The organism is Pseudomonas sp. PAMC 29040, assembly GCF_003994535.1.
GTDB classification, from domain to species: Bacteria; Pseudomonadota; Gammaproteobacteria; order Pseudomonadales; family Pseudomonadaceae; genus Aquipseudomonas; species Aquipseudomonas paraversuta.
Genome location: NZ_RZAA01000010.1, coordinates 115,344 through 170,713 on the forward strand (window position 1 = coordinate 115,344; position 55,370 = coordinate 170,713).

Genomic DNA, 55,370 nt, shown 5'->3' on the forward strand with positions numbered 1-55,370 from the left:
GGCCGTCTTCCAGTTGATCGGCGACGGCGGCCCCGAGCAAGGTGGCGGTGAACGCGCTGTTCACAAAACGCGCATCGCGCCGCTGCAAGCGCTTCAGGTCTTCCTGACCATACAGTTCGTTGATGTAGCTGATGGCGGTCATGTTGAATTCGCTGCGCCTGCTCAGTGGCAACTCCCTCAGGCGCTGGTAAAAGCTGGCCGGACCCAGGATGAAGCCGCCGTGTACGCTGATGCCATCGCGGTGCAGGCTTTCGTCCAGGGTGCCGGCATTGGCCTGCGTCTGACGCTCGATATCCGGGTACACCTTGCGCCGCACAATACCTGCGTCCGCCAACACCATCAGCCCGTGCACAAACATCTCGCTACAGCCATACAGGCCCCGGGCGAACGGTTCGACCCCGCCTTCGCGTTCAATCAGCGAGCGCCATGGGGTTATATCGATATCGCCGAGCAAGGCCCGGTAGCCGTCATTATCGCCCTGACGCGCGAGCAAGGCGGCGCTCAGCGCATCGCCCATCGAACCAATGCCAATCTGTAGCGTGCCGCCATCACGCACCAGAGTGCTGGCGTGCAGGCCGATAAAATGGTCTTGCTGGCTCACCGGCATATTGGGGGTAGAAAACAGCGTGGTGTGCTCATCCTCGTCGATCAGCAGGTCAAAATCTTCGATGTCGAGCTCAGAGTCCCCGGGCATGTAGGGCAAGTCGCTGTGCACGTGGCCCAGTATCAGAATGGTTTCGCCCGCGGCCCGGCGTCTGGCGATCATGGGCAGTAAATCGAGGGTGACATCGGGGTTGCAGCTCAGGCTCAGGCGAGTGGCATCCAGGGGATCACGGGCGACCATCTGCGCCACCAGATTCAAGCCGTTGGCGTTGATATCGCGGGCGGCATGGCTGTAGTTGCTGCTGACGTAATCCTGTTGCGCCGCCGGGCTATTGAGCAGGCTGCCCGGCTGCATAAAGAACTGCTCGACGTGAATGTTGCCCGGCATGCTGTTGCGATGCAGGTCGGCGAGATAATCCAGTTCGATATAGTCGCCAAACACCCGCTCCACAAAGGGCTCGAGAAAGCGGCGCTGCAAACCGTCACCCAGGGGCGGGCGACCAAGGCTCAGGGCGGTGTAAATCGTCAGCCGGCGCTCGGGCAGCAACTTGATGCGCCGATATAGCGCGTTAACGAACCGGTTGGCCTTGCCCAGACCCAGCGGCAAGCCGAGGTGAATATGCATCGGCAAACGTGCGAGCACATCATCGACTGCGCGCTCGATCGAACAGGACTGCACCATCTGACCCTCCAAGACCATCCGTGTATAGAGATGTGACAGAGAGTGACCGGTCTTGGTTGCAAAGAGCAAGGAGGATCAAGGGCGTGCCGGAGCAAATTTCAGGCACAAAAAAGCCGCCCATCAGCGGCTTTTCTGGTGAAGATCGGCTTACTTCAAGCCGGACATCTTCTCGATGGCGCCTTTCAGTTCTTCATCGGTACAGGTCATGCACGTGCCTTTTGGCGGCATGGCGTTGATCCCGGTGATGGCCTTGGCCAGGATGCCATCGAGGCCGCCCTGGTGATCGGCACGTTCTTTCCAGGCTGCGGTGTCACCGATTTTCGGTGCGCCCAGCAAGCCTGTGCCGTGGCACGCGTTGCAATGCTTGGCAATGATGTCGTCCGGGCTTTGAGCACCGCCGCCACCAGCTGAAGCGACGACATCCATGCCTTTACATTCTTCGCCCTGAACACAGACTTTGCCTACAGGCTCGAGACGTTTTGCGATGTCATCGTTTGTTGCCGCTTGAGCGTTGACTGCCCAAAGGGCCAATACAGTTGCTGGTACGGCCAGCATTTTCATAATTAGGTTCACGCGTACACCCTCAATGGTGGCTATTCACGCCCACAACCACGGTTTCGCGGGCGGCAAAAGTATAACGGTTAGCCCGCCACTCTGAAACAACCCTAAAGACAAAGGGGGAATAGAGATGGCGAAATGCAGCTGCGGATGCCTCTGCCCATAAGCAGGGCGCCTCTTTTCTTAGAAATTCGCCGGGGTGGCTGCGCTGATTAGTCGCGCTGCGACATCGAACGGATTGCGAAAACGGTGCGGCTTGGAGCTTTCGAAATAGTAGCTGTCGCCGGCTTCGAGCACGAAGGTCTCAAGACCTACGGTCAACTCCAGACGGCCTTCCACCAGGATTCCGGTTTCTTCGCCTTCGTGGGTCAGCATTTCGTCCCCGGTATCGGCGCCCGGTGGATAGATTTCGTTAAGAAATGCGATGGCCCGACTCGGATGCGCCTTGCCGACCAGTTTCATGGTCACGGCACCATCTGAAATGTCGATCAATTCATTGGCTTTGTAGACAATTTGCGTCGGTTTTTCCTGAAGGATCTCTTCGGAAAAAAATTCGACCATGGACATTGGAATGCCACTCAGCACTTTTCTCAGGGAGCTTATTGAAGGGCTCACGCTGTTTTTTTCGATCATCGAAATAGTGCTGTTAGTGACGCCCGCACGCTTGGCGAGTTCACGCTGTGACAGGCCTTTAAGTTTGCGGATGGATTGCAGTCGTTCACCGACGTCCAATGCGGGAGCCTCCTAGGGGTCAGGTTCAGGTCGAGAAGCCGCCATCATGGCGATAGCGTTCAGTATTTACAACACTTCGACTTCAAACCTGTACCCCCATTTTGCTCCGCACATTGGATACAACTCATCAGTCCCCGGAATAGAGGCGCGGGGCTCGTTTCAGGTTGCAAAAAATCTGGTAAGGAATGGTGTCAGCCTTGGCCGCCACCTCACTGGCGAGGATGGTTTTGCCCCACAACTCGACGGGTGAACCGAGGCCGGCTTGCGGCACATCCGTGAGATCAATGCACAGCATGTCCATCGACACCCGCCCCAGCAGCTGGCTGCGTACACCGGCCACCAGTACCGGGGTGCCGGTGGGCGCCTGACGCGGGTAGCCATCGGCATAACCCATGGCCACTACGCCGACGCGCATTGGTCGGGTGGTGATGAATCTGGCGCCGTAGCCCACCGGCTCGCCTGCCGGCAATTCGCGTACGCAAATGACTCTGGATTCCAGGGTCATCACTGGCTGCAGGCGGGAAGCTTGAGCCTGCGGCTCTTCAAACGGGGTTGCCCCGTACAGCATGAGCCCCGGACGGACCCAGTCACTTGGGGTGGTTGGCCAGCCAAGGATCGACGGCGAGTTGCGCAAGCTGACTTCGGCAGACAAGTCCGCACGGGCCGCCTGAAACACCGCCAGCTGTTCTTCACTGCGGCTGCAGTCCAGTTCATCGGCGCGGGCGAAGTGGCTCATGAGTACGATTTTTGCCACTTTGCCGCTGGCCTGCAGGCGCTGGTAGGCGGCTTTGTAATCATGCGGGTGCAAGCCGACGCGGTGCATGCCGCTGTCGAGTTTTAACCACACCTGAATCGGTCTGGGGAGGCGGGCCTGCTCGATCGCGTCGAGCTGCCACAGCGAATGCACCACGCACCAGAAGTCGTGCTCGACGATCAGCGGCAGTTCATCTGCTTCAAAAAAACCTTCAAGCAGCAGAATAGGGGCGCGAATGCCGGCAGCGCGCAGTTCCAGGGCTTCTTCGATACAGGCAACAGCAAAGCCGTCGGCTTCAGCCTCCAGGGCCTGGGCGCAACGTACGGCGCCATGGCCGTAGGCGTCGGCCTTGATCACGGCGAGGGCTTTGGCCCCCGTCACTTCACGGGCCAGTTGGTAGTTATGACGCAGGGCTTGAAGGTCGATCAGGGCACGGGCTGGGCGCATGGCGGCGGGCTTCTAACGGCTGTTGAATAAAAAACCGGCGCCAACCCGTGGCTTGACCACGGTGGCACCGGAAGAGGGACAGTTATGACATCAAGGGTGTTATGGCAGTGCCGCGATAACCGACAGTTCCACCAGAATTTCCGGTTCACACAGCTTGGCTTCGACCGTTGCGCGTGCAGGCTGTACGCCTTTAGGCAGCCACTCGTCCCAGACACTGTTCATGCCGGCAAAGTCGGCATCGATGTTCTTGAGGTAGATGGTGACCGACAGGATGTGGCTTTTGTCGGTGCCCGCCAGGTCCAGCAGGTGCTCGATATTTTTCAGGGTTTCGCGGGTTTGCTGCTCGACCCCGGCATACATGTCATTGCCGACTTGCCCTGACAGGTAAACAGTGCCGTTGTGAGCCACGATCTGGCTCATGCGTTCATTGGTGAGCTGGCGCTGGATTGCCATGTTTTGCAGTCTCCTGGTGGTTTCCGTAACGGGAAATATCAAGGCCTTCGGCGCTGATCTGTGGCGTCTTTTTGGCCATCACGTCAGCGAGGAAGCGACCGGAGCCGCAGGCCATGGTCCAGCCGAGTGTGCCATGACCGGTGTTCAGGAACAGGTTTTTAAATGGCGTCGGGCCCACGATCGGCGTGCCGTCCGGAGTGGTCGGGCGCAGGCCGGTCCAGAAACTTGCCTGGCTCAAATCACCGCCCCGAGGATAAAGATCATTGACGATCATCTCCAGGGTTTCACGCCGACGGGGATTGAGCGACAGGTCAAAACCGGCTATCTCGGCCATGCCGCCGACACGGATACGGTTGTCGAAACGGGTGATGGCGACTTTGTAGGTCTCATCCAGAATGGTCGAGGTGGGGGCCATGGCCGGATCGGTGATCGGGATGGTCAGCGAGTAGCCTTTGAGCGGGTAAACCGGGGCCTTGATGCCCAGCGGCTTGAGCATTTGCGGTGAGTAGCTGCCCAGGGCCAGTACGTAGCGGTCAGCGGTTTCGAGCTTGCCGTCGATCATTACGCCATTGATGCGATCGCCCGCGAAGTCCAGGTGCTGGATATCCTGACCGAAGCGGAATTCGACACCCAGGTTTTTAGCCATTTCAGCCAGGCGGGTGGTGAACATCTGACAGTCACCTGTCTGGTCATTCGGCAGGCGCAGGGCGCCGGCCAGAATGTCAGTGACACCGGCCAGTGCCGGCTCAACCCGGGCGATACCCGCACGGTCGAGCAGCTCGTAAGGCACCCCGGACTCCTTGAGTACGGCGATATCTTTGGCTGCGCCGTCCAGTTGGGCCTGGGTGCGGAACAATTGAGTGGTACCGAGGTTGCGAGCCTCGTAGGCAATACCGGTTTCGGCGCGCAGTTCATCGAGGCAGTCGCGGCTGTACTCGGACAAACGCACCATGCGCTCCTTGTTCACGGCATAGCGGCTGGCGGTGCAGTTGCGCAGCATCTGCGCCATCCACAGGTACTGGTCGATATTGGTGGTGGCCTTGATTGCCAGGGGGGCGTGGCGCTCGAGCAGCCATTTGATCGCCTTGAGCGGAACGCCCGGCGCGGCCCATGGCGATGCATAGCCCGGGGATACCTGGCCGGCGTTGGCAAAGCTGGTTTCCATCGCAACGGCTGGCTGACGGTCTACGACGACTACATCGAAACCGGCTCGGGCCAGATAATAGGCGCTGGCAGTACCAATAACGCCGCCACCCAATACCATAACTCGCATATTTATTTCCCTCATCGCGGCCAGCCGCAGACGTTTATTGTTCAAAGCGAAGATGAGCGCAGTATAAGAAGCATTTGCCAGTGGATTTCACTGTATAAAAAGCTATATTTGGCGACAATTCTCGGCCAAAACGCTTTTTACAAAGGAGATTCTCCTATGCGTACAAATCATCAGACAAAGCGTGAACTGGACAAGATCGATCGCAACATTTTGCGCATCCTGCAGGCCGATGGCCGGATCTCGTTTACCGAGCTTGGAGAGAAGGTAGGGTTGTCGACCACGCCCTGTACCGAGCGGGTACGCAGGCTGGAACGCGAAGGGATCATCATGGGCTACAACGCCCGGCTCAACCCCCAGCATTTGCAGGGCAGTTTGCTGGTGTTCGTCGAAATCAGCCTCGACTACAAGTCAGGCGATACTTTTGAAGAATTCCGCCGTGCAGTGCTGAAATTGCCCCACGTACTGGAGTGTCATCTGGTGTCGGGTGACTTCGACTATCTGGTCAAGGCGCGGATCAGCGAGATGGCCTCGTACCGTAAACTGCTGGGCGATATCTTGCTCAAACTGCCCCACGTGCGTGAGTCCAAGAGCTATATCGTGATGGAAGAGGTGAAAGAGAGCCTGAATTTGCCGATCCCGGATTGACCCCCGGGGCTCTGCAGGAGCGAGCTTGCTCCTGCAGGGGCAGGAAGGTTCTACACCAGCACCTGGCGGGTACTGGCGATGTATTCATGCACCAGCTTCTCCGCCGAAGGATGGATCATTTCCACCGGGCGGCGGCCGTTAGGGCACGGCAAGGTCGGGGTGGTGCCAAACAGACGGCAGATCAGCGGGCGCTCTTCATACACAGTGCAGCCATTGGGGCCCAGGTGTACGCAGTTCAGCTCGTCCATGGCCGCCTCTTGTTCGGCAGCGGTCTTGCGTGGCAGGCGGGCCATTTCTTCAGATGAGGTGGTCACGGGCCCGCAGCAGTCATGGCAACCCGGAACGCATTCGAACGACGGGATCTGCTGCCTGAGAAAGCGGATTTTATGACTGTTACAGCTCATCTAAGGCTCACCGGATTTGAAAAGGCCGCAGAGTCTGCCCGAAAAGCCTCACTCTAGACAGGGCCGTCCGGCTGTTCTTGCCCCGCAGGAAGGGCCGGGCTTATGCTCCGTCAAATTTTTCTAACATGAATAATCAGGATTAATCACATGAGCGCCCCGGATCCGCGCAGCCAGCACACCGCTTCTTATTACGCCGCCAGCAGTCTGCCGCAGCCCGATCATCCGGTGCTGCAAGGTGAGCATGTGGCTGATGTGTGCGTGGTGGGCGGCGGCTTTTCCGGCCTGAACACGGCGCTGGAGCTGGCCGAGCGCGGCATGAGCGTGATTGTGCTCGAAGCGCACAAGATCGGCTGGGGTGCCAGCGGGCGCAATGGCGGGCAACTGATTCGCGGCGTCGGCCACGGGCTTGAGCAGTTTGAAGGGATCATCGGCAAGGACGGTGTGCGGCAAATGAAGTTGATGGGCCTGGAGGCGGTGGAAATCGTGCGCCAGCGGGTCGAACGCTACAACATTGCCTGCGACCTGACCTGGGGTTATTGCGACCTGGCCAACAAGCCTCGCGACCTGGAAGGTTTTGCCGAAGAGGCCGAAGAATTGCGCGGCTTGGGTTATCGCCACCAGACCCGTTTGCTGCAAGCCAACGAAGTGCACAGTGTGGTGGGTTCGGACCGTTATGTCGGAGGCCTGGTTGACATGGGCTCGGGTCATTTGCACCCGCTTAACCTGGCGCTGGGTGAAGCCGCCGTCGCGGCGCAATTGGGCGTGAAGCTGTTCGAAAACAGCGCGGTAACCCGGATCGATTACGGCCCTGAAGTGCGGGTGCATACGGCTCAGGGATCGGTGCGGGCCAGGAGCCTGGTGCTGGGCTGCAATGCCTATCTCAAGGATCTCAACCCGCAACTCAGTGGCAAAGTACTGCCTGCGGGCAGTTACATCATTGCCACCGAGCCGTTGAGTGAAGCCCAGGCTCATGCTTTGTTGCCGCAGAACATGGCGGTATGCGATCAGCGTGTGGCGCTGGATTATTACCGGCTTTCGGCGGACCGGCGTTTGCTGTTCGGTGGTGCCTGTCATTACTCAGGCCGCGACCCGCAGGACATCGGCGCTTACATGCGGCCGAAAATGCTCGAAGTGTTCCCGCACCTGGCCAATGTAAAAATCGATTACCAGTGGGGCGGGATGATTGGTATTGGTGCCAACCGCTTGCCGCAGATCGGTCGTCTGCCGGATCAGCCCAACGTGTATTTCGCCCAGGCGTATTCAGGACATGGGGTGAACGCCACGCACCTGGCCGGCAAGCTGCTGGCCGAGGCCATCAGCGGCCAGCAAAGCCACGGTTTTGACCTGTTCGCCAAAGTCCCGCACATCACCTTTCCGGGCGGCAAGTACCTGCGTTCGCCGTTGCTGGCGCTGGGCATGTTGTGGCATCGGCTCAAAGAGCTGGGTTAACCCGCCCCCCTGCAGGCGCTCGCTGCTGCCAGTCAGGTCAAGAGCGCCAGAACGGTTTGCAGCCTTCGCGCAGGGCCAGCTCCGGGCTCAAACCCACGTCCCGCAGCTGCTGTGCATCCAGCTGGAGCAAGGCCCGGCGGGTGCGTGAGCGGTGACAGAACAGGCCCCAGCGGCTTAAAGCGGCAGGTGAACTGACGACCTGAAAAGATTCGTGCTCAGCCTGTAATTGCGGGCCGTGTAACGTCAGACGCACATCGCTTAAACCATTCATTCGCCAGCTCCTTTTGACTCGGTTGCTATGAGTCAGCATGATGGCCTTGCGTCAAAAACCATGACAGATTCAGCAAACTGTTTTTATATGCATACAGATTCGTCTTTTTAGAGCCTGAATCCTCGGTTTATAGCCCATCTGTACCGGTCAATCTTTCGAGAGCACCGCCATGACCCTATACGTCAACCTCGCCGACCTGCTCGGTACGCGCATCGAACAGGGCTTTTATCGCCCCGGCGACCGCTTGCCTTCAGTGCGTGCATTAAGCGCCGAACATGGTGTGAGCCTGAGTACGGTGCAGCAGGCGTATCGGTTGCTGGAGGACAATGGCCTGGCTTCGCCGCGCCCCAAGTCCGGATACTTTGTACCGATGGAGCGCCAGTTGCCGGCCTTGCCGGGCATGGGCAAGCCCGCTCAGCGGCCGGTGGAAATTTCCCAGTGGGAGCAGGTGCTGGAACTGGTGCGCTCGGTGCCGCAAAAGGATGTGATTCAACTGGGGCGCGGCATGCCCGACGTTACTGTGCCGACCATCAAGCCGTTGTTGCGCAGCCTGGCGCAAATCAGTCGCCGCCTGGACTTGCCCGGCCTGTATTACGACAACGTCTACGGGGTGCTGGCCCTGCGCGAGCAACTGGCGCGCCTGCTGCTCGACTCGGGCTGTCAGTTGAGCCCCGACGAGATAGTGATCACCACTGGCTGCCATGAAGCGCTGTCATGCAGTATTCGGGCGGTGTGTGAGCCGGGAGATATTGTGGCGGTCGATTCGCCGAGCTTTCACGGCGCCATGCAAACCCTCAAAGGGTTGGGCATGAAGGCGCTGGAGATACCCACCGACCCGCTGACCGGCATCAGCCTGGATGCGCTGGAGCTGGCGCTGGAGCAGTGGCCGATCAAGGCAATCCAGATCACCCCCAGTTGCAACAATCCGCTGGGCTACATCATGCCCGAGGCGCGCAAACGGGCCTTGGTGACCCTGGCCCAGCGCTTTGACGTGGCCATTATCGAAGACGATGTCTACGGTGAGCTGGCCTACACCTACCCTCGCCCGCGGACCATCAAGTCGTTCGACGATGACGGTCGGGTGCTGCTGTGCAGCTCGTTCTCCAAGACCCTGGCCCCGGGCCTGCGGGTAGGCTGGGTCGCGCCGGGCCGTTATCTGGAGCGGGTGCTGCACATGAAGTACATCTCCACCGGCTCCACCGCGCCGCAGCCGCAGCTGGCGGTTGCCGACTTTTTGAAAAACGGTCATTTCGAACCGCACCTGCGCAAAATGCGCACCCAATATCAGCGCAATCGCGATTTGATGCTGGGCTGGATCAGCCGCTACTTTCCGCCCGGTACCCGCGCCAGCCGGCCTCAGGGCAGTTTTATGCTGTGGCTTGAACTGCCCGAGGGGTTTGATAGCTTGCGCCTCAATCGCGCGCTGCTTGAGCAGGGGGTGCAGGTCGCGGTGGGCAGCATCTTTTCTGCTTCGGGCAAGTACCGTAATTGCTTGCGCATGAACTACGCTGCCAAGCCAACGCTGCAGATTGAAGAGGCCGTGCGCAAGGTCGGTGAAACGGCCAGCAAGTTGTGGGCTCAGGCGGCCGGTCACGCGGACAGTTGAACGGGGCACCGTACGTTGAAATCACTCTGCATGTTGTTTTTCGCGCTGTTGCTGGGAGGTTGTAGCACCTTGGATGTACCTCGAGAGTCAAGTCAGGCTACCCCCGCGGTGGATTCATCCTTTGGCCGCTCGATCATGGCTCAGGCGGCGCCCTACCGGGGCCGCTCGGGGTTCCGTTTATTGCCCAACAGCGGCGAAGCGTTCCGGGCCCGGGCAGAGCTGATCCGCAATGCGCAGAGCAGTCTTGATCTGCAGTACTACATCGTCCACGACGGGCTGAGTACGCGGATGCTGGTTGATGAGCTGCTCAAGGCGGCAGATCGCGGGGTGAGGGTACGACTGCTGCTCGACGACACCGCCAGCGATGGCCTGGACGATATTCTGGCCACCCTGGCGGCCCATCCCAATATTCAGGTCCGCCTGTTCAATCCGCTGCAATTGGGACGTGGCACGGGGGTGACCCGGGCGATGGGCCGGCTATTCAATCTTTCGCGCCAGCACCGGCGCATGCATAACAAGCTGTGGCTGGCCGATAACAGTGCGGCGATTGTCGGCGGGCGGAATTTGGGCGATGAGTATTTCGATGCTCAGCCGGATCTGAATTTCACCGACATCGACCTGCTCGGAGTGGGGCCGGTGGCTGAGCAACTGGGGTACAGCTTCGATCAATACTGGAACAGTGCCCTGAGCCAGCCCATTGGTGATTTTGTTTCGGCACGGCTGTCCCGGTCGGAGCTGGCCAGGGCGCGGGAAAAACTCGAGGCGTCACTCAAACTGGCACAACAACGCAACAACACGCTGTACCAGCAACTGGCATCGTATGAAACCAGCCCGCAGCTGGATACCTGGCGCAAAGAGCTGATCTGGGCCTGGGGTCAGGCCTTGTGGGATGCACCGAGCAAGGTGCTGGCCAAGGACGAGCCGGATCCGCATTTGTTGCTGACCACGCAACTGGCGCCGGAACTGGCCGGGGTGAACAAAGAGCTGATTCTGGTCTCGGCCTACTTTGTGCCGGGTGAAACCGGGCTGGTGTACCTGACGGGCCGTGCGGATGCCGGGGTCGATGTACGTTTATTGACCAACTCCCTGGAAGCCACGGACGTGCCGGTGGTGCATGGCGGCTATGCCCCCTATCGCAAGGCGTTGCTGGAGCATGGGGTCAAGCTCTTTGAGCTGCGGCGCCAGCCCGGCAGCCACCCGGGCAGCGGTCCGCATCTGTTTAAACACGGGATGAGCAGCGATTCGAGCCTGCACAGCAAGGCGATGATTTTCGACGGGCAAAAATCCTTTATCGGCTCGTTCAATTTCGACCCGCGTTCGGGCTTGTGGAACACCGAGGTCGGGGTGCTGGTGGACAGCCCGCAGCTGGCGGACGAGGCGCGCAAGCTGGCGTTGCAGGGCATGTCGCCGGCCTTGAGCTACGAGCCGACCCTGGAGCAGGGCAAGATCGTCTGGGTAACCGAAGACAATGGCCGGTTACATGCGTTGAGCCACGAGCCGGGCAACTGGTGGCGCCGGCTGAACGCCTGGTTCAGCAAGAGCGTGGGGCTGGAGAAGATGTTGTAACCACCCAGGCCCCTCTGCAGGCGCATATTTTATGCGGCTGTTTGCTCTGCGCCAAAGGCGCCCTGGCGCAACACCAGGATCACCAGCACCAAGGCTCCGGCGGCCATGAACAGCGGCAAGGCATGGCCGCTGATCCACTGGCTGCCAGCACCTGCGGCCAACGGCCCGATCAGGCAGCCAATGCCCCATAGCTGTGCAATGTGGGCATTGGCACGTACCAGCGCGTCGTCACGGTAGCGCTCGCCGATCAGAATCAACGACAGGGTGAACAGGCCGCCTGCGCTGGCGCCGAAAATCACCCACAGCGGCCAGATCAACAGGGTATTGAGCAACAATGGCACCGCCAGGCTCGACAGCATCAGCAGCACCGCGCAACCGGTGAACAACGAACGCCGGGACAGGCGGTCGGCCAGCGCACCAATCGGCAGTTGCAGCAGGGCATCGCCCACCACCACGGTACTGACCATTGCCAGGGCGATGTCGGCGGTAAAGCCCTGACGCAGGCAATAGACCGGCAGCAGGGTCAGAATCATGGCTTCAAAGGCCGCAAATAACCCTACAGCCCAGGCGATGGCCGGCAAGCCTCGACAGAACTCCAGCAAGTCCTTGAAGGTCACGCTGTACGCTTCGGTGACGGGGGCGCCATCGCGGCCCATCAGCAGCAAGGGGGCCAGCGTCAGCAGAGCTACGCCGATCCAGAATCCGTAGTCCCCTTCAGAGCCAACCAGGCCCAATAGCAGGGGCCCGGAGAGTTGGCTCAAGGCGTAGGCCGAGCCATACAGTGCGACCAGGCGGCCGCGCCATTGTTCGACCACCAGTTGGTTGATCCAGCTTTCACCGAGAATAAAAATGATCGTGAGCACTACCCCGATCAGCAGTCGCAGCACCAGCCACACCGGGTAGCTGGGCAGTAACGCCAACAGCCCGATGGACAGCGCGCCACACCACAAACACAGACGCATCAGGGCTGGCGTACCAAAGCGCGAGGCCAGTTTGCTGGCCAGGCTGGCGCCCACCAGCACGCCGATTGCCGGCATGGCTGCCATCACGCCAATTGCGAACCCGCCGTAACCCCAGCTTTCGAGCCGGAACGACACCAGCGGCATGCTCACGCCCAGCGCCAGGCCGACGCTGAGTACCGAGGCCAGTACGGCGAAGTAAGTCGCCCAACGCATCGCTGTGCTCCTGTGGATAACTGGAAATAAAGGTTTGAAACAAATGTGGGAGCGGCTGCTCGCGATGCTAGCACCGGGGTCCATAGTGCAGACCGGGTGCGATCATCGCGGGCAAGCCCGCTCCCACAGGGTGTTACCAGTGTTGTGTTACAGCTTGATCCAGGTGGATTTCAGCTCGGTGTATTTGTCGAATGCGTGCAGCGACTTGTCACGGCCGTTACCCGACTGTTTGAAGCCGCCAAACGGAGCGGTCATGTCGCCGCCATCGTATTGGTTGACCCATACGCTACCGGCGCGCAGGGCTTTGGCAGTCAGGTGAGCCTTGGAGATATCGGCTGTCCAGACTGCAGCCGCCAGGCCATATGGCGTGTCGTTGGCAATCTGGATCGCTTCTGCGGCGCTGTCGAAGGCGATAACCGACAAGACCGGGCCAAAAATTTCTTCCTGGGCGATTTTCATCGCGTTGCTCACACCGTCGAAAATGGTCGGCTCAACGTAGGTGCCACCGGTTTCCTGCAGGATTCGTTTGCCACCGGCAACCAGTTTGGCGCCTTCGCTGTGGCCGGCTTCGATGTACGACAGCACAGTGTTCATTTGCTGAGTGTCGACCAGGGCGCCCACGGTGGTGGCCGGGTCCAGCGGATTGCCCGGCTTCCAGTCCTTGAGCGCTTCGATCACCAGCGGCAGGAATTTGTCTTTGATGGAGCGCTCGACCAGCAGGCGCGAACCTGCGGTACAGACTTCGCCCTGGTTGAAGGCGATGGCGCTGGCAGCGGATTCGGCAGCGGCTTGCAGGTCGGGAGCATCGGCGAAGACGATGTTCGGGCTCTTGCCGCCGGCTTCGAGCCAGATGCGCTTCATGTTGGATTCGCCGGAATAGATCATCAACTGCTTGGCGATTTTGGTCGAACCGGTAAACACCAGGGTGTCGACGTCCATGTGCAAGGCCAGGGCTTTGCCGACAGTGTGGCCGTAACCTGGCAGGACGTTCAGGACGCCAGCCGGAATGCCGGCTTCAACGGCCAGTGCCGCAATGCGGATGGCTGTCAGTGGCGATTTTTCGGAGGGCTTGAGGATTACCGAGTTACCGGTCGACAGCGCCGGACCGAGCTTCCAGCAGGCCATCATCAACGGGAAGTTCCACGGCACGATGGCGGCGACTACGCCGACCGCTTCGCGGGTCACCAGACCCAACTGGTCGTGGGGGGTGGCGGCGACCTCGTCGTAAATCTTGTCGATGGCTTCACCGCTCCAGCTCAGCGCACCGGCTGCACCGGGGACGTCGATGTGCAGCGAGTCGCTGATCGGCTTGCCCATGTCCAGGGTTTCAAGCAGGGCCAGTTCTTCGGCGTTTTGCTTGAGCAGATCGGCAAAGCGGATCATGGCGGCTTTGCGCTTGGCCGGTGCCAGGCGCGACCAGACGCCCGACTCAAAGGTTTTGCGTGCCACTTCTACGGCGCGCTGGGCGTCAGCTGCATCGCAGCTGGCAACTTTGCCCAGCAAGCGGCCGTCGACCGGGCTGAGACACTCGAACGTTTCATTGGAGACCGCGTCGGTGTATTCACCGTTGATGTAGGCGCGACCTTCGATTTTCAGCTGTTTGGCCCGTTGTTCCCAATCAGCACGCGTCAGGGTGGTCATTCGAGTGTCCTCCTCTTATTAAGAATTGCAGCGCTCAGGCTTTGGCATGGCGCGTCATGGATGCTGTCCGATTCACTAAAGTGATCAGTACGAGACATCCGCCACCCTAAACCAGTGGCCCTGGAACTTTCAATATATTTGACACATGTGTCGCAAACGGCAAGGCTTGTTCGTTTTAATAAACATCAGCTTTTGTCTTTCTGACCACACACGCAGCAATTTCGGGGGTACAAAAATAATGAGCATTGCCACAATCGTCGACTTCAGCACTGCCAAAACCCAGGCTGACCGATTTAGTCCTGCGCCGGAAAAAGTGCTCAAGGGTAATCCGGAGCAAGTTGTCCACAACCATTACGACAGCCCTTGCGGGCAGATGAGCGCGGGGGTGTGGGAAGGTGCTGTGGGGCACTGGACGGTCAATTACACCGAGCATGAATATTGCGAAATTCTGCAGGGCGTTTCAGTTCTGCGTGACCAGGAAGGCAACGCCAAGACCCTGCGGGCCGGTGACCGCTTTGTCATCCCTGCCGGCTTCAGTGGCACGTGGGAAGTGCTGGAGCCATGTCGCAAAGTTTACGTCGTGTTTGAACACAAACCCTGAGCCGATAGATGGCGGCTGAGGATCGTGGCGCAGGAGGGGTAATGGTGACCATGAAACTGAGTCAGGCCGGGAAATGCAGGGAAGTGCCGGTCCCACGTTGAACCGTCAGCGCTGAGCAACAAAAAAGGCCCGTATCGTGAGATGCGGGCCTTTTTTGTAAGAAGTAAAACCAATTACTTGATTTTGGCTTCTTTGTAGATCACGTGCTTGCGAACCCGCGGATCGAATTTTTTGATTTCGATTTTGTCCGGAGTGGTGCGCTTGTTCTTATCTGTGGTGTAGAAATGGCCTGTACCAGCGCTCGACACCAAACGGATCAATTCACGCATGATTAGCTCCCTTAGATCTTGCCATCGCGGCGGATTTCGGCCAGCACGACAGTGATGCCACGCTTGTCGATGATGCGCATGCCTTTAGCAGATACGCGCAGACGAACAAAACGTTTCTCTTCTTCAACCCAGAAGCGGTGATGCTGCAGGTTCGGCAGGAAACGACGACGGGTTTTGTTATTTGCGTGGGAAATGTTATTCCCAGTCACCGGACCCTTACCGGTAACTTGACAGACTCTCGACATGCCTCAGCCCTCTAAAACCACATGCCCAACCCGGCATGGGTTGGCCGCTTAATCTCTCAGTCATGGCGCCAGGCGCCGCGTTTCTTTAAGGGTCTTACCGGCTACACCTACAAACGAAGGAACCGGGCCCCTAGAAAAGAGCGCTGCTTTATACCAGAAAGACTAAAGAGCAACAACACGAACTGTGGTTTGCTGTAATTAATTAAGTCGGCAGTCTAACGGCATTTCGCGCTAAAGCCTATGCCTGCTTGGGTTTTACCGCTCGTCGCGAGATGAAAGGTTTCAGTGCGAAAATTGCGCTTTATTGCAGTCGGCGACGGTCGCGACAAGGGCGGACGGGTCTTGATATGGCCGAAAATACCCCCGTTTCGAGCTCTGCAGGCGCCTTCGGCAGCCGCTACAGGGAACGGATCGTATTAAAAAGTAGTCATTTGTCCATCAGGTCACTAGGGTTAGTCTTTTCCAGACTGCACCTGCAGATGGGCCACATCGACTTGCAAAGGAAACAGATCATGCGCCTCGCTGCCGCCCCCTTATTGCTTACCTTTTGCCTGAGTCCGCTGGTTCAGGCGGCCACCTTGAGTGTTTGCACCGAGGCCAGCCCCGAAGGGTTCGATGTGGTGCAGTACAACTCGCTCACGACCACCAATGCCTCGGCAGACGTGCTGATGAATCGTCTGGTGGATTTTGATGCCCGGGCTGCCAGGCTGGTGCCGAGTCTGGCGCAAAGCTGGTCAGTGTCCCCTGACGGTCTTGTGTACGACTTCAAATTACGCCCCGGGGTCAAGTTTCACAGCACGCCTTATTTCACCCCGAGCCGTGAACTGAATGCCGATGACGTGCGCTTCAGCTTCGAGCGCATGCTTGATCCGGACAATCCGTGGCACAAGGTGGCGCAAAGCGGTTTCCCCCATGCGCAGTCCTTGCAACTGCCGCAGCTGGTGAAAAAGATCGAAACCCCGGACCCGTTGACCGTGCGCTTTACCCTCAGCCATCCGGATTCAACGTTCCTGCCGGCGCTGAGTATGGGCTTTGCATCGATCTATTCGGCCGAATATGCCGACAAACTGCTCAAGGCCGGGACGCCGGAGCTGATGAACAGCCAGCCGATCGGTACCGGGCCTTTTGTGTTCTCGCGCTTCCAGAAAGATGCGGTGGTGCGTTACAAGGCCAACCCGGACTATTTCGCGGGCAAGCCGGCTATCGACGGGCTGATTTTTGCCATCACCCCGGACGCCAACGTGCGCCTGCAGAAATTGCGCCGCAATGAGTGCCAGATTGCCCTCTCGCCCAAACCGCTGGATGTGGATGCCGCCACCAAGGACCCTGCGTTGAGCGTTGCGCAAACCCCGGCCTTCATGACTGCTTTTGTGGCCATCAATAGTCAGCATCCGCCACTGGACAAGCCCGAGGTGCGGCAGGCGATCAATCTGGCCTTCGATAAAGACACTTACCTCAAGGCGGTGTTCGAGAACGGTGCACAGACTGCCAATGGCATCTATCCGGCCACGACCTGGAGCTATGCCAAAGATTTGCCGGGCTATGCCCATGATCCGCAAATAGCCAAAGAGCTGCTGGCCAGTGCAGGCCTCAAGGACGGCTTTAAAACCACCATCTGGACCCGGCCGACCGGAAGCGTGCTGAACCCGAACCCAAGCCTTGGGGCGCAGTTGCTGCAGGCGGACCTGGGCAAGGTGGGCATCAAGGCGGACATCCGGGTGATTGAATGGGGCGAATTGATCCGTCGCGCCAAAGCGGGTGAGCACGACCTGTTGTTCATGGGCTGGGCCGGTGATAACGGCGACCCGGACAACTTCCTGACTCCGCAGTTTTCATGCGCCGCGGTGAAGTCCGGGACCAACTTTGCGCGTTATTGCGACAAGACCCTGGACAGCCTGATCAGTGAGGGCAAAACCCTCACCGACCAGGACAAGCGCAGCGCGCTGTATCAAAAGGCCCAGGCCCTGATTCAGCAGCAGGCGCTGTGGCTGCCGCTGGCACACCCAACGGCCTACGCGCTTACCCGTAAAGACGTACAGGGTTATCAGGTGAGTCCGTTCGGGCGTCAGGACTTTTCGACGGTCAGCATCAAGCCCTGAGTGTTACATCCAGCCATGTTCGACCATTGAGAGCGGTTCACCGTCGCCAACGATAAAGTGATCCAGAACCCGCACTTCGATCAGGTCCAGCGCATCGCTCAGGCGCTTGGTCAGGGTGCGGTCGGCCTGGCTGGGCTCGGTGACACCCGAGGGGTGGTTGTGGCAAAAAATCACCGCTGCGGCGTTATGTGCGAGGGCGCGCTTGACCACCTGGCGCGGGTACACGCTGGCACTGTCGATGGAGCCCCTGAACAGCACTTCAAAGGACAGCATCCGGTGTTTGGAGTCCATGAACAGGCAGCCAAACACTTCGTGGAGTTCGTGACGCAGTAACGACTTGAGATAGTCACGAACGGCCTGCGGGCTCTCTAGCGCCGAGTCCCGGCGCAGGCGCTCGGCCAGGTGCCGGCGGCTCATCTCCAGTACCGCCTGCAACTGGCTGAACTTGGCCGGCCCGAGCCCCAGCTGTCGACAGAACCCGGCGAGGTCGGCTTCGAGCAAGGCCCTCAGGCTGCCGAATTCAGCGAGTAAATGCCGTGCCAGATCGACCGCGCTTTTGCCCGAGACCCCGGTGCGCAGGAAGATTGCCAGCAGTTCGGCGTCGGAAAGACTGGATGCTCCGTGTTCTAAAAGCTTCTCGCGCGGCCGCTCTGCTGCCGGCCAATCCCTGATGCTCATAACACCTCCATGTAAGTGGGCGCCGCTGTTCCCTGGCAGGCGCTGTGTTATCTTAGCCCATCATTTTTGCGTGGCATTTGGCCATTTTCCGCGCAGTCATCATCGAACTAGAAGGCAGGCCTATGCAGCGGCTGTATCGAAAACGCATTGTTTTGGGCGTCGGCGGCGGCATCGCGGCTTACAAGAGTGCAGAGCTGGTTCGCCGTTTGCTGGATCAAGGCGCCGAAGTGCGGGTTGTCATGACCCGTGGCGGTAGCGAGTTCATCACTCCGCTGACCATGCAGGCCCTGTCCGGGCACCCGGTTCACCTGGATTTGCTGGACCCGGCGGCTGAAGCCGCGATGGGCCATATCGAGCTGGCCAAGTGGGCTGACCTGGTACTGATCGCGCCAGCCACGGCTGACCTGATCGCCCGTCTTGCCCAGGGCCTGGCCAATGATCTGCTGACCACCCTGGTGCTGGCCACTGACGCGACGGTCGCCATTGCGCCGGCGATGAATCAGGCCATGTGGCGTGATCCGGCCACCCAGGCCAACACCCGATTGCTTGAAACCCGCGGCCTGCGCGTGTTTGGTCCGGCTTCCGGAAGCCAGGCCTGCGGTGACGTGGGCTTTGGCCGCATGCTTGAGGCTGATGATCTGGTGCACTGCGCCGCCGAGTGTTTTCAGCGTCAGGTGTTGACCGGCAAGCATGTACTGATTACGGCAGGCCCGACCCAGGAAAACATCGACCCGGTGCGCTATATCACCAACCACAGCTCCGGAAAAATGGGCTTTGCCCTGGCTGAAGCGGCGGTTGAGGCCGGTGCCCGGGTAACCCTGATTACCGGGCCGGTGCACTTGCCGACCCCGGACCGGGTGAGCCGGATCGATGTGGTCAGTGCCCGCGACATGCTCGCGGCCTGTGAAGCGGCGATCCCCTGTGACGTGTTTATTGCGTCCGCTGCAGTCGCGGATTACCGCCCGGAAGTCGTTGCCCCGCAGAAACTCAAGAAAGACCCTACCAAGGGTGACGGCCTGTTGCTGCAGATGGTGCGCAATCCAGACATTCTGGCCACCATCGCTTCGCGCCCTGACCGCCCTTTTAGTGTCGGCTTTGCCGCAGAGACCGAGCACTTGCTCGATTACGCCGCGCGCAAGCTCAAAGACAAAAACCTCGACCTGATTGTGGCCAACGATGTGGCTAACCCCAGCATCGGCTTCAACAGCGAAGAAAACGCCTGCAGCGTGATTGACCGTCAACTGCATGCCACTGTGTTTGCCCAGACCAGCAAGGGCAAAATTGCCCGCCAGCTGATCACTTTTATCGCCGAACGTCTGAACCAGGTTTAACTCGTATGCACGCTTTGCAAGCCAAAATCCTCGATCCACGCATTGGTAGCGAATTTCCGCTGCCGCAGTACGCCACACCCGGCTCCGCCGGTCTTGACCTGCGCGCCATGCTTAAACAAGACACCGTTCTGGAACCGGGCCAGACCCTGTTGATCCCGACCGGTCTGTCGGTATACATCGGTGATCCGGGCCTGGCGGCGCTGATCCTGCCGCGCTCCGGCCTGGGTCATAAGCACGGCATCGTGCTGGGTAACCTGGTAGGCCTGATCGACTCCGATTATCAGGGCGAACTGATGGTTTCGTGCTGGAACCGTGGTCAAACCGCCTTCAACATCACCATCGGTGAGCGTATTGCTCAGCTGGTGCTGGTGCCGGTGGTGCAGGCGCACTTTGAGCTGGTCGAAGAATTCGACGAAAGCCAGCGTGGTGCTGGCGGCTTCGGTCATTCCGGCAGCCTCTGATTGTACTCAGGTCAGGCGCCCTGCCTGACCTGACTCGTTAGCGTGGTAATTCAGGATGAAGCTCGCGCCAATGCAGTCACTCTGTTTATTGCCAAAATCGATGGCAGCCTTGTGCCATACGCCCCGTAATGCCAACTGGCCTCACGAACTCTCGCGTCAAAACGCCGTCCAAAGCCACAGCTTATGCTCGACCGCTCCCCGTCAACCGGTGAATGCTCGCCGTAGGGCAAGGTCGACGTTCGTGTGCCTGGCAGTTTCAGTGCACACCCCGAATTCTCAGAAAATGGAGCATCCTTTTTAATGAGCAGCCAAGCTTCGGTCGCGCCGCAATTCCCTGACAGCATCTTCCGCGCCTATGACATTCGCGGTGTGGTGCCTGAAACCTTGACCGCTGAAACTGCCTACTGGATTGGCCGTGCCATTGGCGCCGAAAGCCTGGCCCAGGGTGAGCCCCATGTATCGGTGGGGCGTGACGGGCGGTTGTCGGGTCCGGAACTGGTGGAGCGTTTGATTCAGGGTGTGGCCGACAGCGGTTGCCATGTCAGCGATGTAGGCCTGGTACCGACGCCGGCGCTGTATTACGCGGCCAGCGTGCTGAGGGGCAAGTCGGGGGTGATGCTTACAGGCAGCCATAACCCGTCCAACTACAACGGCTTCAAGATCGTGATCGCTGGCGACACCCTGGCCAACGAGCAAATACAGGCGCTGCATACCCGCCTCAAGAGCAATGATCTGACCTGGGGTGAAGGCAGCATCACCCGGGTTGAGATTTTGCCGCGCTACTTCGATGAGATTACCGGGGACATCAAGCTGGCCCGGCGTCTTAAAGTGGTGGTCGACTGTGGTAACGGTGCGGCAGGCGTGATTGCCCCGCAACTGATCGAAGCCCTGAATTGCGAAGTGATCCCGTTGTTCTGCGAGGTGGACGGTAATTTCCCCAACCACCACCCGGACCCGGGCAAGCCCGAGAATCTGCTGGACCTGATCGCCAAGGTTAAAGAAACCAATGCCGACCTTGGCCTGGCCTTTGATGGCGACGGCGACCGTGTCGGTGTCGTGACCAATACCGGCACCATGGTGTTCCCGGATCGCTTGCTGATGCTGTTCGCTCAGGATGTGCTGGTGCGCAACCCGGCTGCCGAGATCATTTTTGATGTGAAATGCAGCCGTCGTCTGGCGCCCTGGATCGAAGAATGTGGCGGTCGGCCACTTATGTGGAAGACCGGTCATTCGTTAATCAAAAAGAAGATGAAGGAAACCAGTGCCTTGCTGGCCGGAGAAATGAGCGGGCATATCTTTTTCAAAGAGCGCTGGTTCGGTTTTGATGACGGTATTTACAGTGCTGCGCGCCTGCTGGAGATCCTCAGCAAGCGCCAGGCGACAGCCGAAGAGCTGTTTGAGACCTTCCCCAACGATATTTCTACGCCAGAGATCAATATCGATGTGACGGATGAGAGCAAATTCAGCATCATTGACGCCCTGCACGATGCCCAATGGGGTGAAGCCGCCGAGCTGACCACCATTGATGGTGTTAGGGTCGACTATCCACACGGCTGGGGCCTGGTTCGCGCCTCCAACACCACTCCGGTGCTGGTGCTGCGATTCGAGGCAGAGACCGAGGCCGAACTGCAACGTATCAAGGATGTCTTTCACGCCCAATTGAAGCGTGTGGCGCCTGATCTCCAACTACCGTTTTGATCGATTTGTTCTACCGGAGCCCTGAATGACCCTCGAACGTGATGCCGCCTCCAACGTCGCCAAGGTTTTGTCCGAAGCGCTGCCCTATATTCGCCGTTACGTCGGCAAGACGCTGGTGATCAAGTACGGCGGCAACGCTATGGAAAACGATGAGCTGAAAACCGGGTTTGCCCGCGACATCGTGTTGATGAAGGCCGTGGGTATCAATCCGGTCGTGGTCCATGGTGGCGGTCCGCAAATCGGTGATTTGCTCAAGCGCCTGTCCATCGAGAGCCATTTCATCGACGGTATGCGGGTCACAGACTCGCAAACCATGGATGTGGTTGAAATGGTGCTCGGCGGCCATGTGAACAAAGAGATCGTCAACCTGATCAACCGCCATGGCGGTAGCGCCATAGGCCTGACCGGTAAAGACGCCACGCTGATCCGGGCCAAGAAAATGGTGGTTACCCGCCAGACACCGGAAATGACCAGCCCGGAAATCATCGATTTCGGGCATGTGGGCGAAGTGGTCGGGATCAACACTGACCTGCTGAACATGCTGACCAAGGGTGATTTCATCCCGGTAATTGCGCCGATTGGCGTGGGTGAAAACGGCGAGTCCTACAACATCAACGCGGATCTGGTGGCGGGTAAGGTCGCCGAAGCGCTGAAAGCTGAAAAGCTTATGTTGCTGACTAATATCGCGGGCCTGATGGACAAGCAGGGCAAGGTGCTGACCGGGCTGACCACTGCCCAGGTGGATGACCTGATTGCCGATGGCACCATCTACGGGGGCATGCTGCCCAAGATCCGCTGCGCGCTGGAAGCCGTGCAAGGTGGCGTGACCACTGCACACATCGTCGACGGTCGTGTACCGAACGCGGTGCTGCTGGAAATCTTCACCGATACCGGTGTCGGTACCCTGATTACCAACAGCAAGACGGTTTAAGCAAAACCAGAAAAGCCCCGTCCGGCGATTGCCGGGCGGGGCTTTTTTTTGGCTGTGCCGACTAGATCCCGTACTGCGCCCGATAGGCTTCAACGGCTGGCAGGTATTGCTTGAGCGTTTCGTCTTCGGCCAGGTACTGCAGCACCTGGTTCAAGGAAACGATGCTGACCACAGGAATACCAAAGTCACGCTCGACTTCCTGAATAGCTGACAGCTCGCCATTGCCACGCTCCTGACGGTTCAGGGCAATCAGCACGCCTGCGGCTTTGGCGCCCTGGGCCTGGATGATCTGCATGACTTCACGGATGGCGGTGCCGGCGGTGATCACGTCGTCGATGATCAGGATATTGCCTTCGAGCGGCGAGCCGACCAGGCTGCCACCTTCGCCGTGGGCTTTGGCTTCTTTGCGGTTGAAGCACCATGGCAGGTCGCGGTCATGGTGTTCTGCCAGGGCCACTGCGGTGGTTGCCGCCAGTGGAATGCCTTTGTAGGCCGGGCCAAACAGGACGTCGAAGGAGATACCGCTGTCAACGATGGCGGCAGCGTAGAAACGCCCCAGTTGAGCCAGTGCGGAGCCGGTGTTGAACAGGCCGGCATTGAAGAAGTAAGGACTGGTGCGCCCGGACTTCAGGGTGAACTCACCGAAGCGCAAAACGCCGCGATCGATGGCAAAACGGATGAAGTCGCGCTGATACGCTTGCATGTAAAGGCCCCAGATGCCACGGATTTAGCTAATTGGTTAGACGGCGTGTATCATACACGCACGTGATTTTTGGGGCCATTTATGCGGATCATCAGTGTGAACGTCAATGGTATTCAGACGGCAGTCGAGCGCGGTTTGCTCAGTTGGCTGCAAGCTCAGAATGCCGACGTTATCTGCCTGCAGGACACCCGCGCCTCCGCCTTTGAACTGGACGATCCAGCCTACCAGCTGGATGGCTACTTTCTTTATGCCTGCGAAGCTGAAGTCCCTGCCCAAGGCGGTGTGGCTTTGTATTCGCGCTTGCAACCGAAAGCAGTCATCACTGGGCTTGGCTTCGAGACGGCCGATCGCTACGGGCGCTACCTGCAAGCCGATTTCGATAAGGTCAGCATCGCGACCTTGCTGCTCCCTTCGGGGCAGAACGGCGATGAAGACTTGAATCAAAAATTCAAGCTAATGGACGACTTTGCACGCTATCTGGATAAGCAGCGTCGCAAGCGTCGTGAGTACATCTACTGCGGCTCGCTGTATGTGGCGCAGCAGAAACTCGACATTAAAAACTGGCGTGACAGCCAGCAATCTCCTGGTTTCCTGGCGCCTGAGCGGGCCTGGATGGACGAGATTGTCGGCAATATGGGCTATGTCGATGCCCTGCGTGAAGTTAGTCGTGAAGGCGATCAGTACAGCTGGTGGCCGGATAACGAACAGGCCGAGATGCTTAATCTGGGCTGGCGTTTCGACTACCAGTTGTTGACACCGGGTCTGCGCCGCTTCGTACGAAGCGCTCGCCTGCCGCGTCAGCCACGCTTCTCGCAACATGCGCCATTGATCGTGGACTACGACTGGACACTGACTATCTAGGTGTTTTTTCGAAGCCACAAAAAAGCCGACATCGCTGTCGGCTTTTTTGTGGGTGCTGGTTTACTTGATCGGGCGCCAGGTGAAGGGGTAGCGGTATACCACTCCGTCATTGGCCTTGACGCCGGCAATCACCACCAGCACCACTGCGCCGATCAGGACCAGGCCGAGCAGGGCGAAACCGATCAGAACAAACATCAGCACGTAGCAAATGGCCGAAGCAATCGCCACGGTGATCTGAAAGTTCAGGGCTTCCTTGCCCTGGTCATCGATGAACGGATCGCTTTCACGCTTTACCTGCCACAGGATCAGCGGGCCGATCAGGCTGCCAAACGGAAACCACATCCCGAGGAACGCTGAAAAGTGACAAAACATGGCCCATTTACGAGCATCGCGGCTCGGCTCGGGTTTTGAAAGGTCCAGCTCGCTCATGGCGTTCTCCAGATGGTTACAGACGGCTTCGGCATACAGCTCGGCGATGTTAGTCGGCCAGTGCAGCTTGTTGCAGGGCGAAAATTTCGGTCATGCCCTTTTGCGCCAGTGCCAGCATGGCGTTCAGCTCTTCAGGCTGGAATGGCGCGCCTTCGGCAGTGCCCTGAACTTCGATGAAACCACCGGTGCTGGTCATTACGACGTTCAGGTCGGTTTCGGCTGCCGAATCTTCAGGATAGTCGAGGTCGAGCACTGGCTCGCCCTGATACATGCCCACCGAGACCGCTGCAATCATCTGCTTGAGAGGGTCGCCGCCCTTGAGGCCGCCGCGTTTCTTGATCAGCTTCAAAGCGTCGACCAGGGCAACCATGGCGCCGGTGATCGAGGCCGTGCGAGTGCCGCCGTCGGCCTGGATCACGTCGCAGTCGACGTACAGGGTGATGTCGCCCAGCTTGGACATGTCCAGTGCGGCGCGTAGCGAGCGGCCGATCAGGCGCTGGATTTCCAGGGTACGTCCGCCTTGCTTGCCGCGGCTGGCTTCACGCTGGTTGCGGTCGCCGGTGGCGCGGGGCAGCATGCCGTATTCGGCAGTCAGCCAGCCCTGGCCCTGGCCTTTAAGGAAGCGTGGCACGCCGTTTTCGACGCTGACGGTGCAGATGACTTTGGTGTCACCGAACTCGACCAGTACAGAACCCTCTGCGTGTTTGGTGTAGTTGCGGGTGATGCGGATCGGACGGAGCTGATCGGCAACGCGACCACTTGGACGTTTCATGTGGGATACCTGTACGGGACGGAAAACTGCCGAGCATTATAAAGGCCATGGCCCGACAGGACACGCCTAATAATTGCATGCCCGGCTCGCCGCCCCCTTGGGAGCGCCATGACACCGGGTACTTTTACGACAGACGTCATTTGGGGCCGTCCCCTGCACTGCGTTACAATCCTTCGCCTCAATGGCCGTCAGGCTAAATTCATCGAATCGCGAGGTACCTCCATGGTGCATAGCATGACCGCCTTTGCCCGCGTCGAAAGTGCCGGCACTCAGGGCACCCTGAGCTGGGAGCTGCGCTCGGTCAATAGCCGCTACCTGGAGCCGCACCTGCGCCTGCCCGAGTCTTTGCGTGACCTCGAAGGTGCGGTGCGTGAAGCGCTGCGTCAGGGGATCTCACGTGGCAAGCTGGAATGCACGCTGCGTTTCACCGAAGAAACCACGGGCAAGCCGCTGCAGGTTGACCGTGAGCGTGCGGCGCAACTGGTGGCCGCCGCCGAATCCATCGCCAGCCTGATCAAGCAGCCGGCTGCGCTGGATCCGCTGAAAGTGCTGGCCTGGCCAGGCGTATTGGTGGCGGATGCAAGCGACCCTCAAGCCCTGAACAATCAGGCGCTGGTGCTGTTCAAGCAGGCGCTGCAGGAACTGAAAAACGGCCGCGAGCGCGAAGGCGCCGAACTGGCGCGCCTGATCAGCGAGCGACTGACCGCGATCGAGGCTGATGTCGAGACTTTGCGTGAACTCGTGCCACAGATGCTGGCCACCCAGCGGCAAAAGGTGCTCGATCGCTTTGCTGACATGAAGGCCGAGCTTGATCCCCAGCGCCTTGAGCAAGAAATGGTCCTGCTGGCGCAAAAAAGCGACGTCGCCGAAGAGCTTGACCGCCTGAGTACCCACATCCTTGAGGTGCGGCGCGTGCTCAAGTCCGGTGGAGCCGCCGGCCGGCGCCTCGACTTCCTGATGCAAGAACTCAACCGGGAGGCCAACACCCTCGGTTCCAAGGCATTCGATCCGCGCAGTACCCAGGCGGCGGTCAACCTCAAGGTGTTGATCGAGCAGATGCGCGAACAAGTACAGAATATTGAGTAAGGCTCTCCCTGACATGACCCATAGCACCGGCACCCTTTATATCGTTTCTGCCCCTTCGGGCGCAGGCAAGACCAGTCTGGTCAAGGCATTGATCGACCTCGAACCGCAGATTCGCGTCTCGGTTTCGCACACCACCCGCGCCATGCGCCCGGGTGAGGTCAACGGCGTGAACTATCATTTCGTCGAGCGCGAAGAGTTCGTGAAAATGATCGAACACGGTGATTTCCTGGAGCGCGCCGAGGTGTTCGGCAACCTTTACGGTACTTCGCAGAGCCATTTGCAGCAGACCCTGGATGAAGGTCACGACCTGATTCTGGAAATCGACTGGCAAGGCGCCGAGCAGGTTCGCCAGCTGATGCCGCAGGCGCGTTCGATCTTCATCCTGCCGCCGAGCCAGCAAGCCTTGCGTGAGCGTCTGGACAATCGCGGGCAGGACAGCGACGAAATCATTGACGGGCGCATGCGTGAAGCCGTGAGTGAAATGAGCCACTACGTCGACTATGACTACCTGATCATCAATGATGATTTTGCGCTGGCACTGGAGGACCTGAAGGCAATTTTTCACGCCAATCGCCTCCAGCAAAAACGTCAGCAGCAGCGTTTTGGCAAATTACTGGCTGAATTGCTGAGTTAAAGGGCTCTTCCCAAAACCCCTGTAAGGGCTTTACATTGGCGCTTACAGCGGGTTTCGGGGGGCGCTTGAAAAATCAGCGCTTCCCTAATGGCTGGTGATTTTTTAAACTGTTGAGTCCGCTCGCCCATCCGGGCAGCGCGCATATTGCATTTGCTACGAGGAAGACCATGGCCCGCGTAACCGTTGAAGACTGTCTAGAACACGTGGATAACCGCTTTGAGCTGGTCATGCTCTCTACCAAGCGTGCCCGTCAACTGGCCACCGGCGGTAAAGAGCCTTTGGTTGAGTGGGAAAATGACAAGCCTACCGTTGTTGCCTTGCGTGAAATCGCTGCAGGCCTGATGAGCTACGAGTTTATCGCCAACGCTGAAATCGTCGAAGACGAACCGCTGTTCGCAGCGTTCGAGGACGAGTCCAACGAGGCGAACTAAGCCTATGCCCGGTCGACGTAGCACGGCGAAGGGTAAAAAGTTTTGGCAGGAGGTTTCCTCTTGCCGAGCATAGACGCCCTCGCCGATCGCTTGTCGACTTACCTCAGTGCGGACCAGGTCAATCTGGTCCGACGAGCGTACTTCTACGCCGAACAAGCCCACGACGGCCAACGCCGACGTAGCGGCGAGCCTTATGTCACGCATCCGCTGGCAGTGGCGAACATTCTTGCCGACATGCATATGGACCATCAAAGCCTGATGGCTGCCATGCTGCATGACGTGATCGAAGACACCGGTATTGCCAAGGAAGCGCTTGTCGCGCAGTTCGGCGAAACCGTGGCCGAACTGGTCGATGGCGTCAGCAAGCTGACCCAGATGAACTTCGAGACCAAGGCCGAAGCCCAGGCTGAAAACTTCCAGAAAATGGCCATGGCCATGGCGCGGGATATTCGCGTGATTCTGGTCAAGCTGGCTGACCGTCTGCACAACATGCGTACCCTCGAAGTGCTGTCCGGCGAAAAACGCCGGCGGATTGCCAAGGAAACCCTGGAAATCTACGCGCCCATTGCCAACCGGCTGGGCATGCACAGCATTCGTATCGAATTCGAAGATCTCGGTTTCAAGGCGATGTACCCGATGCGCTCCGCGCGCATCTATCAGGCGGTCAAGCGCGCCCGGGGCAATCGCAAGGAAATCGTCAACAAAATTGAAGAGTCGCTCAGCCACTGTTTAGCCGTAGACGGCATTCAGGGCGAAGTCAGCGGCCGTCAAAAGCATATTTACGGCATTTATAAAAAAATGCGCGGCAAGCGCCGGGCCTTCAACGAGATCATGGACGTTTACGCGTTCCGGATCATCGTCGACAAGGTCGACACCTGCTACCGGGTTCTGGGTGCTGTACATAATTTGTACAAACCACTGCCGGGACGGTTTAAAGACTACATCGCGATTCCCAAAGCCAACGGCTATCAGTCGCTGCATACCACGCTGTTTGGCATGCATGGCGTACCGATCGAAATTCAGATCCGTACCCGTGAAATGGAAGAAATGGCCAACAACGGTATTGCCGCCCACTGGTTGTACAAGTCCAGTGGCGACGAGCAGCACACGGGGACCCATGCCCGGGCGCGGCAATGGGTCAAGGGCGTGCTGGAGATGCAGCAGCGCGCCGGCAACTCCCTCGAATTTATCGAAAGCGTGAAGATCGACCTGTTTCCGGACGAGGTCTACGTGTTCACGCCCAAAGGCCGGATCATGGAGCTGCCCAAAGGCTCCACCGCAGTCGATTTTGCCTACGCGGTGCACACCGACGTCGGCAACAGCTGTATTGCATGCCGCATCAACCGGCGTCTCGCACCGCTGTCCGAGCCGCTGCAAAGTGGTTCCACGGTCGAGATCGTCAGCGCCCCCGGTGCCCGCCCCAACCCGGCGTGGCTCAACTTTGTGGTTACCGGCAAGGCGCGTACGCATATCCGTCACGCCCTGAAATTGCAGCGCCGTTCCGAGTCCGTGAACCTTGGCGAACGCTTGCTGAACAAGGTGCTCAACGGCTTCAACAGCGCGCTGGACAAGATCCCGGCCGAGCGCATTCAGGCCATGCTTCAGGAGTATCGTCTGGAGCAGGTCGAAGACCTGCTGGAAGACATCGGCCTGGGCAATCGCATGGCTTACGTCGTTGCCCGGCGTCTGATGGGTGAAGGCGAACAGCTGCCGAGCCCGGAAGGTCCACTGGCGATTCGCGGTACCGAAGGTCTGGTACTCAGTTATGCCAAATGTTGTACGCCGATCCCGGGAGACCCGATTGTGGGTCACCTGTCCGCGGGCAAAGGCATGGTTGTGCACCTGGATAACTGCCGCAATATCAGTGAGATTCGGCACAACCCCGAAAAATGTGTCCAGCTTTCGTGGGCCAAGGATGTCACCGGTGAATTCAACGTCGAGTTGCGTGTCGAACTGGAGCACCAGCGTGGCCTGATTGCGCTGCTTGCCAGCAGCGTCAACGCAGCCGACGGCAACATCGAAAAAATCAGCATGGACGAACGCGATGGTCGTATCAGCGTTGTCCAACTGGTGGTCAGCGTGCACGACCGTGTGCATCTGGCCCGCGTGATCAAAAAACTGCGCGCCCTTAACGGGGTTATCCGCATCACTCGTATGCGTGCGTAGCCATCTAATTACAAGGAGTCACCCATGACCAAGACTGTAATCACCAGCGATAAGGCACCTGCTGCTATCGGTACTTACTCTCAGGCGATCAAAGCTGGCAATACTGTCTACATGTCCGGTCAGATCCCGCTGGACCCAAAAACCATGGAACTGGTTGAAGGTTTTGAAGCCCAGACCATTCAGGTATTCGAAAACCTGAAATCCGTGGCTGAAGCAGCAGGCGGTTCGTTCAAGGACATCGTCAAACTGAATATTTTCCTGACTGACCTCAGCCACTTCGCCAAGGTCAACGAAATCATGGGCAAATACTTCGAACAGCCATACCCGGCTCGTGCCGCTATCGGCGTTGCGGCCCTGCCAAAGGGTTCGCAGGTTGAGATGGACGCTATTCTGGTCATTGAGTAACACCCCTCGGCGCAGCGCCTTCATGCTGCGCCAACCCCCCGCTTGCCCCGCTTTAAAAGGATTCCGCCATGCGCAAAGCGCTCGCTTTCTCGCTGCTCACCATTTTCCTGGGTGGCTGTGCCAGCGGCCCCGCCCATCGCGATATCAGTGGCGTCTGGATCAACCAGGCCGCGATCAATGAAGCTGCCAAAGGCGGCAATTTGCGTGAAGCCCTGCTGGCCAACGGGCCAAATCTTGAATGGCAAATTGATTCCAAACAGGCCAAAGCCAACTACACCAATGGTTTTGAGTGGGTTGAAGGCAAGCTGATGCCTGAAAACAAAGGGGTTTGGCAGGTCAATATTTATGGCAGCGCGGCCACCGACTTGAGCCTCAATGGCGACGAGCTGGTACAGGCTGCGGGTGAGTCCGATCCGCAACAATCCTTTGTTCGTTCCCCCATCAACCTGACAAGCGACGCGCCTTTGGGCACCAATTTCGAGCACGCGCTCAAGACTGCCTATCTGGGCGGTCAGTGGCGTGTGGTCAGCGGTAAAGGGCAAGGCAATCAAGTGACCTTTTTTGCCGATGGCCGGATTACCGGTTTACCTGAAGCCAATGCTTACGCCCTGTGCCTGGCGGGCGACTGCGCATCAATGAGCGGCGAGTACGACAGTCTCTGGCTGGAACAGGACGAGACAGGTGCGGCGCACATTTTTGTGCGCAATGGTCGCCAGCTGGAGATCTTCCAGGCGCTGGATTCTGCCAAGCCTGACGAAATGCCCCAGTTATACCCGGGCAAGCGTGAATGGGTACTGGAAAAGCAGCTTTAAGCCTGGCCTGCTGCAAGAGCTTGCTGGCGATGATATCGCCGGCAAGCTCGCTCCGCAGAGAGAGTCAATCCGCTAGCATCGCGCTGTAGCCTTCGCGATAACTCGGATAGCGCGGTTCCCAGCCCAGGGCCTTGGCCCGTGCGTTGCTGCAGCGTTTGCTACCGGCCCGGCGCACGCTGGCTTCGGCAGCCCATTCGGTAATACCCAGGCGTTCACGCAGCCAGCCCACGACTTCAGCCAAAGGTACCGGCGCGTTATCCACGCCGATATAGCAATCCTCCAGGGTTTTGCCCTGCAGGTCGGCCTGGAGCAGGAATGCCAGAAGGCCGCCTGCATCATCGGCATGGATGCGGTTGCCATACAGCGGCGGATCGACTGCCACGCGATAGCCCTTGCGCACTTGCCCCAACATCCATTCGCGACCGGGTCCGTAAATCCCGGTGAGGCGCACCACGCTGGCAGCAATGCCGCTGTTCAATGCGATCTGCTCGGCTTCACGCATGATTCGCCCCGAGTAGCTTGTGGCTTCGGCAGGCGAGGTTTCATCGACCCATTCGCCTTCCGTCTGGCTATACACCCCGCTGCTGGAGACAAACAGCAAGCGCTTTGGCTGCTGGCCTTTTTGCTTGAGCCAGCCCAGCGTGTGCTTCAAACCTTCTATATAAGCGGCCTGATAGCCGGCCTCGTCGTGGTCGGTGGCGGCGGCGCTGTACACCAGATAGTCAATGTTGCCTTCAGGCCATTGCCCGGGGCACTGGTCGCTGAACAGGTCCCCCGCCACGCCAGTGACGCCTGCAGGTAACCGCTCAATGGAGCGTCGCAGCCCATAGACCTGCCAGTTATTGGCCGGCAGTTGAGCCGCCAGACGACTTCCGACATCACCGCATCCGGCGATCAGAACCGAGGCTTTGGGCATCTCAAAACTCCTAATTTAAAGTTACAAAAGTACATGTTCAGCCACGACCAAGGTCGTGACTTTTGAAAAAAACAGATGCTATTGCTTTTGTTAACAAGAATTACTTGCAATAATAACTCATCATTTGCCCCGGGTCTCAAGACGCGTTGCAGGGCATAACCTTCTTACTTTTCTCAGGTCCGGCTAGCATGACACGCAATCATTCCACCGCTTCGCCAACCCAGTTTTTGAGTCCGGCACGCCTCTGGCGCGGGCTTGCTGCGCTGATGTTCAGTCTTTTGCTGGCCCCGGGCGCAGTCTTTGCCGATGAGCCCGCGGCTCCGGCTGCTCCGGCTGCGCAACCGGCTATTGAGGCTGCGGCCCCAGTTGCTGCGCCGGGTGCAACCGACCCTGTGCTGGCTGAAGGCGCTGTTGCCCCGGCCGATGACGCTCCGCAAGTTCTTGAAGAAGACAACACGCTGGGCATGGCCCATGACCTGTCTCCTTGGGGCATGTACAAAAACGCGGACATCATCGTCAAGATCGTCATGATCGGCCTGGCTATCGCCTCGATCATCACCTGGACCATCTGGATTGCCAAAGGCTTTGAAGTCCTGGGCGCCAAGCGTCGTCTGCGGGTTGAAATCGCCAACCTGAAAAAAGCCCGCACCCTCAAGGAAGCCAGCGAATCTGCAACCAAAGAAGGCACGCTGGCGCACCTGCTGGTGCAGGACGCACTGGAAGAAATGCGCCTGTCGGCCAATAGCCGCGAAAAAGAAGGCATCAAGGAGCGCGTCAGCTTCCGCCTTGAGCGTCTGGTTGCCGCCTGTGGCCGCAACATGAGCAGTGGCACCGGCATCCTCGCCACCATCGGCTCCACCGCACCGTTCGTCGGTCTGTTCGGTACCGTTTGGGGGATCATGAACAGCTTCATCGGTATCGCCAAAACCCAGACCACCAACCTGGCCGTTGTGGCACCGGGTATTGCCGAGGCCCTGCTGGCCACTGCACTGGGCCTGGTTGCTGCGATCCCTGCGGTAGTGATTTACAACGTCTTCGCCCGCTCTATCACTGGCTACAAGGCTCAAGTGGCAGACGCATCGGCAGAAGTGTTGCTGTTGGTTAGCCGTGACCTCGATCACCTGCCGCCCGAGCGCAGCTCGCAACCGCACATGGTGAAAGTGGGGTAATCGGCCATGGGCCTGCATTTAAAAGAAGGCGATGACGATCTCGCCGAGAACCATGAAATCAACGTCACGCCTTTTATTGACGTGATGCTGGTACTGCTGATCATCTTCATGGTGGCAGCACCGCTGGCCACTGTGGATATCAAGGTTGACCTGCCAGCTTCCACCGCCAAACCGGCGCCTCGTCCCGAGAAGCCGGTGTTCCTCAGCGTCAAGGCTGACCAGCGCCTGTACCTGGGTGAAGAGCCGGTCAGTGTTGAAGCCCTGGGTGCGACCCTGGATGCCAGGACTCACAACAAGAAAGACACGACGATCTTCTTCCAGGCCGATAAAGGCGTGGACTACGGTGACTTGATGGGCGTGATGGATGCATTGCGCGCAGCCGGTTACTTGAAGGTGGGTCTGGTCGGACTAGAGACGGCAGCCAAGAAATGACCATAGCGCGCCAAAAGATGACGCGTTACGCAATCAGCCTGGTCGCGGTGTTGGCTATCCATGCAGTGGCAGTCATTCTTGCCATGCAATGGTCCAGCCCGCGGGCCGTCGAACTTCCACCGCAAGCGATGATGGTTGATCTGGCACCGCTGCCAGCACCGCCACCGCCTGCGCCGCCGAAAGTGGTGACACCGCCACAGCCGCCGGCCCCTGTGGAAGAGCTGCCGATACCCAAGCTGGCCGAAGCGCCCAAGCCGAAAATAGCTGTCCCGAAACCGGTCAAGCCCAAGCAGAAGCCACAACCGCCCAAGCCTGTGGAAAAAACCGAGCCGGTTAAAGAGAAGCCTTCAGAAGAGAAACCTAGCGACGCCACACCGACCAAGGCGCCGAGCGAGAAGTCTGCCGCCCCGACTCTTGGGCCGTCGGCACAACAACTGGCGGCTAAAGCCAGTTGGGAAGGCACATTGCTGGCTCACCTGGGCAAGTACAAGAAGTACCCGGCTTCTGCTCAGTCGCGAGGCAAGGAAGGTCTGAACCGGCTGCGCTTCGTGGTAGACGGTGAAGGCAAGGTGTTGTCCTATGAGTTGGTAGGTCGTTCAGGCAATGCGGATCTGGACCGGGCCACCCTGGAAATGATTCGCCGGGCACAGCCGTTGCCCAAGCCGCCGGCCGAAATGCTGACCAATGGCACCATCGAGATCGTGGCACCCTTCGTTTATTCCATCGATAAACGTCGGCGATAAAGCCTCGGCCCGGATAAAAGTCCTGTAGGCGCTGGCTTGCCAGCGCTGGCAACAGTGCAGTCGCCCGCAACACAGGGGCGGCTGCATCGCTGCTAAACCAGTTTGTACAGTATTAAACCTCCCTTGCATTGATTAGCGACTGTAGCTCCGGGGCTAATGTCTGATAACGTGCGTCTATCGATTGCAGCCGCTATGCTTGGCTCGCAGCCACAGGGACGCCCGCTATGACGCTTACAGAATTACGCTACATCGTTACGCTCGCCCAAGAACAACACTTCGGCCACGCGGCTGAACGTTGCCACGTCAGCCAGCCGACCTTGTCGGTGGGTGTGAAAAAACTGGAAGACGAACTCGGTGTGCTGATTTTCGAGCGCAGCAAAAGTGCCGTGCGCCTTACCCCGGTGGGCGAAGGTATCGTTGCCCAGGCGCAAAAGGTACTGGAGCAGGCCCAGGGCATTCGTGAACTGGCCCAGGCCGGCAAGAACCAGCTGACCGCTCCGCTCAAGGTAGGCGCCATTTACACCGTAGGCCCGTACCTGTTTCCGCACCTGATTCCGCAGCTGCACCGGGTCGCCCCGCAAATGCCGTTGTACATCGAAGAAAACTTCACCCATGTACTGCGGGACAAGCTGCGCAACGGCGAACTGGACGCGATTATCATCGCTCTGCCCTTCAATGAAGCCGATGTGCTGACTTTGCCGCTCTACGACGAGCCGTTCTACGTGTTGATGCCCAGCGAGCATCCATGGACGCAGAAAGAGACCATCGATGCCAGTCTGCTCAACGACAAGAGCCTGCTCTTGCTGGGCGAAGGACACTGCTTCCGCGACCAGGTGCTTGAAGCCTGTCCGACCCTGGCCAAAGGCAAGGACGGCTCGCAGCACACCACGGTCGAGTCCAGCTCGCTGGAAACCATTCGGCACATGGTTGCTTCAGGGTTGGGCATTTCGATCCTGCCATTGTCGGCTGTCGACAGTCACCACTATGCCCCGGGCATATTGGCTGTGCGTCCGCTGACTCCGCCGGTACCTTTTCGTACAGTCGCCATCGCCTGGCGTGCCAGCTTTCCGCGGCCCAAGGCGATTGAAATCCTCGCCGACTCGATCCGCCTGTGTTCGGTGGCCAAGCCGCCTGCCGCGAAGTAAGCCTGCCGATGACCGAGTTGTCGAAAGTGGCGGTCACCGCGCTCAAGGGCGTAGGCGAGGCCATGGCAGAAAAATTGGCCAAGGTGGGCCTGGAAAACCTGCAGGATGTGCTCTTCCATTTACCGTTGCGCTATCAGGACCGGACTCGCGTGGTGCCCATCGGCGCCCTGCGCCCCGGTCAGGATGCGGTGGTCGAAGGCCGGGTGATCGGCGCTGATGTGGTCATGGGCAAGCGTCGCAGCTTGCTGGTACGGATCAATGATGGCACCGGGGGCCTGAGCCTGCGGTTCTACCATTTCAGCAATGCACAAAAAGAAAGTCTCAAGCGTGGCACCGAAGTGCGCTGCTATGGCGAGGCCCGCCCCGGCGCATCGGGGCTGGAGATCTACCATCCGGAATACCGTGCCATCACCGGCGATGAGCCGCCTCCGGTCGATACCACGCTGACACCGATTTATCCTACAACCGAAGGTCTGACCCAGCAGCGTCTGCGCCAGCTCAGCCAGCAAAGCCTCGCCCTGCTCGGCCCGCGCAGCTTGCCTGACTGGCTGCCGGCGGAGTTGGCCAAGGAGCACCAGCTGGCCCCGCTGGATCAAGCCATTCGCTATCTGCATCAGCCGCCGGCCGACGCCGATGTCGAAGAGCTCGCGTTGGGCCATCACTGGGCGCAACACCGCCTGGCGTTTGAGGAACTGCTGACCCATCAACTCTCGCAGCAGCGATTGCGCGAGAGCCTGCGCTCCCAGCAGGCGCCCGCTTTGCCCAAAGCCGAAAAACTGCCCGCGCAGTTTCTGGCCAACCTGGGGTTCCCGCCCACCGGCGCCCAGGTGCGAGTCGGCAACGAAGTGGCCTACGACCTCAGTCAGCCTGAACCCATGCTGCGCCTGATTCAGGGCGATGTGGGGGCAGGCAAGACAGTGGTCGCTGCGATGGCCGCCTTGCAGGCGCTGGAAGCCGGCTACCAGGTGGCGCTGATGGCGCCGACGGAAATCCTCGCCGAGCAGCACTACATCAACTTCAAGCGCTGGCTGGAGCCGCTGGGTCTTGAAGTTGCATGGCTGGCCGGCAAGCTCAAAGGCAAGGCCCGGGCCAGTGCGATGGAGCAAATTGCCAATGGCGCGCCCATGGTCGTTGGCACCCATGCCTTGTTTCAGGATCAGGTGCAGTTCAAGAACCTGGCTCTGGTGATCATCGATGAGCAACACCGGTTTGGCGTTCAGCAACGTCTGGCCCTGCGCAACAAAGGGGTGGGCGGTGTGATGTGTCCGCACCAGTTGATCATGACGGCCACGCCGATTCCGCGGACGCTGGCCATGAGCGCATACGCCGACCTCGACACTTCGATTCTCGATGAGCTGCCACCCGGGCGAACCCCGGTCAATACCGTGCTGGTGGTCGATACGCGGCGCATCGAAGTGATCGAGCGGGTACGTGCAGCCTGTGCCGAAGGCCGCCAGGCCTACTGGGTATGCACCCTGATTGAAGAGTCTGAAGAGATGACCTGTCAGGCCGCCGAGACCACCTTTGAAGACCTCTCCAGTGCCTTGGGCGAGTTGCGCGTGGGCCTGATTCACGGGCGCATGAAGGCTGCAGAAAAGGCCGCAGTCATGGCGCAGTTCAAGGCTGGCGAATTGCAGTTGCTGGTCGCCACCACGGTAATTGAAGTAGGCGTTGACGTGCCCAATGCCAGTTTGATGATCATCGAAAACCCCGAGCGTCTGGGCCTGTCCCAGCTTCACCAGTTGCGTGGCCGGGTAGGCCGGGGCAGCGCCGCCAGTCATTGCGTGCTGCTGTACCACCCGCCGCTGTCGCAAATCGGGCGCCAGCGTCTGGGCATCATGCGTGAGACCAACGATGGTTTTGTGATCGCCGAAAAAGACCTCGAGCTGCGCGGTCCCGGCGAAATGCTAGGCACCCGGCAAACCGGCCTGCTGCAATTCAAAGTGGCTGACCTGATGCGTGATGCCGACCTGTTACCCGCCGTGCGCGACGCCGCCCTGACCCTGATTGAACGCTGGCCGAGCCATGTCAGTCCACTGCTGGACCGCTGGCTCAGGCATGGCCAGCAATATGGCCAGGTATGAAATTTCGTTCAGTAATCAGATTTGCGGCCGATCAAGTAACGCTTACCAAATTTGAGTTGCAGGAATCGAATGCAGATCTTCACTGAAGTCGCCGGCGCTCCAGCCTTTTCAAGCACACCGCCGGTCATCCGGCGGCTGCTTGCTGATCTGGGCATTACCTGTCGAGAAGTCCGCGACCACCCCGGGCTCAACCCGGGCTGCAAGGTCCAGGCTGTGTTGCTCGAGGACTCGGTGGGCGTGCTGATGGTGCTGTTCGCGCAGAGCCACTTGCTCGACCTCAATCGTCTGGCTGATTTAACCGGCCGGCGCATGACGGCTATCGCACCTGAGCGGCTTGAGCAGATGCTCGGCAGACACAACCTGAGCCTGTTGCCGGGCGTGCCGGCACTCATCGGCTCGCCATGTCTGTATGAAGAGCAATTGCTGCAGCAGCCTCTGTTGCTGGTCGGCGGGGGGGAGCCCGGTTTGTGGCTGGAGATGACCCGGGAAGACTTCAGGCTTCTGCTGAGCAATGCCAGCGGCGGTCGTTTTGGCGAGTCCGTGAGTGCCATCACGCTTAACCCTGATCATGCCGACGATGATGGCGCGGCGATCTGCCGGGCGGTCCAGGCATTCACCGCGCGACGAATCCAGCAACGGCTGGAAGACACCATCGAGTTGCCGCCCCTGGCCGAGAGCGTGCGCAAAATCATGCGGTTGCGGGTCGACCCGAACGTGACCATCGATGAAATTACCAGTGTTGTCGAAACCGACCCGGCGCTGGCGGCACAGGTCATGAGCTGGGCATCGTCGTCGTACTACGCCTCACAAAGTAAAATCCGTTCGGTTGAAGACGCCATCATGCGGGTGCTGGGGGTCGATCTGGTGATCAACCTTGCGCTGAGTCTGGCGCTGGGGAAAAGCCTGGGTGTGCCCAAGGATCATCCGCAATCAAGCGTCCCCTACTGGCAGCAGTCGATCTACACGGCAGCGGTCATCGAAGGGCTGACCCGGGCCATGCCCCGGGCCCAGCGTCCGGAAGTCGGCCTCACCTACCTGGCCGGGCTGTTGCACAACTTCGGCTATTTGCTCCTGGCCCATGTGTTTCCGCCGCACTTCTCATTGATTTGCCGTCACCTTGAAGTCAACCCGCACGTCAGCCATGGCGTCATCGAACAGCATTTGCTGGGCATCAGCCGCGAGCAAATGGGCGCCTGGGTGATGCGGTACTGGGGCATGCCGCCAGAATTGGCGACGGCGTTGCGTTTTCAACACGATCCGCACTTCAGCGGCGCTGATGCACACTTCCCGAACCTGGTCTGCGTGGCACTGGGGTTGTTGCGTAGCCGGGCAATCGGCACCGGATCCTGTGCGCCACTTCCCGACGCCGTGTTCGAACGGCTGGGCGTCCCCCGCGAAAAGGCTGAAGACGTTGTCAGCAAAGTGTTGGAGGCGGAGGTGCTGTTTCGCGAAATGGCAGCGCAATTTGGCCGGGCTTAGCCCGCCGTTACCTGTAGGAGCGAGCTTGCTCGCGAGCTCTTCCAAGCGTAAACAGCTCGCGAGGTAAGCTCGCTCCTACGGTTGAAGTATCAGGCCTTGGGCTTTTTGCGCGGTTTGAGGTACTTGGTCAGGCCCTGGAACCAGATGACCAGCGCCGGGTTGCCTTTGATCTGAATCGATTTGTCCTGAATCCCGGTCATGAATGCCAGCTGCTTGTTCTTCGCCTGCAGGGTGGCGAAGCCGTAGGCTGCATCTTTAAAACTGATGGAAAATGCAGGGTCGGGGTACGTGCCCGAATGGCTGGTGATGCGCTGATCTTTGACTTTGAAGTGACGGGCCACTGTGCCATCGAGGGTTTGCAGCTGGAAAACCAGGTCCTTATCGACCAGTTGCTGCTGAAAAGCAGGGTTTTTACGGCTGGCTTTGCCCATCAAAAAGCCCAGCATCCAGAGCAGAAAACGAAATTTCATGTACGCGGCCTCGGGGAAAAATTAAATAGCCGGCGCAGTGTAACGATTTGAACGAGGAACGCCATATATCTGCATGGATTGGCGTAGATGGTGGGGGTTTTGCCACTTATGGCCGCACGATTGAGTGGGAAGATATCAAGAATGGGCCGCTAGCCGAGCCAGCTTGCCCATTCTTCAAGGCCGTTACGAGCAGCGGCCACTCAGTGCTTTATGGATTGACGCTGTCTTTCAGGAACTTGCCCGGCTTGAAAGCGACGGTGTTGCTGGCCTTGATTTTTACCGGCTCACCGGTTTGCGGGTTCTGTCCGGTGCGAGCGCCACGATGGCGCTGAATAAAGGTGCCGAAACCGACCAGCGTCACGCTGTCTTTGCGATGCAGGGCCTGGGTGATTTCTTCAAGCACTGCGTTGAGTACGCGGTTGGCTTGCTCTTTGGTGAGGTCAGCCTTTTCGGCGATAGCGTTGGCGAGATCTGGTTTACGCATGATGAAGCCTCTTTGACGGTTTTTTGTTGTTATGTCCGTGCTGCTCTCTATGGAGCAGCGCCAAGGCGCCGCAGGCTCTACTCTGCGGCAGACCGGTGTGAGAATGGCACGCGGCCAAGGCCGGCGCCAGCCTCTGCACCGGCTTTGTTAAAGCAAGGCAATGTCATATGCGACAGAGTTAACCGTATTTACGCCAAAAGTGCCGGCAGCTCTTTGTTCAGCGCCAGTTTTTCGCGAACAGCCTCACCCGTCAGTGCATAACCTAGCAATTTGCCTTCAGCATCGCGGCACAAGGCTTTGATATCTGCGCCCTGGCCTTCCACGGTCCAGACCCCTTCATGGCCACGTGGCACGGGTGACACCACCAGCGGGCAAACCGGGGTTTTGACCGTAATCGGCATCGCACCGTAGCTGACAGCAGTGGGATTGCCTGCGAGGGTTTGTGCCAGTGCCCGGGCGCAGCTCATCAGCGGCATCACATACAACAGGCTCAGCCCATCGACCTCGGCGCAGTCGCCCAGGGCATAGATGTTGTCATGGGAGGTTTTGAGCAGACGGCTCACCTCGATCCCGCGGTTGACCCGGATCCCGGCGGCAGCCGCCATATCGATGCGCGGACGCAAGCCAATGGCCGATACCACCACATCGCAGTCGATCACGCTGGCATCTGACAAATGTGCCTGGAGTCCGTCATCGGTGCGCTGCAGGCGGGTCAGAACCGGGCCCAGGTGCAGGCGCGCGCCCAGGCTTTCAAGGCCCGCCTGGACTGCTGCCGCCGCCGCGGGGTGCAACAGGGTTGGCATGACTTGCTCGCAGGGTGCGACCAGATGAACTTCATAGCCGCCTGCGATCAAGTCATTGGCAAACTCGCAGCCGATCAGGCCTGCGCCCAGAATCAGAACCCGACGCTTGCCCGCGGCGGCTGCGCGGAAGCGGGCGTAATCTTCGAGGTCATTGATCGGGAAGATTGAATCCTGGGCATCCCCTTCCACCGGCACCTGCACCGTTTGCGCGCCCCACGCCAGAATCAGGTCGCGATAGGCAACGGCTTCTTCACCGATCCACAGCTGCTTGTGGCCCGGGTCGATTCCGCTGATGCGGGTATGGGTACGCACCTGGGCATTGAGCTGTTGTGCCATGGCACCAGGCATCGCCATGCTCAGGCCGTCAGCTTCTTTGTTCTTGCCAAAGCCGGTGGACAGCATGGGCTTGGAGTAGGAGCGGCCGTCATCGGCCGTGATCAACAGCAGCGGGGTTTCGCTGTCCAGCTTGCGAAACTCCCGGGCCAGGTTATAGCCCGCCAGCCCGGTACCAACGATCACGACAGGTGCGTTCATTCCAATCTCCATGGGGTGAGTCAGGTTTTGAGGGGGGTAGATCAGTTGATTTCGATCATCTCGAAATCCATTTTGCCAACCCCGCAGTCCGGGCACAGCCAGTCTTCAGGTACGTCTTGCCACAGCGTACCGGGAGCAATGCCGTCATCCGGCCAGCCGTCGGCTTCGTTATAAATCAGTCCACATACGATGCATTGCCACTTTTTCATCGGGTTCTTCCTCAAGTTCAGGCTAATACGAGGCCACAGGCTTTTTCAGATTCGCCAGGTCTCTCGTCAATTCAGGGCGTTTTGTACTGATGACGACCGGTAGATGCAAGCACGATCGCTGCCAAATAATCCTCGGCCGCTCAATCAAAGATCCGCGTGATAAGCTCGCCGGCCTCAATGGCTGCCAATTATGACCCACTGTGCCGCACATAACTTACCCGCTGATCTCCCCTGTCTGGCTTGAAAAAGACCAGCTTCCTGTATTGCCTGATGAACAAACCCTCGACTGGTTGTTCGATCAAGGCTCTTTGACCCGACGTCTGACTGTGCTCTCGGAGGGTGCCTTTAGTGTGCAGCCGCTCTTTGAGGGCTGGCAGGCCTTGCGCCAGGATGAATGTGCAGCCCTCAGCCTGCCCGAAGGCAGCCAGGGCTGGGTGCGCGAAGTGTATTTGCACGGGCATCAACAGCCGTGGGTGTTTGCCCGCAGCGTGGCGGCGAAAAGTGCGCTGGAAGATGGCGCACTGAACATGGACGAGCTGGGCACCCGATCTCTGGGTGAACTGCTGTTTTGTGATCAGGCTTTTGCTCGCGGCGCCTTGCAGGTGTGTCACTACCCCCGGGGCTGGTTGCCTGCCGCCGATCAGGCAGATCAGCTATGGGGCCGCCGCTCGCGCTTTGTACGCGGAGCGTTGAGCGTGCTGGTGGCCGAGGTGTTTTTACCCAAACTGTGGGCCGCCCTGAGTGCCCGGCCGGAGAACAACTGAATGTACGTGCGCCTGCTCAAGTCACTCAATCGCCTGAACCCTCGCGCCTGGGACTTCATCCAGCTGACCCGCATGGACAAGCCCATCGGCATCTACCTGCTGCTTTGGCCCACGCTGTGGGCGCTGTGGATTGCCGCCAAGGGTGTGCCTTCGCTGAGCAACCTGCTGATCTTTGTGTTCGGCGTAATCCTGACCCGTGCCGGCGGTTGTGTAATCAACGACTTTGCCGATCGCAAAGTCGATGGCCACGTCAAACGTACAGAGCAGCGGCCGTTGGTCTGCGGAAAAATCAGCGGTAAAGAGGCGTTGGTGTTTTTTGCGCTGCTGATGGGGATAAGTTTCCTGCTGGTGCTGTGCACCAATGCCCCGACCATCTGGCTGTCATTCGGCGGTCTGGCGCTGGCGGCGAGCTACCCGTTCATGAAGCGCTACACCTACTACCCGCAAGTGGTGCTGGGTGCAGCGTTCTCATGGGGCATGCCCATGGCATTCACCGCTGAAACTGGCAGCCTGCCTGCCGCGGCATGGTTGCTTTATATCGCCAACCTGCTGTGGACCGTGGGCTACGACACCTATTACGCCATGACTGACCGTGAAGACGACCTGAAAATCGGGGTCAAATCCACGGCCATTCTGTTTGGCGATGCTGATCGCGTGATCATCCTTACCCTGCAAGGCCTGGCGCTGGGTTGTCTGCTGCTGGCGGGCGCGCACTTCGAGCTTGGCGTCTGGTTCCACCTCGGCCTGCTGGTCGCGGCCGGGTGCTTCGTGTGGGAGTTCTGGTATACCCGCGACCGCGACCGGCAACGTTGCTTCAAAGCCTTCCTGCACAACCACTGGGCCGGGTTGGCAATTTTTGTGGGCATCGTGCTGCATTACGCATTGGGTTGACTGAACGGACCCTGCAGGAGCGAGCTGGCTGTCGAATTGAAAAGCTCGCGAGCAAGCTCGCTCCTACAGTTGCTTGGGCACCAGTCGCAAGACGCTGCGGGTGTTGAGCTGGATTTCTGTCTCGTCGATATGCGGGATGCTGTAGTCGCCTTCAATGTAGGGTCGGGCCTGGTCGCGGTAGTGTTTGTCGAAGGGTACGCCGCTTTGCCCTAGCGGGTTGATGGTCAGGCTGTGGTACGGCTCGGCAAAGTCGATCAGACGTCTGGTTGAGGGGCCGTAGGTCACTGCCCAGGGGGCCGGGCCGAGTTTGGCGCTGAGATTGTTGGGTACTTCGTGGCTGCCGGGGGCCTCGAATGGACCGACGTTAAACAGCCAGTCCAGCGGTTTCTGCCGCCCCAGCGGGTGGTCATGGGTCAAGGTGTGCGCCTTGCCCCAACGCCATTGCGCCGGGTCGTCGCCCATGGTGGCTTTCAACTGCGCAATGCTGGTTTGCCAGGCGACCTTGACTGTCTCGGCCCGGGTCTCTTTGTGCGCCGTATTACGGTTGTCCCACCACGGCGAATCCGGGTTTGCGGCGAGGCGTGGCAAGGCGGCGTCGATCACCCGGGTGCTGAGCAAGGTGTCGAAATAAACATCCCCCAACTCATCACTCATCGCTGCGTCAGCCAGGCTGAACAGAAGCTGGTTGAACAGCGTGGCGGCCGTTGAGTCCAGCGGATAATCGCCCTGCCATTGCGCCAGTTGTTCTACCAGCTGGCGTTCGGCCGGATCGCTGACTACTTCACGCAGCACTGGCAACAGCGGTTTGAGCACACGCTGCCCGTAGTCGGTGCGGGTGTCCAGTTGCAGCGCCTGACTGTTCTTCAGGTTCCATTTCACGCCGGGTTCGCTGAGCTGGCGATTGAGTTGCTGGCCGCGGTCCGCCAGGTTGTAGTAACCGGGGATCTCTATGCCGGCAGGCGATACCGGCTGAAAGTTGGCCGATACGATATAGCCCCGCGCGGGATTCTCTTCCTGGGGGTTGGCGCTGAACGGATAAAAACCGACTTTGTCTGCCTGGCTGGTACTGCCGTCCAGAATGAACGCGGGATTGACCCCTGCCGGGCGTTTGGGCAATTGCGCCGCTGCCCACCAGCCGATGTCGCCCTTGGCATTTGCCCACACCAGGTTCAGGCCCGGTGCGTGAATATAGGTGGCGGCCGTGCGGGCCTTGTTTAAGGTGTCGGCGCGGTTGAGCTGGTAAAAGCCTTCGAGAATCGGGTCCCGGGTTTCCAGAAAGCCCCACCACATTGCAATCGGCGTGCTGCCGGCGGCAGATCCGAGTACATCGTTGATGATCGGACCGTGGGGGGACCGGCGCAGGGTGAGGGTCACCGGTGCCTGGCCTTTGACCGCAATCTGTTGCTCGCTGCTGCTCATGTCGACCCACTGGCCGTGGTACCACACCTGATTCGGGTGGTCGGGATTGGTCTTCTCTGCGATCAGGTCCAGATCATCGTTCTGGAACATGGTCAGGCTCCAGCCAAAATCGCGGTTGTTGCCCAGAAAGGCGAACGGCACCAGGGCCTGATGGTAGCCATAGAGCTCAAAATCGGGCGCCGAGAGCTGCGCTTCGTACCATACCGCCGGCGCCGAGAAGCGGATATGCGGATCGCCTGCCAGTAGCGGTTTGCCACTTTGGGTACGTTTGCCCGACACGACCCAGGCATTGCTGCCTTCGAACTGTGGCAGGCCGGCCTGATTCAAGGCCTGATCGCTCAGCCGGGCGAGGGAACCGAGGTTTTTCCAGTCGTTGCTCGACAGTGCCGCGCTCAGCACGCCCCGGGGTTGCCAGTCCAGGTCGAAGACTTTCAGGTAGTTGCTGCCTAACTGGTCACGTACGTAAGTCAGCAATGGTTCCGTACGAAAGGCGACTGCAAAGCTGTAAGCCATATAGCCGGCGACGCTGATCGTGTCTTCGGCGGTGAATGGCCGCGGAGTGATGCCCAGCAGGTCAAACTCCACCGGTCTGGCGTGGCTGGCCTGGTACTGGTTGATCCCGTCCAGATAGGCTTGCAGGGCCAGCCACGAAGGTGACTGATAGTCCAGTTCGGCGACATAGCTGGCGGCACGTTCGCGAATGCGCAGGCTGCGGAACAGTTTGTCGGTATCGATCAGCTTGGGGCCGAGTACCTCGGCCAGTTCCCCCCGCGCCAGGCGACGCATTATCTCCATTTGAAACAGGCGGTCCTGCGCCTGTACATAGCCAAGGGCGCGGTACATATCCGTCTGGTTAGCTGCGCGGATATGCGGCACCCCGCGCTCGTCATACCGTACCGCGACCGGCCCCTGCAGCCCGTCCAGCGCTACCTGGCCCTGGCGGGTGGGCAGCTTGCTTTGCACATACCAGACGCCACCGCCCGCGATGACGGCAATAACGAGGGCGGCCAGGGTCAGGCTGCGTTTCATGGTGCAACTCCTTGTAATTGGTTCGCACCGAAGCGCCTTAGGGGGAAGCGCGGTCATTCTGCCACGGGCAATAGCAGCCCACGGCCATGGTGTGGGTGGCATTTACCGGGCGGCCTTCGTTCAGGGCCTGCAGGACGGGTTCGATAAAGCTGTTGCTGGCGTTGCAGGTGGCACCTTCGCTGTAGGGGCCAAAGTAGGCCAGCTGGCCGCTGCGGTCCCAGATAGCCACGGCCGGGCTGGCGCTCAGATGCTCGGCGCCGGGCAGGCTGGCCAAGGGCTTTATTGCGCCCAGGGTGGCGGGTAACTGGCCATGGGTGCCGGGCTTTTGCACGGAGTAGAACGCGACGCCCAGCGGCACGTAATGCGCCAGCAATTCGCTGAGGTGTTGTTGGTTACCGACATTGCACGGGCAGGCCGGGTCCCAGAAATGCACCACGCGGATGGGCCCCGGGCCTGACAGCTCGGCGGGCAGGCTCAGGACATCTCCGGCGAACAGTGCGGTCTGGTCGCTGAAGGCGCGGATATAGCGGCCCTGGAACCAGTCGTAGGCCGTCCACAACCCCGCTGCACATATCAGCACCAGCAGGCAGGCAAGCAGGGTTTTTAAGGTGGGCACAGGCATGCAAAAAGGTCCTCGAAGGCCGCGTAGCTTGCCATGCTTGAACGGACAGATGAATATCGTCGGTCTATAAAGCCTGTTTTGCGCACGTGCGCCCCGTCTGGAAATTCTTATGCCTGCCCCGTTTGCCCCCGATTCCTTGCGTGCCAGCTTGCAGCCTTTGCACGATGGCCAGCCATTATCGCGCGAGGGGCTGGCGTATCAGCAGTTCTACGGGCTGGATTTTGCGCAGCGCAAGGTGCCGGTGCGCCGGCAATTGGGGCGCTTCAGTGCCGGCGGCTACGAGCTGGTCAGTCAGGTCTGGTGGCCAGCGTCCACCCCGGAGGCGACGCTATTCGTCATCCATGGTTTTTACGATCATATGGGGCTGTATCGGCACGTGATTGAGTGGGGCCTGGATCACGGATTCGTGGTCATTGCCTGCGACTTGCCGGGGCATGGGCTTTCCAGTGGCGAGCGGGCCAGCATTGATGATTTCGCGCAGTACCAGGCGGTGCTGCAAGGTTTGTTTATCGAGGCCCAGTCACTGGCTTTGCCGCAACCCTGGCACCTGTGCGGGCAAAGTACCGGTGGCGCGATTGTGCTTGATCATGTGCTGCGTCAGGGCGATCAAAGCCCGGCACAAGGGCAGGTGATTCTGCTGTCACCGTTGATCAGGCCCAAGGACTGGAATTGGTCGAAGTTCAGCTATTACCTGCTCAGAGCCTTCGTCAAAGGCATTGCCCGGCGTTTCAGCGAGAACTCCAACGATCCCGACTTCTTGCCGTTCCTGCAGGCCGATCCGTTGCAGCCGGTGCGTCTGCCGACGGCCTGGGTCGGTGCGCTGGCGCGCTGGATTCCGCGTATTGAAAGTGCGCCAGCCTGCTCCCGGCGGCCCTTGGTGATTCAGGGCGAAGCGGACAAAACCGTTGATTGGCGGCATAACCTTGAGGTGCTGAAAACGAAATTCGATCAGCCTCAGGTGCTGTTGCTGCCAGAGGCCCGGCACCATCTGGCGAATGAAACTGCCGAGATCCGCGAGCGTTATTTCGCGTTTCTGGATCAACATCTGTAGGCGCGAGCTTGCTCCTACGGGACGTTGGTTATTGCGACAGGCTTGACGTGCTTTGGCCCACGGCCAGCCCGGCGCGAATAGCTGCCAGTGCCGCCTGATAATAGGCTTTCCCGGCAGGCGACTCTGCAAAGGTGACGAACTCTTCCAGTTCCGGATCAGACAGGTCGCGATACACGTAGAGCAACGTGTTATCCAGTTCACCGGCAAGTTGCTCCATCAAGCGCTGGCGCTGGCCATTCAACATGCCTTGGGCCTGACCGCCTCCGAGCAACCCCGGGATCATCGAACTCAAACTGTCTGCTGCAATCCCGGCAATCGCCAGAGTGACTTCCGCACCGGCTTCACGGGCTGGCAGCGCCCGCGACAAGTGGTTGATCAGCAGTTGACGGGTGGCGCTGGCCTCGATGCGCGGCAAGCCTTGGGCGTGTTTGGCCAACTGATCGCGGCGGGTAGCCAGCAGTTCAGCAGCCACAATCTGGCGGCCCAGCGGCGACTGGAAAAAGGTCAGTGCGGGAACAGGGTCTGGCAGGTGGTTACGCATCTGCTCTTTGGCGCGCCGGTCCATTGCTTCGGGGGCAAAGCGCAGGCTGCTGTTATTGACCAGGGCCTGATAAACCGCCGGCGGCAAGTTATTGCGATAGCGCTCCTGGGCGGCAGTAAGGGCATCAACAAAATGCGCGCGCTGTTCTGGCCACCCGGCAGTCGTAAACAGATCATCGAGGTTATCTGCCCATGCGGGTAACGTGCAAAACATCATCAATAGTAAAAACAAGCGGCGCATGAGGGACTCCTGTCTGCAGGGCGCTATTGTCCGGGTGCGGCGTAGGACTTGTCGAGAATTCGCTCGTTCCAAGAGGCTTTAAATACTCCGGTTGATTATTTCTGCTCCGCCAGCTCGACGGAGCTGTCGGATTTTCAGGCGTGTCGATATTATGCGCGGCATGCAAATACCTACTGATCATCCGCTGTTGCTACGCATCGTCGACGACCTGTACGCACAGGGATGGTCACAGCAAAACATCTTTCTGCCCGAGGCTTTGACCCTCGAACTGGCGGCCGAGTGCCAAAAACGTTCGGCCGAAGGTGAACTGACCCCGGCCGCAGTCGGAAGGGGCATTACCCAGGAAGTCCGCGAGGGTATTCGCGGCGACCATATTCAATGGCTGGAGCCGGGAGAGGTTTTAGCCTGCGACAATTATCTGGGGTTAATGGAAAGCCTGCGAATCGCCATGAATCGCAGGCTTTTTTTGGGCCTGGAGGACTTTGAAAGTCATTTCGCCCTCTACCCGCCCGGAGCTTTCTACCTCAAGCATCTGGACCGTTTCCGCGATGATGACCGGCGCATGGTCTCGGCCGTGGTTTACCTCAATCAGGCATGGTTGCCTGAGCATGGCGGGCATTTGCGCATGTATCTGGATGGCGACCTCGACTATGACGTACTTCCGGTTGGCGGTTGTCTGGTGGTATTTCTCTCGGGCGAGATTCCCCACGAAGTCATGCCTGCGACCCGCGACCGCCTGTCGTTGACCGGTTGGTTTCGCCGGCGCGCCACCGAGGTATTTGTATGAGCCAGAAGTTGCTGGTCAGTCGTTGCCTGTTGGGCCATCGCGTGCGTTATGACGGCGGCGCCAGTGGTCCGTACGGGCAATTGGCCCGATGGCAGGAAGAAGGCCGGATCATTGCCTTGTGCCCGGAAGTTGCGGGCGGCTTGCCGACGCCGCGTGCTCCGGCAGAAATACCCGGTGGCCAGGGGAGCGATGTGCTCAACGGCCTGGCGCCGGTGATGACCAGCGAGGGTGAAGATGTGACCGCGGCCTTTATGGACGGGGCACAACAGGCGCTGGCGTTGGTGGTTCGGCACGGTATTGGTATTGCTATCCTCAAGGCTAATAGTCCGTCTTGCGGCAATGTGCAGACCTATGACGGCAGCTTTGGCGGGATCAAGGTTGCAGGCCAGGGCGTCACGGCGGCATTGCTGGCGGGGGCCGGGGTACAGGTATTTAACGAGCTGCAGCTGGAAGACGCCGCGCGGGCTCTAGCGCAGCTTGAGGCCTGAGGATTTGCGGGCCGGCCGGGAAATACCGGCGCGAGCAAACCCGCTCCTGCAAGGGCGTGTAGAGCGTATAAATGAGTTCAGGTAATATCCGGTGCCATTTTGCCCAGGGGATCCATCATGACTGACAAGCCGAAACCACAGCCCTCGGCAGCGACCGAAAGTGCTGATTCTGCACTGCACCATATCGTTGATGGTTTTTTGCACTTCCATCACGAAATCTTTCCTGAACAAGAAGCCTTCTTCAAAAAACTTGCCACGGCACAGAACCCGCGTGCGATGTTTATTGCCTGTGCCGATTCGCGCATCGTGCCTGAGCTGATCACCCAGAGTGCACCGGGCGATTTGTTTGTAACGCGTAACGTCGGCAACGTGGTGCCACCCTATGGCCAGATGAATGGCGGTGTTTCAACTGCCATTGAGTACGCGGTGCTGGCACTGGGCGTGCAGCACATCATTATTTGCGGACATTCGGATTGCGGGGCGATGCGCGCCGTACTCAACCCGGCAAGCTTGAAAAAGATGCCCACGGTCAGAGCCTGGTTGCACCACGTTGAAGTGGCCAAAACCATGGTGCAGGACAACTGCAACTGCGCCAATGAAGCTGAAAGCATGCACGTGCTGACTGAAGAAAACGTGATTGCCCAGCTGCAGCATTTGCGCACACACCCGTCGGTGGCGTCGCGCATGGCCAACGGGCATCTGTTTATTCACGGCTGGGTATACGACATCGAAACCAGCGAGATCAAAGCCTACGACGCCGATAAAGGCGCCTTCCTGCCGCTGGATGGCACCAGCCCGATTCCAAGCGCTACGCCCAAAGCCAGGTTTTAGGCGCTTATCCTTGCTCGCGTGCTCTGCGCTTTCTCGGACACTGCTCTGAAGGCGCTCGCGAGCACGCCGGCTGCTACAGGTTCAGGCCGACGCCCAGTTGCTTGGACAGACAAGGCCAGCGGCTCCAGGCAGCGCCCGTCTCGGGGCTGGTCAGCCGTTCGCGGTAAGCATCGACCGATTCCACGGCAAAGCTTTCGTCGTTAAGCATCTCGTCGAGCGCATGGTGCACGGCTTCGTCCAGCTGGTTGGCAAAGGCCTCGCCGATTAACTGGTGGGCGATGAGGTTGGCCACTGTCATGTCCAGAGGAATCAACGGCTGACCCAGGTGCTTGATGTAGAGATCGTTGACCTCTTCGACCAGGCGGTGCGCCAGATAGGCTTCGTCCAGTAAACCTTCAAGCCCCGGATGGCCATCGAGCAGCGGGAGCGGCTGGGCAAAATATTGCTCGGCGATTTTCAGTACCGGCTTGATTTGCGACTCGATACCCGCCTCACGGGCGACTGCGTTGGCAGCATCCAGCAAGTCGGGCACCTGCTCGATGTAGGCGCTGACAAAGCGGGTCATCACGACGTTTTTATCCGTATCAGGCAGCTCGATTGCGGCATGAAGGTGCGGCAGTTGCTTGGCCAGATGCTGGGCCAGCTGCTTCGTTTCGGCCTCATGTTCTTGGGCACGCGAGATCTGCGCGCGGATGGCGGCGGTGTTCATGGGAACTCCAGGGGGGTTGCAAGACAAAAAAGAGCTATAAAAGTAGCCCTTTAAACGCAAAGGGATTTTTTTCAGGGGAAGTATTGTTATTCATTTTGTGACCGGGCAGTGAGTGCCATTTGTCGATGTGGCCTTATTTCACTGTTTTGACCCCTTACATTGCGGGGCTGGTGTCGGTGTCTATACTCGCTTTTGTAACCGTTATTTGATGTCGCCCGACTGCCTGAGCAGACGAGGCTCGGCGGTCCAGGTTCACAGGGTTTGAAAACCGCCCCCTTGTAACGCAGGTTGATACCGGCGCAATAACAAGAAAAACAAAGGGGAACCCGCAATGAAGCGACATCCAAATCTATGGATGGGCCTGCTGTTGTGGTCGGTTTTCGGTCAGGCGCAAGCTGCCTGGACCGTGAACATGACGCCGGGCGCGACCGAAGTCAGCAACGCGGTATTCGACCTGCACATGACCATCTTCTGGATCTGTGTAGTGATCGGCATCATCGTGTTTGGTGCCATGTTCTGGTCGATGATCGTTCATCGGCGCTCCACCGGGCAGCAAGCAGCAAAATTCCACGAAAGCACCACGGTCGAAATCCTCTGGACGGTCGTGCCTCTGGTTATCCTCATTTTGATGGCCATCCCCGCAACCAAAACCCTGATCAATATCTATGACTCCAGTGAGTCGGATGTCGACATCCAGATCACGGGCTACCAGTGGAAGTGGCATTACAAATACCTGGGTCAGGATGTCGAGTTCTTCAGCAACCTGGCCACCCCCGCCGAGCAAATTCATAACCAGGCCCCCAAGGGCGAACATTACCTGCTTGAGGTGGACGAGCCGCTGGTGCTGCCGATCGGTGCCAAAGTGCGCTTTCTGGTGACCTCGGCGGACGTTATCCACTCCTGGTGGGTGCCTGCCTTCGCGGTCAAGCGCGACGCTATTCCGGGGTTTATCAACGAAGCCTGGACCCGTATCGAGAAGCCCGGCATTTACCGTGGCCAGTGTGCCGAATTGTGCGGCAAGGACCACGGCTTTATGCCGATCGTGGTGGATGTCAAAACCCGTGCGGACTATGACGCCTGGCTCGCAGACCGCAAGGCCCAGGCTGCTCAGCTCAAGGAACTGACCAGCAAGGACTGGACCCTCGACGAACTGGTGGCCCGTGGCGACAAGGTTTACCACACCACTTGCGTGGCCTGTCACCAGGCAGAAGGTCAGGGCTTGCCGCCGATGTTCCCGGCACTCAAAGGCTCGCCGATCGCTACCGGACCGGCTGCCGATCACCTGCACCGGGTGTTCTTCGGCAAACCGGGGACGGCCATGGCAGCCTTCGGCAAGCAGCTCTCGGAAGTTGATATTGCCGCGGTGGTGACCTACGAACGTAACGCCTGGGGCAACAACAAGGGCGACATGGTCACCCCCAAAGACGTGCTGGAGCTTAAACAGGCGCAAGGAAAATGAGCCGCCGGGGGCTGTGTGTGGGTAATGGCAGGGGGCCGTGGGCCGCCGGTTTTTTGGTCTATCCGTTTGCAGGAGTCAGGACATGAGTGCGGTTATTGATGACCACGGGCCTGCGCAAGACCACGCCCACGGCCCGGCCAAAGGCCTTATGCGCTGGGTGTTGACCACCAACCATAAAGACATTGGCACCTTGTATCTGTGGTTCAGCTTCTGCATGTTTTTGCTCGGTGGATCCTTCGCCATGGTGATTCGCGCCGAACTGTTCCAGCCGGGATTACAGATTGTGGCGCCGGCCTTTTTCAACCAGATGACCACCATGCACGGGCTGATCATGGTATTTGGCGCAGTGATGCCGGCGTTTGTCGGGCTGGCCAACTGGATGATTCCGCTGATGATCGGCGCCCCCGACATGGCCTTGCCGCGGATGAACAACTTCAGCTTCTGGCTGCTGCCTGCCGCTTTCGCACTGCTGATCTCGACCCTGTTCATGGCCGGTGGCGGGCCTAATTTTGGCTGGACCTTCTACGCGCCACTGTCCACGACCTATGCCCCTGAAAGCGTGACTTATTTTATTTTTGCCATCCATTTAATGGGCATCAGTTCGATCATGGGCGCGATCAACGTGATCGCCACCATCCTCAATTTGCGTGCTCCCGGCATGACGCTGATGAAAATGCCGCTGTTCGTCTGGACCTGGCTGATCACGGCCTTCCTGCTGATAGCGGTGATGCCCGTGCTGGCAGGGGTGGTCACCATGATGTTGATGGACATCCACTTCGGCACCAGCTTCTTCAGTGCCGCGGGCGGCGGTGACCCGGTGTTGTTCCAGCATGTGTTCTGGTTCTTCGGCCACCCCGAGGTCTACATCATGATCCTGCCGGCCTTCGGTGCCATCAGCGCGATCATTCCGACCTTCTCGCGCAAGCCGTTATTCGGCTACACCTCAATGGTCTACGCCACGGCCAGCATCGCCTTCCTGTCATTCATCGTCTGGGCCCACCATATGTTTGTGGTGGGGATTCCCCTGGTCGGTGAACTGTTCTTTATGTATGCCACGCTGCTGATTGCGGTGCCGACCGGGGTCAAGGTTTTCAACTGGGTCAGCACCATGTGGCAAGGCTCGCTGACCTTCGAGACGCCAATGCTGTTCGCCGTGGCCTTCGTAATTCTGTTCACCATCGGCGGGTTCTCCGGGTTGATGCTGGCCATCGCGCCGGCAGACTTCCAGTACCACGACACCTATTTCGTGGTCGCACATTTCCATTACGTACTGGTGCCGGGGGCGATTTTCGGGATCTTCGCTTCGACCTATTACTGGCTGCCGAAATGGACTGGCCACATGTACGACGAAACCCTCGGGAAGTTGCATTTCTGGCTGTCGTTTGTGGGCATGAACCTGACGTTCTTCCCGATGCACTTTGTCGGTCTGGCCGGCATGCCGCGCCGGGTTCCGGACTACAACCTGCAGTTCGCCGACTTCAACATGGTGTCCTCGATTGGCGGGTTCATGTTCGGCACTACGCAGCTTCTATTCCTGTTCATTGTCATCAAATGCATTCGTGGTGGCCCCAAGGCCCCCGCCAAACCCTGGGACGGCGCCGAAGGTCTGGAATGGAGCGTGCCCTCGCCCGCGCCATATCACACCTTCACCACGCCGCCGGAAATCAAGTGACCGGTGCATGCCGAGTCCCTGCAGGAGCGAGCTGGCTCGCAATGCAGACGGCCCGGTTTGCCTTGATAAATTCGCTGCTGTCATTGCGAGCAAGCTCGCCCCCACAGGAAGCCGCTTATGGCTAACTCAACTGCGGTCAAACGCCTGGTCCTGCGCCTGTTGTTGATGGTGGTGGTGATGTTCGCCTTTGGTTTCGCCCTGGTGCCGATTTACGACGTGATGTGCAAAGCCTTCGGCATCAACGGCAAGACCGCCGGACAGTACGAAGGTGAGCAAGTGGTCGACCCGACCCGGCATGTGCGCGTGCAGTTCTTGTCGACCAATGCCATCGACATGGTGTGGGAGTTCTATCCCAAGGGCGATCAGTTGGTGGTCAACCCCGGGGCGGTTAACGAGATGGTGTTTGTAGTCTCCAACCCCACTGACCACCCGATGACGGCGCAAGCCGTGCCGAGTATTTCACCGGCCGAAGCCGCCCAGTACTTCCACAAAACCGAGTGTTTTTGCTTTACCCAACAGGTGTTGCAACCGGGCCAAAGCCTGGAGATGCCGATGCGTTTTATCGTCGACCGCGACATGCCCAAGGATGTGAAACACCTGACGCTGGCCTACACGCTGTTCGATATCACTGCTCGCCATCCGCCTGTCGCCGCTAACGCCGGCAAGGACGAAACCCGGCTTGCCCGATAAGGAGAACGCTCCATGGCAACTCACGATCACTACTATGTCCCGCCTCAAAGCAAGTGGCCGATCATTGCCACGGTGGGGCTGTTGGTCACGGTGTATGGCCTGGGCACCTGGTTCAACGACCTCAAGGCGGCGCGACCCGAGTCCCATGGCCCGCTGATTTTCTTTATTGGCGGCCTGATCGTTGCGTACATGCTGTTTGGCTGGTTCGGCGCAGTGATCAGGGAGAGCCGGGCCGGGCTATACAGCGCGCAACTGGATCGTTCGTTTCGCTGGGGCATGACCTGGTTTATTTTTTCTGAAGTGATGTTCTTTATCGCGTTTTTTGGTGCGCTGTTTTACGTGCGGCACTTTTCCGGTCCGTGGTTGGGTGGCGAGGGCAGCAAGGCGGTGGCGCACATGCTGTGGCCTGACTTTCAGTTTGCCTGGCCGTTGCTGCACACCCCCGACCCTGCGCTATATCCACCGCCTAAAGGCACCATCAGCCCGTGGGGCTTGCCGCTGCTCAACACGGTGTTGCTGGTCAGTTCCAGCATCACCCTGACCATCGCTCACCATGCCTTGAACAAGGGCCATCGCGGGGCGCTGAAGTTCTGGTTGGGCCTGACGGTTTTGCTCGGGGTCGGATTTTTGGGGTTTCAGGCCGAGGAGTACATCCACGCGTACAAAGAGCTGGGCCTGACTCTGGGCTCCGGGGTGTATGGCGCGACGTTCTTTATGCTCACCGGTTTCCACGGTGCCCACGTGACCATCGGCGCCCTGATTTTGCTGGTGATGCTGA

At 59.1% G+C, this 55,370-nt stretch carries 57 protein-coding genes and 1 pseudogene (2 of these 58 cut by a window edge); 33 read left to right on the top strand and 25 right to left on the bottom strand.

Features of this window, described 5'->3' with window-relative positions; all coding sequences use genetic code 11:
* The 6 genes from WG29040_RS18245 to dadA all read right to left on the bottom strand — a co-directional run.
* Window positions 1–1,285, bottom strand: partial view of an acetyl-CoA hydrolase/transferase C-terminal domain-containing protein gene (locus WG29040_RS18245; RefSeq protein ID WP_010656750.1) — the 5' portion only. 647 nt of this gene lie to the left of the window's left edge; 1,285 of the gene's 1,932 nt are visible here — the first part of the coding sequence; it begins with the start codon at window positions 1,283–1,285; its stop codon lies off the left edge, out of view.
* Between the two features lie 147 nt (window positions 1,286–1,432).
* Window positions 1,433–1,846, bottom strand: a complete 414-nt coding sequence (locus WG29040_RS18250) for a cytochrome c5 family protein (RefSeq protein WP_127196668.1) — start codon at window positions 1,844–1,846, stop codon at window positions 1,433–1,435.
* A 180-nt stretch (window positions 1,847–2,026) separates the two neighbouring features.
* Window positions 2,027–2,575, bottom strand: coding sequence for a cupin domain-containing protein (locus WG29040_RS18255; protein ID WP_003437848.1), 549 nt, complete (start codon window positions 2,573–2,575; stop codon window positions 2,027–2,029).
* A 127-nt stretch (window positions 2,576–2,702) separates the two neighbouring features.
* On the bottom strand, window positions 2,703–3,776 hold the full coding sequence (alr, locus tag WG29040_RS18260) for an alanine racemase (protein ID WP_127196641.1): 1,074 nt from the start codon (window positions 3,774–3,776) through the stop codon (window positions 2,703–2,705).
* 99 nt (window positions 3,777–3,875) lie between these two features.
* Window positions 3,876–4,229 (bottom strand): RidA family protein, encoded by a 354-nt coding sequence (locus WG29040_RS18265; protein WP_003437845.1) that lies wholly within the window; start codon window positions 4,227–4,229, stop codon window positions 3,876–3,878.
* Window positions 4,201–5,502: a D-amino acid dehydrogenase gene (gene dadA, locus WG29040_RS18270; RefSeq protein WP_003437843.1), complete on the bottom strand. Its 1,302-nt coding sequence runs from the start codon at window positions 5,500–5,502 to the stop codon at window positions 4,201–4,203. The genes WG29040_RS18265 and dadA overlap by 29 nt, the downstream gene beginning before the upstream one ends.
* 156 nt (window positions 5,503–5,658) lie before the next feature.
* Here dadA and WG29040_RS18275 point away from each other — a divergent pair, with 156 nt between their 5' ends.
* Window positions 5,659–6,147, top strand: coding sequence for an Lrp/AsnC ligand binding domain-containing protein (locus tag WG29040_RS18275; protein ID WP_003437842.1), 489 nt, complete (start codon window positions 5,659–5,661; stop codon window positions 6,145–6,147).
* A gap of 50 nt (window positions 6,148–6,197) precedes the next feature.
* Here the strand turns inward: WG29040_RS18275 and WG29040_RS18280 are convergent, their stop codons facing one another.
* Window positions 6,198–6,551, bottom strand: a complete 354-nt coding sequence (locus WG29040_RS18280) for a YkgJ family cysteine cluster protein (protein ID WP_003437837.1) — start codon at window positions 6,549–6,551, stop codon at window positions 6,198–6,200.
* 147 nt (window positions 6,552–6,698) lie between these two features.
* Between WG29040_RS18280 and WG29040_RS18285 the strand changes: the two genes are divergently transcribed.
* Window positions 6,699–8,000 (top strand): FAD-binding oxidoreductase, encoded by a 1,302-nt coding sequence (locus WG29040_RS18285; protein WP_003437833.1) that lies wholly within the window; start codon window positions 6,699–6,701, stop codon window positions 7,998–8,000.
* 37 nt (window positions 8,001–8,037) lie between these two features.
* On the opposite strand, the gene WG29040_RS18290 is transcribed toward WG29040_RS18285, so the two are convergent.
* On the bottom strand, window positions 8,038–8,271 hold the full coding sequence (locus WG29040_RS18290; protein ID WP_003437832.1) for a DUF1127 domain-containing protein: 234 nt from the start codon (window positions 8,269–8,271) through the stop codon (window positions 8,038–8,040).
* Between the two features lie 169 nt (window positions 8,272–8,440).
* Here WG29040_RS18290 and WG29040_RS18295 point away from each other — a divergent pair, with 169 nt between their 5' ends.
* A complete protein-coding gene (locus WG29040_RS18295) occupies window positions 8,441–9,877 on the top strand; it encodes a PLP-dependent aminotransferase family protein (RefSeq protein WP_003437829.1) in 1,437 nt (478 codons plus the stop codon).
* Between the two features lie 30 nt (window positions 9,878–9,907).
* Window positions 9,908–11,443, top strand: a complete 1,536-nt coding sequence (locus tag WG29040_RS18300) for a phospholipase D family protein (RefSeq protein ID WP_029612719.1) — start codon at window positions 9,908–9,910, stop codon at window positions 11,441–11,443.
* 29 nt (window positions 11,444–11,472) lie between these two features.
* Here the strand turns inward: WG29040_RS18300 and WG29040_RS18305 are convergent, their stop codons facing one another.
* On the bottom strand, window positions 11,473–12,618 hold the full coding sequence (locus WG29040_RS18305) for an MFS transporter (RefSeq protein WP_010656754.1): 1,146 nt from the start codon (window positions 12,616–12,618) through the stop codon (window positions 11,473–11,475).
* 147 nt (window positions 12,619–12,765) lie between these two features.
* Entirely contained in the window at window positions 12,766–14,259 is a 1,494-nt protein-coding gene (locus WG29040_RS18310) for an aldehyde dehydrogenase (protein WP_003437826.1), read from the bottom strand.
* A gap of 238 nt (window positions 14,260–14,497) precedes the next feature.
* Here WG29040_RS18310 and WG29040_RS18315 point away from each other — a divergent pair, with 238 nt between their 5' ends.
* Complete coding sequence (locus WG29040_RS18315; protein ID WP_003437825.1) at window positions 14,498–14,860, top strand: cupin domain-containing protein; 363 nt, start codon at window positions 14,498–14,500, stop codon at window positions 14,858–14,860.
* A gap of 173 nt (window positions 14,861–15,033) precedes the next feature.
* On the opposite strand, the gene rpmG is transcribed toward WG29040_RS18315, so the two are convergent.
* Window positions 15,034–15,189, bottom strand: a complete 156-nt coding sequence (rpmG, locus tag WG29040_RS18320) for a 50S ribosomal protein L33 (RefSeq protein WP_003437824.1) — start codon at window positions 15,187–15,189, stop codon at window positions 15,034–15,036.
* An 11-nt stretch (window positions 15,190–15,200) separates the two neighbouring features.
* On the bottom strand, window positions 15,201–15,434 hold the full coding sequence (gene rpmB / locus WG29040_RS18325) for a 50S ribosomal protein L28 (protein ID WP_003437823.1): 234 nt from the start codon (window positions 15,432–15,434) through the stop codon (window positions 15,201–15,203).
* A gap of 512 nt (window positions 15,435–15,946) precedes the next feature.
* On the opposite strand from rpmB, the gene WG29040_RS18330 reads away from it, so the two are divergent.
* On the top strand, window positions 15,947–17,533 hold the full coding sequence (locus WG29040_RS18330; RefSeq protein WP_127196642.1) for an ABC transporter substrate-binding protein: 1,587 nt from the start codon (window positions 15,947–15,949) through the stop codon (window positions 17,531–17,533).
* Window positions 17,534–17,536: 3 nt separating this feature from the next.
* Here the strand turns inward: WG29040_RS18330 and radC are convergent, their stop codons facing one another.
* On the bottom strand, window positions 17,537–18,211 hold the full coding sequence (gene radC, locus WG29040_RS18335; protein ID WP_003437820.1) for a DNA repair protein RadC: 675 nt from the start codon (window positions 18,209–18,211) through the stop codon (window positions 17,537–17,539).
* Between the two features lie 122 nt (window positions 18,212–18,333).
* Between radC and coaBC the strand changes: the two genes are divergently transcribed.
* From coaBC to argB, 4 genes and pseudogenes are all read left to right on the top strand, one after another.
* Window positions 18,334–19,542: a bifunctional phosphopantothenoylcysteine decarboxylase/phosphopantothenate--cysteine ligase CoaBC gene (gene coaBC / locus WG29040_RS18340; RefSeq protein ID WP_003437818.1), complete on the top strand. Its 1,209-nt coding sequence runs from the start codon at window positions 18,334–18,336 to the stop codon at window positions 19,540–19,542.
* 5 nt (window positions 19,543–19,547) lie between these two features.
* Window positions 19,548–20,003 (top strand): dUTP diphosphatase, encoded by a 456-nt coding sequence (gene dut / locus WG29040_RS18345; protein ID WP_003437816.1) that lies wholly within the window; start codon window positions 19,548–19,550, stop codon window positions 20,001–20,003.
* Window positions 20,004–20,324: 321 nt separating this feature from the next.
* Window positions 20,325–21,701 (top strand): annotated as a pseudogene (locus WG29040_RS18350) (phosphomannomutase/phosphoglucomutase); the annotation flags it as partial.
* Between the two features lie 25 nt (window positions 21,702–21,726).
* Window positions 21,727–22,632 (top strand): acetylglutamate kinase, encoded by a 906-nt coding sequence (argB, locus tag WG29040_RS18355; protein WP_003437812.1) that lies wholly within the window; start codon window positions 21,727–21,729, stop codon window positions 22,630–22,632.
* Between the two features lie 61 nt (window positions 22,633–22,693).
* Here argB and pyrE read toward each other — a convergent pair whose 3' ends face one another.
* Window positions 22,694–23,335, bottom strand: a complete 642-nt coding sequence (gene pyrE, locus WG29040_RS18360) for an orotate phosphoribosyltransferase (protein ID WP_003437809.1) — start codon at window positions 23,333–23,335, stop codon at window positions 22,694–22,696.
* 81 nt (window positions 23,336–23,416) lie between these two features.
* Here pyrE and WG29040_RS18365 point away from each other — a divergent pair, with 81 nt between their 5' ends.
* Window positions 23,417–24,196: an exodeoxyribonuclease III gene (locus WG29040_RS18365; RefSeq protein ID WP_003437806.1), complete on the top strand. Its 780-nt coding sequence runs from the start codon at window positions 23,417–23,419 to the stop codon at window positions 24,194–24,196.
* A gap of 60 nt (window positions 24,197–24,256) precedes the next feature.
* Here the strand turns inward: WG29040_RS18365 and WG29040_RS18370 are convergent, their stop codons facing one another.
* Together WG29040_RS18370 and rph are read right to left on the bottom strand one after the other, a co-directional pair.
* The gene (locus WG29040_RS18370) at window positions 24,257–24,625 is read right to left on the bottom strand and encodes a DUF4870 domain-containing protein (protein WP_003437794.1); all 369 of its coding nucleotides are present in this window, start codon (window positions 24,623–24,625) and stop codon (window positions 24,257–24,259) included.
* Window positions 24,626–24,674: 49 nt separating this feature from the next.
* Complete coding sequence (rph, locus tag WG29040_RS18375) at window positions 24,675–25,397, bottom strand: ribonuclease PH (RefSeq protein ID WP_003437790.1); 723 nt, start codon at window positions 25,395–25,397, stop codon at window positions 24,675–24,677.
* Window positions 25,398–25,619: 222 nt separating this feature from the next.
* On the opposite strand from rph, the gene WG29040_RS18380 reads away from it, so the two are divergent.
* The 6 genes from WG29040_RS18380 to WG29040_RS18405 all read left to right on the top strand — a co-directional run bounded on the left by WG29040_RS18380 (window position 25,620) and on the right by WG29040_RS18405 (window position 30,931).
* Window positions 25,620–26,483, top strand: coding sequence for a YicC/YloC family endoribonuclease (locus WG29040_RS18380; protein ID WP_003437788.1), 864 nt, complete (start codon window positions 25,620–25,622; stop codon window positions 26,481–26,483).
* Window positions 26,484–26,496: 13 nt separating this feature from the next.
* Entirely contained in the window at window positions 26,497–27,117 is a 621-nt protein-coding gene (gene gmk, locus WG29040_RS18385) for a guanylate kinase (RefSeq protein WP_127196644.1), read from the top strand.
* Window positions 27,118–27,284: 167 nt separating this feature from the next.
* Window positions 27,285–27,548, top strand: a complete 264-nt coding sequence (rpoZ, locus tag WG29040_RS18390; protein WP_003437783.1) for a DNA-directed RNA polymerase subunit omega — start codon at window positions 27,285–27,287, stop codon at window positions 27,546–27,548.
* Window positions 27,549–27,608: 60 nt separating this feature from the next.
* Window positions 27,609–29,714, top strand: a complete 2,106-nt coding sequence (gene spoT, locus WG29040_RS18395) for a bifunctional GTP diphosphokinase/guanosine-3',5'-bis pyrophosphate 3'-pyrophosphohydrolase (RefSeq protein ID WP_003437781.1) — start codon at window positions 27,609–27,611, stop codon at window positions 29,712–29,714.
* A 24-nt stretch (window positions 29,715–29,738) separates the two neighbouring features.
* Window positions 29,739–30,119, top strand: coding sequence for a RidA family protein (locus WG29040_RS18400; protein WP_003437778.1), 381 nt, complete (start codon window positions 29,739–29,741; stop codon window positions 30,117–30,119).
* Between the two features lie 68 nt (window positions 30,120–30,187).
* Window positions 30,188–30,931, top strand: coding sequence for a hypothetical protein (locus tag WG29040_RS18405; RefSeq protein ID WP_010656758.1), 744 nt, complete (start codon window positions 30,188–30,190; stop codon window positions 30,929–30,931).
* A 64-nt stretch (window positions 30,932–30,995) separates the two neighbouring features.
* On the opposite strand, the gene WG29040_RS18410 is transcribed toward WG29040_RS18405, so the two are convergent.
* The gene (locus tag WG29040_RS18410; protein ID WP_003437773.1) at window positions 30,996–31,847 is read right to left on the bottom strand and encodes an SDR family oxidoreductase; all 852 of its coding nucleotides are present in this window, start codon (window positions 31,845–31,847) and stop codon (window positions 30,996–30,998) included.
* 188 nt (window positions 31,848–32,035) lie between these two features.
* Between WG29040_RS18410 and exbB the strand changes: the two genes are divergently transcribed.
* The 6 genes from exbB (at window position 32,036) to WG29040_RS18440 (ending at window position 38,899) form a co-directional block, all read left to right on the top strand.
* Entirely contained in the window at window positions 32,036–33,016 is a 981-nt protein-coding gene (exbB, locus tag WG29040_RS18415) for a tonB-system energizer ExbB (protein WP_003437770.1), read from the top strand.
* 6 nt (window positions 33,017–33,022) lie between these two features.
* Window positions 33,023–33,448 carry a TonB system transport protein ExbD gene (gene exbD, locus WG29040_RS18420; protein ID WP_003437768.1) on the top strand — a complete coding sequence of 142 codons (426 nt, stop codon included), beginning with the start codon at window positions 33,023–33,025 and terminating at the stop codon, window positions 33,446–33,448.
* On the top strand, window positions 33,445–34,191 hold the full coding sequence (locus tag WG29040_RS18425) for an energy transducer TonB (RefSeq protein WP_127196645.1): 747 nt from the start codon (window positions 33,445–33,447) through the stop codon (window positions 34,189–34,191). The genes exbD and WG29040_RS18425 overlap by 4 nt, the downstream gene beginning before the upstream one ends.
* 224 nt (window positions 34,192–34,415) lie before the next feature.
* Window positions 34,416–35,336 (top strand): hydrogen peroxide-inducible genes activator, encoded by a 921-nt coding sequence (locus WG29040_RS18430; RefSeq protein WP_003437762.1) that lies wholly within the window; start codon window positions 34,416–34,418, stop codon window positions 35,334–35,336.
* A gap of 8 nt (window positions 35,337–35,344) precedes the next feature.
* Window positions 35,345–37,420 (top strand): ATP-dependent DNA helicase RecG, encoded by a 2,076-nt coding sequence (gene recG / locus WG29040_RS18435; protein ID WP_003437759.1) that lies wholly within the window; start codon window positions 35,345–35,347, stop codon window positions 37,418–37,420.
* A 69-nt stretch (window positions 37,421–37,489) separates the two neighbouring features.
* The gene (locus WG29040_RS18440) at window positions 37,490–38,899 is read left to right on the top strand and encodes an aminoacyl-tRNA deacylase and HDOD domain-containing protein (protein ID WP_127196646.1); all 1,410 of its coding nucleotides are present in this window, start codon (window positions 37,490–37,492) and stop codon (window positions 38,897–38,899) included.
* Between the two features lie 89 nt (window positions 38,900–38,988).
* Here WG29040_RS18440 and WG29040_RS18445 read toward each other — a convergent pair whose 3' ends face one another.
* From WG29040_RS18445 to WG29040_RS18460, 4 genes are all read right to left on the bottom strand, one after another.
* Window positions 38,989–39,369 carry a hypothetical protein gene (locus WG29040_RS18445; protein ID WP_003437753.1) on the bottom strand — a complete coding sequence of 127 codons (381 nt, stop codon included), beginning with the start codon at window positions 39,367–39,369 and terminating at the stop codon, window positions 38,989–38,991.
* Between the two features lie 208 nt (window positions 39,370–39,577).
* The gene (locus WG29040_RS18450; protein ID WP_003437750.1) at window positions 39,578–39,853 is read right to left on the bottom strand and encodes an HU family DNA-binding protein; all 276 of its coding nucleotides are present in this window, start codon (window positions 39,851–39,853) and stop codon (window positions 39,578–39,580) included.
* A 188-nt stretch (window positions 39,854–40,041) separates the two neighbouring features.
* A complete protein-coding gene (locus WG29040_RS18455; RefSeq protein WP_127196647.1) occupies window positions 40,042–41,190 on the bottom strand; it encodes an NAD(P)/FAD-dependent oxidoreductase in 1,149 nt (382 codons plus the stop codon).
* A 41-nt stretch (window positions 41,191–41,231) separates the two neighbouring features.
* Window positions 41,232–41,399, bottom strand: coding sequence for a rubredoxin (locus WG29040_RS18460; RefSeq protein ID WP_003437744.1), 168 nt, complete (start codon window positions 41,397–41,399; stop codon window positions 41,232–41,234).
* 200 nt (window positions 41,400–41,599) lie between these two features.
* Between WG29040_RS18460 and WG29040_RS18465 the strand changes: the two genes are divergently transcribed.
* Both WG29040_RS18465 and ubiA read left to right on the top strand, forming a co-directional pair.
* Complete coding sequence (locus tag WG29040_RS18465; protein ID WP_127196648.1) at window positions 41,600–42,163, top strand: chorismate lyase; 564 nt, start codon at window positions 41,600–41,602, stop codon at window positions 42,161–42,163.
* Window positions 42,164–43,054: a 4-hydroxybenzoate octaprenyltransferase gene (gene ubiA / locus WG29040_RS18470; RefSeq protein WP_127196649.1), complete on the top strand. Its 891-nt coding sequence runs from the start codon at window positions 42,164–42,166 to the stop codon at window positions 43,052–43,054.
* Window positions 43,055–43,117: 63 nt separating this feature from the next.
* Here the strand turns inward: ubiA and WG29040_RS18475 are convergent, their stop codons facing one another.
* Both WG29040_RS18475 and WG29040_RS18480 read right to left on the bottom strand, forming a co-directional pair.
* Window positions 43,118–45,502 carry a penicillin acylase family protein gene (locus WG29040_RS18475; protein WP_127196650.1) on the bottom strand — a complete coding sequence of 795 codons (2,385 nt, stop codon included), beginning with the start codon at window positions 45,500–45,502 and terminating at the stop codon, window positions 43,118–43,120.
* Between the two features lie 37 nt (window positions 45,503–45,539).
* On the bottom strand, window positions 45,540–46,124 hold the full coding sequence (locus WG29040_RS18480; RefSeq protein ID WP_003437734.1) for a DUF6436 domain-containing protein: 585 nt from the start codon (window positions 46,122–46,124) through the stop codon (window positions 45,540–45,542).
* 109 nt (window positions 46,125–46,233) lie between these two features.
* On the opposite strand from WG29040_RS18480, the gene WG29040_RS18485 reads away from it, so the two are divergent.
* Window positions 46,234–47,175 (top strand): alpha/beta hydrolase, encoded by a 942-nt coding sequence (locus WG29040_RS18485; protein ID WP_127196651.1) that lies wholly within the window; start codon window positions 46,234–46,236, stop codon window positions 47,173–47,175.
* Window positions 47,176–47,203: 28 nt separating this feature from the next.
* On the opposite strand, the gene WG29040_RS18490 is transcribed toward WG29040_RS18485, so the two are convergent.
* Window positions 47,204–47,956, bottom strand: coding sequence for a DUF2059 domain-containing protein (locus WG29040_RS18490; protein WP_003437731.1), 753 nt, complete (start codon window positions 47,954–47,956; stop codon window positions 47,204–47,206).
* Between the two features lie 151 nt (window positions 47,957–48,107).
* On the opposite strand from WG29040_RS18490, the gene WG29040_RS18495 reads away from it, so the two are divergent.
* From WG29040_RS18495 to WG29040_RS18505, 3 genes are all read left to right on the top strand, one after another.
* The gene (locus WG29040_RS18495) at window positions 48,108–48,743 is read left to right on the top strand and encodes a 2OG-Fe(II) oxygenase (RefSeq protein WP_003437729.1); all 636 of its coding nucleotides are present in this window, start codon (window positions 48,108–48,110) and stop codon (window positions 48,741–48,743) included.
* Entirely contained in the window at window positions 48,740–49,231 is a 492-nt protein-coding gene (locus WG29040_RS18500) for a DUF523 domain-containing protein (RefSeq protein WP_003437728.1), read from the top strand. The genes WG29040_RS18495 and WG29040_RS18500 overlap by 4 nt, the downstream gene beginning before the upstream one ends.
* Before the next feature lie 117 nt (window positions 49,232–49,348).
* On the top strand, window positions 49,349–50,062 hold the full coding sequence (locus tag WG29040_RS18505; protein WP_003437726.1) for a carbonic anhydrase: 714 nt from the start codon (window positions 49,349–49,351) through the stop codon (window positions 50,060–50,062).
* A gap of 73 nt (window positions 50,063–50,135) precedes the next feature.
* Here WG29040_RS18505 and WG29040_RS18510 read toward each other — a convergent pair whose 3' ends face one another.
* Window positions 50,136–50,771 (bottom strand): hypothetical protein, encoded by a 636-nt coding sequence (locus WG29040_RS18510; RefSeq protein WP_127196652.1) that lies wholly within the window; start codon window positions 50,769–50,771, stop codon window positions 50,136–50,138.
* A 331-nt stretch (window positions 50,772–51,102) separates the two neighbouring features.
* Here WG29040_RS18510 and coxB point away from each other — a divergent pair, with 331 nt between their 5' ends.
* From coxB to WG29040_RS18530, 4 genes are all read left to right on the top strand, one after another.
* The gene (gene coxB / locus WG29040_RS18515) at window positions 51,103–52,230 is read left to right on the top strand and encodes a cytochrome c oxidase subunit II (protein ID WP_127196653.1); all 1,128 of its coding nucleotides are present in this window, start codon (window positions 51,103–51,105) and stop codon (window positions 52,228–52,230) included.
* 82 nt (window positions 52,231–52,312) lie between these two features.
* Entirely contained in the window at window positions 52,313–53,902 is a 1,590-nt protein-coding gene (gene ctaD, locus WG29040_RS18520) for a cytochrome c oxidase subunit I (protein ID WP_003437719.1), read from the top strand.
* Window positions 53,903–54,019: 117 nt separating this feature from the next.
* Window positions 54,020–54,592 carry a cytochrome c oxidase assembly protein gene (locus tag WG29040_RS18525; RefSeq protein ID WP_127196654.1) on the top strand — a complete coding sequence of 191 codons (573 nt, stop codon included), beginning with the start codon at window positions 54,020–54,022 and terminating at the stop codon, window positions 54,590–54,592.
* 12 nt (window positions 54,593–54,604) lie between these two features.
* Window positions 54,605–55,370, top strand: the 5' portion of a protein-coding gene (locus WG29040_RS18530; protein ID WP_003437717.1) for a cytochrome c oxidase subunit 3. 122 nt of this gene lie beyond the right edge of the window; the window shows 766 of its 888 coding nt (coding positions 1–766); its start codon is at window positions 54,605–54,607; its stop codon lies off the right edge, out of view.

Coding starts and splice junctions, on each gene's coding strand:
- dut (WP_003437816.1), top strand. CDS start 19,548: ATGCACGCTTTGCAAGCCAAAATCCTCGATCCACGCATTGGTAGCGAA.
- WG29040_RS18485 (WP_127196651.1), top strand. CDS start 46,234: ATGCCTGCCCCGTTTGCCCCCGATTCCTTGCGTGCCAGCTTGCAGCCT.
- WG29040_RS18290 (WP_003437832.1), bottom strand. CDS start 8,271: ATGAATGGTTTAAGCGATGTGCGTCTGACGTTACACGGCCCGCAATTA.
- pyrE (WP_003437809.1), bottom strand. CDS start 23,335: ATGCAAGCGTATCAGCGCGACTTCATCCGTTTTGCCATCGATCGCGGC.
- WG29040_RS18490 (WP_003437731.1), bottom strand. CDS start 47,956: ATGCGCCGCTTGTTTTTACTATTGATGATGTTTTGCACGTTACCCGCA.
- WG29040_RS18295 (WP_003437829.1), top strand. CDS start 8,441: ATGACCCTATACGTCAACCTCGCCGACCTGCTCGGTACGCGCATCGAA.
- gmk (WP_127196644.1), top strand. CDS start 26,497: ATGACCCATAGCACCGGCACCCTTTATATCGTTTCTGCCCCTTCGGGC.
- coxB (WP_127196653.1), top strand. CDS start 51,103: ATGAAGCGACATCCAAATCTATGGATGGGCCTGCTGTTGTGGTCGGTT.
- WG29040_RS18440 (WP_127196646.1), top strand. CDS start 37,490: ATGCAGATCTTCACTGAAGTCGCCGGCGCTCCAGCCTTTTCAAGCACA.
- WG29040_RS18475 (WP_127196650.1), bottom strand. CDS start 45,502: ATGAAACGCAGCCTGACCCTGGCCGCCCTCGTTATTGCCGTCATCGCG.
- WG29040_RS18365 (WP_003437806.1), top strand. CDS start 23,417: ATGCGGATCATCAGTGTGAACGTCAATGGTATTCAGACGGCAGTCGAG.
- WG29040_RS18250 (WP_127196668.1), bottom strand. CDS start 1,846: ATGAAAATGCTGGCCGTACCAGCAACTGTATTGGCCCTTTGGGCAGTC.
- WG29040_RS18460 (WP_003437744.1), bottom strand. CDS start 41,399: ATGAAAAAGTGGCAATGCATCGTATGTGGACTGATTTATAACGAAGCC.
- coaBC (WP_003437818.1), top strand. CDS start 18,334: ATGCAGCGGCTGTATCGAAAACGCATTGTTTTGGGCGTCGGCGGCGGC.
- WG29040_RS18425 (WP_127196645.1), top strand. CDS start 33,445: ATGACCATAGCGCGCCAAAAGATGACGCGTTACGCAATCAGCCTGGTC.
- exbB (WP_003437770.1), top strand. CDS start 32,036: ATGACACGCAATCATTCCACCGCTTCGCCAACCCAGTTTTTGAGTCCG.
- WG29040_RS18285 (WP_003437833.1), top strand. CDS start 6,699: ATGAGCGCCCCGGATCCGCGCAGCCAGCACACCGCTTCTTATTACGCC.
- recG (WP_003437759.1), top strand. CDS start 35,345: ATGACCGAGTTGTCGAAAGTGGCGGTCACCGCGCTCAAGGGCGTAGGC.
- WG29040_RS18280 (WP_003437837.1), bottom strand. CDS start 6,551: ATGAGCTGTAACAGTCATAAAATCCGCTTTCTCAGGCAGCAGATCCCG.
- ubiA (WP_127196649.1), top strand. CDS start 42,164: ATGTACGTGCGCCTGCTCAAGTCACTCAATCGCCTGAACCCTCGCGCC.
- WG29040_RS18505 (WP_003437726.1), top strand. CDS start 49,349: ATGACTGACAAGCCGAAACCACAGCCCTCGGCAGCGACCGAAAGTGCT.
- WG29040_RS18370 (WP_003437794.1), bottom strand. CDS start 24,625: ATGAGCGAGCTGGACCTTTCAAAACCCGAGCCGAGCCGCGATGCTCGT.
- rpmG (WP_003437824.1), bottom strand. CDS start 15,189: ATGCGTGAATTGATCCGTTTGGTGTCGAGCGCTGGTACAGGCCATTTC.
- rpmB (WP_003437823.1), bottom strand. CDS start 15,434: ATGTCGAGAGTCTGTCAAGTTACCGGTAAGGGTCCGGTGACTGGGAAT.
- WG29040_RS18525 (WP_127196654.1), top strand. CDS start 54,020: ATGGCTAACTCAACTGCGGTCAAACGCCTGGTCCTGCGCCTGTTGTTG.
- WG29040_RS18300 (WP_029612719.1), top strand. CDS start 9,908: ATGTTGTTTTTCGCGCTGTTGCTGGGAGGTTGTAGCACCTTGGATGTA.
- WG29040_RS18510 (WP_127196652.1), bottom strand. CDS start 50,771: ATGAACACCGCCGCCATCCGCGCGCAGATCTCGCGTGCCCAAGAACAT.
- WG29040_RS18275 (WP_003437842.1), top strand. CDS start 5,659: ATGCGTACAAATCATCAGACAAAGCGTGAACTGGACAAGATCGATCGC.
- WG29040_RS18430 (WP_003437762.1), top strand. CDS start 34,416: ATGACGCTTACAGAATTACGCTACATCGTTACGCTCGCCCAAGAACAA.
- WG29040_RS18405 (WP_010656758.1), top strand. CDS start 30,188: ATGCGCAAAGCGCTCGCTTTCTCGCTGCTCACCATTTTCCTGGGTGGC.
- WG29040_RS18315 (WP_003437825.1), top strand. CDS start 14,498: ATGAGCATTGCCACAATCGTCGACTTCAGCACTGCCAAAACCCAGGCT.
- WG29040_RS18310 (WP_003437826.1), bottom strand. CDS start 14,259: ATGACCACCCTGACGCGTGCTGATTGGGAACAACGGGCCAAACAGCTG.
- radC (WP_003437820.1), bottom strand. CDS start 18,211: ATGAGCATCAGGGATTGGCCGGCAGCAGAGCGGCCGCGCGAGAAGCTT.
- WG29040_RS18265 (WP_003437845.1), bottom strand. CDS start 4,229: ATGGCAATCCAGCGCCAGCTCACCAATGAACGCATGAGCCAGATCGTG.
- WG29040_RS18495 (WP_003437729.1), top strand. CDS start 48,108: ATGCGCGGCATGCAAATACCTACTGATCATCCGCTGTTGCTACGCATC.
- ctaD (WP_003437719.1), top strand. CDS start 52,313: ATGAGTGCGGTTATTGATGACCACGGGCCTGCGCAAGACCACGCCCAC.
- WG29040_RS18455 (WP_127196647.1), bottom strand. CDS start 41,190: ATGAACGCACCTGTCGTGATCGTTGGTACCGGGCTGGCGGGCTATAAC.
- rpoZ (WP_003437783.1), top strand. CDS start 27,285: ATGGCCCGCGTAACCGTTGAAGACTGTCTAGAACACGTGGATAACCGC.
- WG29040_RS18480 (WP_003437734.1), bottom strand. CDS start 46,124: ATGCCTGTGCCCACCTTAAAAACCCTGCTTGCCTGCCTGCTGGTGCTG.
- argB (WP_003437812.1), top strand. CDS start 21,727: ATGACCCTCGAACGTGATGCCGCCTCCAACGTCGCCAAGGTTTTGTCC.
- WG29040_RS18500 (WP_003437728.1), top strand. CDS start 48,740: ATGAGCCAGAAGTTGCTGGTCAGTCGTTGCCTGTTGGGCCATCGCGTG.
- exbD (WP_003437768.1), top strand. CDS start 33,023: ATGGGCCTGCATTTAAAAGAAGGCGATGACGATCTCGCCGAGAACCAT.
- WG29040_RS18380 (WP_003437788.1), top strand. CDS start 25,620: ATGGTGCATAGCATGACCGCCTTTGCCCGCGTCGAAAGTGCCGGCACT.
- alr (WP_127196641.1), bottom strand. CDS start 3,776: ATGCGCCCAGCCCGTGCCCTGATCGACCTTCAAGCCCTGCGTCATAAC.
- WG29040_RS18445 (WP_003437753.1), bottom strand. CDS start 39,369: ATGAAATTTCGTTTTCTGCTCTGGATGCTGGGCTTTTTGATGGGCAAA.
- dadA (WP_003437843.1), bottom strand. CDS start 5,502: ATGCGAGTTATGGTATTGGGTGGCGGCGTTATTGGTACTGCCAGCGCC.
- WG29040_RS18330 (WP_127196642.1), top strand. CDS start 15,947: ATGCGCCTCGCTGCCGCCCCCTTATTGCTTACCTTTTGCCTGAGTCCG.
- WG29040_RS18400 (WP_003437778.1), top strand. CDS start 29,739: ATGACCAAGACTGTAATCACCAGCGATAAGGCACCTGCTGCTATCGGT.
- WG29040_RS18305 (WP_010656754.1), bottom strand. CDS start 12,618: ATGCGTTGGGCGACTTACTTCGCCGTACTGGCCTCGGTACTCAGCGTC.
- rph (WP_003437790.1), bottom strand. CDS start 25,397: ATGAAACGTCCAAGTGGTCGCGTTGCCGATCAGCTCCGTCCGATCCGC.
- WG29040_RS18450 (WP_003437750.1), bottom strand. CDS start 39,853: ATGCGTAAACCAGATCTCGCCAACGCTATCGCCGAAAAGGCTGACCTC.
- WG29040_RS18410 (WP_003437773.1), bottom strand. CDS start 31,847: ATGCCCAAAGCCTCGGTTCTGATCGCCGGATGCGGTGATGTCGGAAGT.